59 protein-coding genes (1 of these 59 running past the window's edge) are annotated in these 53,177 nt (G+C 71.6%); 36 read left to right on the forward strand and 23 right to left on the reverse strand.

Translation table 11 applies throughout. The annotated features are described in order from the left end of the window. Nucleotides 1-240: 240 nt before the first annotated feature. From ACVMLK_RS05080 to ACVMLK_RS05105, 6 genes are all read left to right on the forward strand, one after another. Nucleotides 241-1,620: a dihydroorotase gene (locus tag ACVMLK_RS05080; protein ID WP_232476788.1), complete on the forward strand. Its 1,380-nt coding sequence runs from the start codon at nt 241-243 to the stop codon at nt 1,618-1,620. Next, nucleotides 1,620-1,838 (forward strand): hypothetical protein, encoded by a 219-nt coding sequence (locus ACVMLK_RS05085; protein WP_198364520.1) that lies wholly within the window; start codon nt 1,620-1,622, stop codon nt 1,836-1,838. Before ACVMLK_RS05080 ends, ACVMLK_RS05085 begins: the two co-directional genes overlap by 1 nt. 2 nt (nt 1,839-1,840) lie before the next feature. Further along, complete coding sequence (locus ACVMLK_RS05090; protein WP_198364519.1) at nt 1,841-2,053, forward strand: hypothetical protein; 213 nt, start codon at nt 1,841-1,843, stop codon at nt 2,051-2,053. A 16-nt stretch (nt 2,054-2,069) separates the two neighbouring features. After that, entirely contained in the window at nt 2,070-3,071 is a 1,002-nt protein-coding gene (locus ACVMLK_RS05095; RefSeq protein WP_457485799.1) for an N-carbamoyl-D-amino-acid hydrolase, read from the forward strand. 188 nt (nt 3,072-3,259) lie between these two features. Then, nucleotides 3,260-3,550 carry a hypothetical protein gene (locus ACVMLK_RS05100; RefSeq protein WP_457485800.1) on the forward strand — a complete coding sequence of 97 codons (291 nt, stop codon included), beginning with the start codon at nt 3,260-3,262 and terminating at the stop codon, nt 3,548-3,550. Nucleotides 3,551-3,565: 15 nt separating this feature from the next. Further along, nucleotides 3,566-4,765 carry a M20 aminoacylase family protein gene (locus ACVMLK_RS05105; protein ID WP_198364516.1) on the forward strand — a complete coding sequence of 400 codons (1,200 nt, stop codon included), beginning with the start codon at nt 3,566-3,568 and terminating at the stop codon, nt 4,763-4,765. On the opposite strand, the gene ACVMLK_RS05110 is transcribed toward ACVMLK_RS05105, so the two are convergent. Then, nucleotides 4,762-5,406, reverse strand: coding sequence for an aspartate/glutamate racemase family protein (locus ACVMLK_RS05110; protein WP_198364515.1), 645 nt, complete (start codon nt 5,404-5,406; stop codon nt 4,762-4,764). The two genes, ACVMLK_RS05105 and ACVMLK_RS05110, sit on opposite strands and share 4 nt — an antisense overlap. 240 nt (nt 5,407-5,646) lie before the next feature. On the opposite strand from ACVMLK_RS05110, the gene ACVMLK_RS05115 reads away from it, so the two are divergent. The 5 genes from ACVMLK_RS05115 to ACVMLK_RS05135 all read left to right on the forward strand — a co-directional run bounded on the left by ACVMLK_RS05115 (nt 5,647) and on the right by ACVMLK_RS05135 (nt 9,161). Beyond that, a complete protein-coding gene (locus ACVMLK_RS05115) occupies nt 5,647-6,072 on the forward strand; it encodes a DUF983 domain-containing protein (protein ID WP_457485801.1) in 426 nt (141 codons plus the stop codon). Next, nucleotides 6,065-6,535: a UPF0262 family protein gene (locus tag ACVMLK_RS05120; RefSeq protein WP_422921433.1), complete on the forward strand. Its 471-nt coding sequence runs from the start codon at nt 6,065-6,067 to the stop codon at nt 6,533-6,535. Before ACVMLK_RS05115 ends, ACVMLK_RS05120 begins: the two co-directional genes overlap by 8 nt. A gap of 140 nt (nt 6,536-6,675) precedes the next feature. After that, nucleotides 6,676-7,779: an S-methyl-5-thioribose-1-phosphate isomerase gene (mtnA, locus tag ACVMLK_RS05125; RefSeq protein WP_198364513.1), complete on the forward strand. Its 1,104-nt coding sequence runs from the start codon at nt 6,676-6,678 to the stop codon at nt 7,777-7,779. A gap of 179 nt (nt 7,780-7,958) precedes the next feature. After that, nucleotides 7,959-8,795 (forward strand): transporter substrate-binding domain-containing protein, encoded by an 837-nt coding sequence (locus ACVMLK_RS05130; protein ID WP_457485802.1) that lies wholly within the window; start codon nt 7,959-7,961, stop codon nt 8,793-8,795. Between the two features lie 63 nt (nt 8,796-8,858). After that, the gene (locus tag ACVMLK_RS05135; RefSeq protein WP_457485803.1) at nt 8,859-9,161 is read left to right on the forward strand and encodes a plasmid stabilization protein; all 303 of its coding nucleotides are present in this window, start codon (nt 8,859-8,861) and stop codon (nt 9,159-9,161) included. 20 nt (nt 9,162-9,181) lie between these two features. On the opposite strand, the gene ACVMLK_RS05140 is transcribed toward ACVMLK_RS05135, so the two are convergent. Continuing rightward, nucleotides 9,182-10,705 (reverse strand): pyruvate kinase, encoded by a 1,524-nt coding sequence (locus ACVMLK_RS05140; protein WP_232476786.1) that lies wholly within the window; start codon nt 10,703-10,705, stop codon nt 9,182-9,184. 106 nt (nt 10,706-10,811) lie between these two features. Continuing rightward, entirely contained in the window at nt 10,812-11,225 is a 414-nt protein-coding gene (locus ACVMLK_RS05145) for a rhodanese-like domain-containing protein (protein ID WP_198364510.1), read from the reverse strand. Between the two features lie 150 nt (nt 11,226-11,375). Here ACVMLK_RS05145 and parA point away from each other — a divergent pair, with 150 nt between their 5' ends. The 3 genes from parA to ACVMLK_RS05160 are packed head-to-tail and all read left to right on the forward strand — an operon-like array spanning nt 11,376 to nt 12,915. Then, complete coding sequence (parA, locus tag ACVMLK_RS05150; protein ID WP_198364509.1) at nt 11,376-12,026, forward strand: ParA family partition ATPase; 651 nt, start codon at nt 11,376-11,378, stop codon at nt 12,024-12,026. A gap of 8 nt (nt 12,027-12,034) precedes the next feature. Further along, on the forward strand, nt 12,035-12,490 hold the full coding sequence (locus ACVMLK_RS05155) for a CopD family protein (protein ID WP_232476785.1): 456 nt from the start codon (nt 12,035-12,037) through the stop codon (nt 12,488-12,490). Further along, nucleotides 12,487-12,915: a GNAT family N-acetyltransferase gene (locus tag ACVMLK_RS05160; protein ID WP_198364508.1), complete on the forward strand. Its 429-nt coding sequence runs from the start codon at nt 12,487-12,489 to the stop codon at nt 12,913-12,915. Before ACVMLK_RS05155 ends, ACVMLK_RS05160 begins: the two co-directional genes overlap by 4 nt. On the opposite strand, the gene ACVMLK_RS05165 is transcribed toward ACVMLK_RS05160, so the two are convergent. Then, complete coding sequence (locus tag ACVMLK_RS05165; RefSeq protein ID WP_457485804.1) at nt 12,879-13,913, reverse strand: DMT family transporter; 1,035 nt, start codon at nt 13,911-13,913, stop codon at nt 12,879-12,881. The genes ACVMLK_RS05160 and ACVMLK_RS05165 overlap by 37 nt on opposite strands. A 41-nt stretch (nt 13,914-13,954) precedes the next feature. Between ACVMLK_RS05165 and ACVMLK_RS05170 the strand changes: the two genes are divergently transcribed. From ACVMLK_RS05170 to glgX, 5 genes are all read left to right on the forward strand, one after another. Continuing rightward, nucleotides 13,955-14,599: an NUDIX domain-containing protein gene (locus tag ACVMLK_RS05170; protein WP_457485805.1), complete on the forward strand. Its 645-nt coding sequence runs from the start codon at nt 13,955-13,957 to the stop codon at nt 14,597-14,599. Continuing rightward, complete coding sequence (locus ACVMLK_RS05175) at nt 14,596-15,312, forward strand: alanyl-tRNA editing protein (RefSeq protein WP_457485806.1); 717 nt, start codon at nt 14,596-14,598, stop codon at nt 15,310-15,312. Before ACVMLK_RS05170 ends, ACVMLK_RS05175 begins: the two co-directional genes overlap by 4 nt. Nucleotides 15,313-15,329: 17 nt before the next feature. Beyond that, nucleotides 15,330-16,172 (forward strand): sulfurtransferase, encoded by an 843-nt coding sequence (locus ACVMLK_RS05180; RefSeq protein ID WP_422924689.1) that lies wholly within the window; start codon nt 15,330-15,332, stop codon nt 16,170-16,172. Continuing rightward, nucleotides 16,172-17,380, forward strand: coding sequence for a cystathionine beta-lyase (gene metC / locus ACVMLK_RS05185; protein WP_198364504.1), 1,209 nt, complete (start codon nt 16,172-16,174; stop codon nt 17,378-17,380). Before ACVMLK_RS05180 ends, metC begins: the two co-directional genes overlap by 1 nt. A gap of 83 nt (nt 17,381-17,463) precedes the next feature. Further along, nucleotides 17,464-19,620 (forward strand): glycogen debranching protein GlgX, encoded by a 2,157-nt coding sequence (glgX, locus tag ACVMLK_RS05190; RefSeq protein ID WP_198364503.1) that lies wholly within the window; start codon nt 17,464-17,466, stop codon nt 19,618-19,620. A 12-nt stretch (nt 19,621-19,632) separates the two neighbouring features. Here the strand turns inward: glgX and ACVMLK_RS05195 are convergent, their stop codons facing one another. Continuing rightward, nucleotides 19,633-20,133: a Fur family transcriptional regulator gene (locus ACVMLK_RS05195; protein ID WP_198364502.1), complete on the reverse strand. Its 501-nt coding sequence runs from the start codon at nt 20,131-20,133 to the stop codon at nt 19,633-19,635. Nucleotides 20,134-20,197: 64 nt separating this feature from the next. Between ACVMLK_RS05195 and hisI the strand changes: the two genes are divergently transcribed. The 4 genes from hisI to ACVMLK_RS05215 all read left to right on the forward strand — a co-directional run bounded on the left by hisI (nt 20,198) and on the right by ACVMLK_RS05215 (nt 23,158). After that, complete coding sequence (gene hisI, locus ACVMLK_RS05200; RefSeq protein WP_198364501.1) at nt 20,198-20,605, forward strand: phosphoribosyl-AMP cyclohydrolase; 408 nt, start codon at nt 20,198-20,200, stop codon at nt 20,603-20,605. Beyond that, nucleotides 20,595-21,671: a CobW family GTP-binding protein gene (locus ACVMLK_RS05205; RefSeq protein WP_457485807.1), complete on the forward strand. Its 1,077-nt coding sequence runs from the start codon at nt 20,595-20,597 to the stop codon at nt 21,669-21,671. The genes hisI and ACVMLK_RS05205 overlap by 11 nt, the downstream gene beginning before the upstream one ends. Nucleotides 21,672-21,792: 121 nt before the next feature. After that, the gene (locus ACVMLK_RS05210; protein ID WP_457485808.1) at nt 21,793-22,443 is read left to right on the forward strand and encodes a GOLPH3/VPS74 family protein; all 651 of its coding nucleotides are present in this window, start codon (nt 21,793-21,795) and stop codon (nt 22,441-22,443) included. A gap of 7 nt (nt 22,444-22,450) precedes the next feature. Then, nucleotides 22,451-23,158 (forward strand): SDR family oxidoreductase, encoded by a 708-nt coding sequence (locus ACVMLK_RS05215; RefSeq protein ID WP_422921442.1) that lies wholly within the window; start codon nt 22,451-22,453, stop codon nt 23,156-23,158. Between the two features lie 12 nt (nt 23,159-23,170). Here ACVMLK_RS05215 and ACVMLK_RS05220 read toward each other — a convergent pair whose 3' ends face one another. Continuing rightward, a complete protein-coding gene (locus tag ACVMLK_RS05220; protein ID WP_457485809.1) occupies nt 23,171-24,157 on the reverse strand; it encodes a Bug family tripartite tricarboxylate transporter substrate binding protein in 987 nt (328 codons plus the stop codon). 70 nt (nt 24,158-24,227) lie between these two features. Continuing rightward, the gene (locus tag ACVMLK_RS05225; protein WP_422921443.1) at nt 24,228-24,701 is read right to left on the reverse strand and encodes an META domain-containing protein; all 474 of its coding nucleotides are present in this window, start codon (nt 24,699-24,701) and stop codon (nt 24,228-24,230) included. Between the two features lie 125 nt (nt 24,702-24,826). Here ACVMLK_RS05225 and ACVMLK_RS05230 point away from each other — a divergent pair, with 125 nt between their 5' ends. The 4 genes from ACVMLK_RS05230 to ACVMLK_RS05245 are packed head-to-tail and all read left to right on the forward strand — an operon-like array spanning nt 24,827 to nt 27,978. Then, a complete protein-coding gene (locus tag ACVMLK_RS05230; protein ID WP_457485810.1) occupies nt 24,827-25,441 on the forward strand; it encodes a GNAT family N-acetyltransferase in 615 nt (204 codons plus the stop codon). Beyond that, a complete protein-coding gene (locus ACVMLK_RS05235) occupies nt 25,438-26,325 on the forward strand; it encodes a carbon-nitrogen hydrolase family protein (RefSeq protein ID WP_457485811.1) in 888 nt (295 codons plus the stop codon). Before ACVMLK_RS05230 ends, ACVMLK_RS05235 begins: the two co-directional genes overlap by 4 nt. After that, the gene (gene lpxB, locus ACVMLK_RS05240; protein ID WP_457485812.1) at nt 26,322-27,500 is read left to right on the forward strand and encodes a lipid-A-disaccharide synthase; all 1,179 of its coding nucleotides are present in this window, start codon (nt 26,322-26,324) and stop codon (nt 27,498-27,500) included. The genes ACVMLK_RS05235 and lpxB overlap by 4 nt, the downstream gene beginning before the upstream one ends. A 52-nt stretch (nt 27,501-27,552) precedes the next feature. Beyond that, nucleotides 27,553-27,978, forward strand: a complete 426-nt coding sequence (locus ACVMLK_RS05245) for an acyl-CoA thioesterase (protein WP_198364492.1) — start codon at nt 27,553-27,555, stop codon at nt 27,976-27,978. Nucleotides 27,979-28,005: 27 nt separating this feature from the next. Here the strand turns inward: ACVMLK_RS05245 and ACVMLK_RS05250 are convergent, their stop codons facing one another. Genes ACVMLK_RS05250 through ACVMLK_RS05285 form a run of 8 tightly spaced genes read right to left on the reverse strand, consistent with a single transcriptional unit; the run spans nt 28,006 to nt 37,440 of the window. After that, nucleotides 28,006-29,070: an ABC transporter ATP-binding protein gene (locus ACVMLK_RS05250; RefSeq protein WP_198364491.1), complete on the reverse strand. Its 1,065-nt coding sequence runs from the start codon at nt 29,068-29,070 to the stop codon at nt 28,006-28,008. Beyond that, complete coding sequence (locus ACVMLK_RS05255; protein WP_457485813.1) at nt 29,067-30,068, reverse strand: ABC transporter ATP-binding protein; 1,002 nt, start codon at nt 30,066-30,068, stop codon at nt 29,067-29,069. The genes ACVMLK_RS05250 and ACVMLK_RS05255 overlap by 4 nt, the downstream gene beginning before the upstream one ends. Further along, nucleotides 30,068-31,501, reverse strand: coding sequence for an amidohydrolase family protein (locus tag ACVMLK_RS05260; RefSeq protein WP_457485814.1), 1,434 nt, complete (start codon nt 31,499-31,501; stop codon nt 30,068-30,070). Before ACVMLK_RS05260 ends, ACVMLK_RS05255 begins: the two co-directional genes overlap by 1 nt. Before the next feature lie 17 nt (nt 31,502-31,518). Next, complete coding sequence (locus ACVMLK_RS05265) at nt 31,519-33,144, reverse strand: ABC transporter substrate-binding protein (protein WP_232476784.1); 1,626 nt, start codon at nt 33,142-33,144, stop codon at nt 31,519-31,521. 23 nt (nt 33,145-33,167) lie between these two features. Continuing rightward, a complete protein-coding gene (locus ACVMLK_RS05270) occupies nt 33,168-34,067 on the reverse strand; it encodes an ABC transporter permease (RefSeq protein WP_422921448.1) in 900 nt (299 codons plus the stop codon). After that, nucleotides 34,064-35,005, reverse strand: coding sequence for an ABC transporter permease (locus ACVMLK_RS05275; RefSeq protein ID WP_198364487.1), 942 nt, complete (start codon nt 35,003-35,005; stop codon nt 34,064-34,066). Before ACVMLK_RS05275 ends, ACVMLK_RS05270 begins: the two co-directional genes overlap by 4 nt. Nucleotides 35,006-35,008: 3 nt before the next feature. Then, nucleotides 35,009-36,667, reverse strand: coding sequence for an amidohydrolase (locus ACVMLK_RS05280; protein ID WP_198364486.1), 1,659 nt, complete (start codon nt 36,665-36,667; stop codon nt 35,009-35,011). Next, complete coding sequence (locus tag ACVMLK_RS05285) at nt 36,667-37,440, reverse strand: class II aldolase/adducin family protein (RefSeq protein ID WP_198364485.1); 774 nt, start codon at nt 37,438-37,440, stop codon at nt 36,667-36,669. Before ACVMLK_RS05285 ends, ACVMLK_RS05280 begins: the two co-directional genes overlap by 1 nt. A gap of 349 nt (nt 37,441-37,789) precedes the next feature. Between ACVMLK_RS05285 and ACVMLK_RS05290 the strand changes: the two genes are divergently transcribed. Further along, complete coding sequence (locus tag ACVMLK_RS05290) at nt 37,790-39,388, forward strand: ABC transporter substrate-binding protein (protein WP_457485825.1); 1,599 nt, start codon at nt 37,790-37,792, stop codon at nt 39,386-39,388. 40 nt (nt 39,389-39,428) lie between these two features. Here the strand turns inward: ACVMLK_RS05290 and ACVMLK_RS05295 are convergent, their stop codons facing one another. After that, complete coding sequence (locus ACVMLK_RS05295) at nt 39,429-40,202, reverse strand: class II aldolase/adducin family protein (protein ID WP_198364484.1); 774 nt, start codon at nt 40,200-40,202, stop codon at nt 39,429-39,431. Further along, nucleotides 40,203-41,144: a 2-hydroxyacid dehydrogenase gene (locus ACVMLK_RS05300; RefSeq protein ID WP_457485815.1), complete on the reverse strand. Its 942-nt coding sequence runs from the start codon at nt 41,142-41,144 to the stop codon at nt 40,203-40,205. It lies immediately after the preceding gene. 251 nt (nt 41,145-41,395) lie between these two features. Here ACVMLK_RS05300 and ACVMLK_RS05305 point away from each other — a divergent pair, with 251 nt between their 5' ends. The 4 genes from ACVMLK_RS05305 (at nt 41,396) to ACVMLK_RS05320 (ending at nt 44,739) form a co-directional block, all read left to right on the forward strand. Next, nucleotides 41,396-42,397, forward strand: a complete 1,002-nt coding sequence (locus ACVMLK_RS05305; RefSeq protein ID WP_422921451.1) for a tripartite tricarboxylate transporter substrate binding protein — start codon at nt 41,396-41,398, stop codon at nt 42,395-42,397. Further along, the gene (locus tag ACVMLK_RS05310; RefSeq protein ID WP_198364481.1) at nt 42,394-42,876 is read left to right on the forward strand and encodes a tripartite tricarboxylate transporter TctB family protein; all 483 of its coding nucleotides are present in this window, start codon (nt 42,394-42,396) and stop codon (nt 42,874-42,876) included. Before ACVMLK_RS05305 ends, ACVMLK_RS05310 begins: the two co-directional genes overlap by 4 nt. A 30-nt stretch (nt 42,877-42,906) precedes the next feature. Beyond that, nucleotides 42,907-44,406 (forward strand): tripartite tricarboxylate transporter permease, encoded by a 1,500-nt coding sequence (locus tag ACVMLK_RS05315; protein WP_198364480.1) that lies wholly within the window; start codon nt 42,907-42,909, stop codon nt 44,404-44,406. Between the two features lie 66 nt (nt 44,407-44,472). Continuing rightward, complete coding sequence (locus ACVMLK_RS05320) at nt 44,473-44,739, forward strand: cupin domain-containing protein (protein WP_457485816.1); 267 nt, start codon at nt 44,473-44,475, stop codon at nt 44,737-44,739. Between the two features lie 55 nt (nt 44,740-44,794). On the opposite strand, the gene hmpA is transcribed toward ACVMLK_RS05320, so the two are convergent. After that, nucleotides 44,795-46,003, reverse strand: a complete 1,209-nt coding sequence (hmpA, locus tag ACVMLK_RS05325; RefSeq protein ID WP_457485817.1) for an NO-inducible flavohemoprotein — start codon at nt 46,001-46,003, stop codon at nt 44,795-44,797. A gap of 79 nt (nt 46,004-46,082) precedes the next feature. Between hmpA and ACVMLK_RS05330 the strand changes: the two genes are divergently transcribed. After that, the gene (locus ACVMLK_RS05330) at nt 46,083-46,583 is read left to right on the forward strand and encodes an Rrf2 family transcriptional regulator (RefSeq protein WP_457485818.1); all 501 of its coding nucleotides are present in this window, start codon (nt 46,083-46,085) and stop codon (nt 46,581-46,583) included. On the opposite strand, the gene ACVMLK_RS05335 is transcribed toward ACVMLK_RS05330, so the two are convergent. Next, nucleotides 46,565-47,386, reverse strand: coding sequence for a sulfite exporter TauE/SafE family protein (locus ACVMLK_RS05335; protein ID WP_457485819.1), 822 nt, complete (start codon nt 47,384-47,386; stop codon nt 46,565-46,567). The genes ACVMLK_RS05330 and ACVMLK_RS05335 overlap by 19 nt on opposite strands. Nucleotides 47,387-47,524: 138 nt before the next feature. On the opposite strand from ACVMLK_RS05335, the gene ACVMLK_RS05340 reads away from it, so the two are divergent. Both ACVMLK_RS05340 and cuyB read left to right on the forward strand, forming a co-directional pair. Further along, entirely contained in the window at nt 47,525-48,319 is a 795-nt protein-coding gene (locus ACVMLK_RS05340; RefSeq protein ID WP_370591904.1) for a sulfite exporter TauE/SafE family protein, read from the forward strand. Beyond that, a complete protein-coding gene (cuyB, locus tag ACVMLK_RS05345) occupies nt 48,316-49,047 on the forward strand; it encodes a cysteate racemase (protein WP_457485820.1) in 732 nt (243 codons plus the stop codon). Before ACVMLK_RS05340 ends, cuyB begins: the two co-directional genes overlap by 4 nt. A gap of 3 nt (nt 49,048-49,050) precedes the next feature. On the opposite strand, the gene ACVMLK_RS05350 is transcribed toward cuyB, so the two are convergent. Continuing rightward, on the reverse strand, nt 49,051-49,569 hold the full coding sequence (locus ACVMLK_RS05350; RefSeq protein ID WP_198364476.1) for an ankyrin repeat domain-containing protein: 519 nt from the start codon (nt 49,567-49,569) through the stop codon (nt 49,051-49,053). 155 nt (nt 49,570-49,724) lie between these two features. On the opposite strand from ACVMLK_RS05350, the gene ggt reads away from it, so the two are divergent. After that, nucleotides 49,725-51,455, forward strand: coding sequence for a gamma-glutamyltransferase (ggt, locus tag ACVMLK_RS05355; RefSeq protein ID WP_457485821.1), 1,731 nt, complete (start codon nt 49,725-49,727; stop codon nt 51,453-51,455). A 69-nt stretch (nt 51,456-51,524) separates the two neighbouring features. Here the strand turns inward: ggt and ACVMLK_RS05360 are convergent, their stop codons facing one another. The 3 genes from ACVMLK_RS05360 to ACVMLK_RS05370 form a co-directional block, all read right to left on the reverse strand. After that, nucleotides 51,525-52,196, reverse strand: coding sequence for a general stress protein (locus ACVMLK_RS05360; protein ID WP_198364475.1), 672 nt, complete (start codon nt 52,194-52,196; stop codon nt 51,525-51,527). A gap of 54 nt (nt 52,197-52,250) precedes the next feature. Beyond that, nucleotides 52,251-52,712 carry a PepSY domain-containing protein gene (locus ACVMLK_RS05365; protein ID WP_198364474.1) on the reverse strand — a complete coding sequence of 154 codons (462 nt, stop codon included), beginning with the start codon at nt 52,710-52,712 and terminating at the stop codon, nt 52,251-52,253. Nucleotides 52,713-52,939: 227 nt separating this feature from the next. Next, nucleotides 52,940-53,177 carry the 3' portion of a hypothetical protein gene (locus ACVMLK_RS05370; protein ID WP_198364473.1) on the reverse strand. It continues 2 nt past the right edge of the window, so the window shows 238 of its 240 coding nt (coding positions 3-240); its start codon straddles the right edge of the window (only 1 of its three bases is visible, at nt 53,177); it ends in the stop codon at nt 52,940-52,942.

Below are 53,177 nucleotides of genomic sequence, written 5' to 3' on the forward strand. Positions count from 1 at the left end.
GCGCGGCAGGGCGGCACGGTGGTGGTGGAGCGGGTGCGTGTCGATGGCAAACTGTTCTGGCGCGCACGGGTCACCGGACTGTCCTCCGGCCACGCGCAGCGGACCTGCAAGGCCATGCGCGGTCCCTGCATGGTCCTCTCGCCCTGAGGGACGCCTGCGCGCGCCGATCGGCCGGGACGGGTTGAGGGCAACGGGGCGGCGGGACTAGTCTCGTCGCCCTGATCGCTTTCCGGACCCGATATGATGCCTCTTCCCTATGACCGTGTGCTGCGCGGTGACCTCGTTCTGCCCGACGGTATCCTGCGGGATGGCTATGTCGCCGTCCGCGGGGAGAGCATCGCCGCCATCGGCGAGGGCGAGCTGCCGCCGGCCCGGGCCGTCGAGGATCACTCCGGCCGCTTCATCCTGCCCGGCCTGGTGGACGGGCACATGCACACCGGCAGCGCCATCGGCTGGCCCGGCATCGAGGGCGCGACGATGTCGGCCGCCGCCGGCGGCGTCACCACGGTCTGCGACATGCCTTATGACGTGCCGCGCGCCGTGACCGACGCCGCGATCTTCCGCGAGAAGGTCGAGGCGGTGAACGCCCTGTCGCATGTCGATGTCGCCCTCTACGGGACCATCCGCAAGGAAGGCGGGGTGGATGCGATCGCCGGGCTGGCCGAGGCCGGCGCCTCGGCCTTCAAGCTGTCCACCTACGAGTACGACGCGGTGCGCTTTCCGCGCATCGACCACCCGACCATGACCGCCGCCTTCCGCGAGATCGCGAAGACCGGCCTGATGGTCGCCGTCCACAACGAGGACCAGGAGTTGGTGGAGCGGCTGACGGCCGAGGCGCGGGCGAGCGGCCGGGTCGATCCGATCATGCACGCCCGCACCCGGCCGCCGCTGGCCGAGACCATGGCGGATCTGGAGATCTTCGAGATCGGGCTGGAGACCGGCGCGCATGTGCACATCGCGCATTCCTCCGTCGCCCGCGGCTTCGAGATCGCCGCCGCCTTCCGCGGGATGGGCGGTCGCGCCAGCGGCGAGGCCTGCATCCAGTATCTCTGCATGACCGAGGAGGATCTCGTCCGCCTCAAGGGCTTCGGCAAGTGCAACCCGCCCTTCCGCACGGCGGCCGAGGTGGAGCGCATGTGGGCGGAGCTGATCGACGGGCGGATCGCCTATGTCTCGACCGACCACGCCCCCTGGCCGCGCGCGAGGAAGTTCGGCGACGACATCTTCGCCTGCGGCGCCGGGCTGACCGGCATGCAGTCCTTCGCGCCGCTGATGGCGACGCTGCTGCTCGAGCGCGGCCTGCCCCTGACCCTGATGGCGCGGTACTGCGCCGAGAACACCGCCCGCCACCACGGCCTGGCGCCGCGCAAGGGCGCCATCCGGCTCGGGGCGGACGCCGATTTCGCCGTTCTGGAGGAGGGCGAGTTCACCTTCGACGAGGCCTCCATCCAGGACCGCGAGGACGCCCGCTGGTCGCCCTATCATGGCCGGCCGATGAAGGTCCGCGTCGCCGCCACCTATCTGCGCGGCACCCGCATCTGGGACGGGACGACGGTCTCGGCCAGGCCCGGCCAGGGCCGGTTCCTGCCGCGCCAGCATCGCGAGAGCGTGCCGCTCTGATGCGCGGCGCCGCCGTCGCGCTGGTCGCCCTCGGGGCCTTCGCCCTCTGGATCTGGTTCACCGGCCCGGGGACCAGCCTGCCGCTGGCGCTCGGCGGCGGCCTCGTCGCCGTGCTGGCCGGCCGCCTGGCTTACGGCCTGCTGACCCCGCGCGAGCCCGCGCCCGACACCGCCCCGCCGCCTGTGCCCCCGCCCGAGAGGCCCGAGAGAGGAGCCTGAGGATGTTTGAGATCCGCGAGGAGAAGGATGGCAGCTTCGCCGTCTGGATCGCCGGCCGCGAGCGCGTGGCCATGCTGAAGAGCGCGGCCGCCGCCGAGGCGCTCATGGACGCTCTGGAGGATGCCTGGGACAGCGCCTTCATGCAGGCCGTCGCCGAGGTCCAGGAGGATTACGGCGCCGATTTCCTCGACCCGCTGCCGCCCGCCACCAACTGACCGGAGATCCGATCGCATGCCCCGCCTCCTCACCCTTGCCGCCGCGCAGCTCGGCCCGATCCAGAAGTCCGAGGGGCGCGACGTCGCCGTCGGCCGCATGGTGCGGCTGATGGAGCGCGCGCATCTGCGCGGCGCCGAGGTTGTCGTCTTCCCCGAGCTGGCGCTGACCACCTTCTTCCCGCGCTGGTACGAGGAGGACATCAACGCGGCCGACCACTGGTACGAGCAGGCGCTGCCCTCGAACGAGACGGCGCCGCTGTTCGAGGCGGCGCGGCGGTTCAACATCGGCTTCCACCTGGGCTTCGCCGAGATCGCCCACGAGGCGGACGAGACCGGTGCGGTGCGCAAGCGGCACTTCAACACCGCCGTCTACGTGCATCCCTCGGGCGAGGTGGTGCTGAAGTACCGCAAGGTGCATCTGCCCGGACACCGGGACTTCGACCCGAAGCGCAAGGTCCAGCACCTGGAGAAGCGCTACTTCGAGGTGGGCAACCTGGGCTTCCCGGTGGTCCGCGCCCCGATCGGCCAGGCCGGCCCGGTGAACATCGGCATGCTGATCTGCAACGACCGGCGCTGGCCGGAAGCCTGGCGGGTGCTCGGCCTGCAGCAGGTCGAGCTGGTGATGCTGGGCTACAACACCCCCTCCATCAACCAGGATGCACGCGGCTTCGAGGCGCATCACCTGCGTGTCGAGCACAGCCATCTCTCGATCCGCGCCGGCTGCTACCAGAATGCCTGCTTCGCCGCCGGTGTCGCCAAGGCGGGCGTGGAGGACGGCAACGAGCTGTTCGGCCATTCCATCATCGTCAATCCGCAGGGGGAGATCATCGCCCAGGCGACGACCTGGGACGATGAGCTGATCGTGGCCGATTGCAATCTCGACCAGTGCACCCTGGGGCGCACCACCATCTTCAACTTCGCCGCCCACCGCCGTCCGGAGGCCTATGGCCGCATCCTGGACCAGGTGGGCAGCGAGCCGCCGGCGGAATGGCGGCCGGCGGCGCGGGCGGCGGAATAGCACGCGGACCACGCCGCCCGGGTCGCGCCAATCGGGGCGGAATCCGGGCGGGCGCCGCCGCATCCTCGCCAGACCTGGCGGCCAGTCTTCGTGGCAGGAGGTGACCATGTCCCATTCCACGTCCCGCCGCCGCCTCGGCGCCGGCCTGCTGACCGCGCTGCTGCTATCCCCTGCCCTGGCCCGGGCGGATGACGATGATGATGATGATGGCCGGCGGCGTCCCTGGCCCGGCCGCGAGGCCCGGGGCTCGCGCGACGACGACGATGATGACCGGCGCGGGCGGGACGATCGCCGCCGCGACCGCGACGACGACGATGACGACGACGACGATCGCCGCGGCCGGCGCCGGCGCGGCGATCGCGGGGATGATGACGATGATGATTGATCGCGGGGAGGGATCGCCGGCGCCTTGTCCCCGGCGGATCCTGCCCTATGACGGTCCTGCGACGGGTGGCGCCAGCTTCCCCCTCCCCTGTTGATCGCGGAGCCTGCCGATGCCGAATGAAACCGATCCCCTCGTCACCGCCATCGCCGCCGAGGCCACGGGGTGGCGGCGCGACATCCACGCCCACCCCGAGCTGGCCTTCGAGGAGCACCGCACCAGCGCGCTGGTGGCCGAGAAGCTGGCCTCCTGGGGCATCGAGGTGACGCGGGGCATCGCCGGCACCGGGCTGGTCGGCACGCTGCGCGGCCGGCACGGGGGCGCGGCAGGTGCCAATGCCGGCCGCGCCATCGGGCTGCGCGCCGACATGGATGCGCTGCCGATGCAGGAGATCACCGGCCTGCCCCATGCCTCCACCGTGGCGGGCCGGATGCATGCCTGCGGCCATGACGGGCATACCTCGATGCTGCTCGGCGCCGCGAAGTACCTGGCCGGGACGCGCGACTTCGAGGGCACGGTGCATTTCATCTTCCAGCCCGCCGAGGAGGATGGCGGCGGGGGCGAGGTGATGGTGAAGGAGGGCCTCTTCGCCCGCTTCCCCTGCGACGCCGTCTTCGGCATCCACAATGATTCCGGTACCCCGGCCGGCACCTTCGTCATCACCCGCGGCACCACCAACGCGGCGGCGGATTCGATCGACATCCGCCTCCTCGGCAAGGGCGGCCACGCCGCCCGGCCGCATCTGGCGATCGATCCCGTGGTCGCCGCCGCCCATGTCATCGTGGCCGCGCAGACGGTGGTCAGCCGCCATACCAACCCGCTGGATTCCGCCGTGGTCTCGCTCTGCACGATCCATGGCGGCTCGGCGCGCAACGTGATCCCGGAGGAGGTGACCGTCACCGGCACCGTACGCACCCTGCTGCCCGAGACGCGCGACGCGGTCGAGCGGCAGCTCCGGGAGGTGATCGCCGCCACCGCCGCCGCGCACGGCGTGCGCGCCGAGATCACCTATGTGCGCGGCTATCCGCCGGTGGTGAACAGCGACGGCCCGGTGGAGCGCGCCCGCCTCGCCGCCGCCGCCCTGGCGGGGGAGGAGCGCCTGGTGCGCGAGCGGCCGCCGACCATGGGCGGCGAGGACTTCGCCTATATGGCCCAGGCCGTGCCCGGCTGCTTCATCCGGCTGGGCCAGGTGGCGGAGGGCCGGGAGAACTTCGGCACCCACCACCCCCGCTATGACTTCAACGATGCCATCCTGCCCTCCGGCATCGCCTTCTGGGCCAGCCTGGTGGAGCAGGAGCTGGCCCCGCGCTAGGCCGCCACCGCCAGCAGGGCCTGCATGGCGGCCGCCTGGCATGGCTCGATCACCGGCACGCCGACCGCCGCCTCCACCGCGGCCCGGTGTCCCGCCATGCCGGCGCAGCCCAGGATCACCGCCTCGGCCCCGGAGTCGACCAGCCGGCGCGCGGTATCGCAGAGCGCCTGCCGGGCCGCCAAGGGTTCGGTCAGCGTCTCCATCGGCAGGTTGAGGGCGATGCTGGCGGCCAGCCGGTCCTCCGCCCCCATGGCCTGGAGCGCCCGCCGCTGCCGGGCCTTCGAGGCCTCGACGAAGGCGATGACGCCGAAGCGCTCGGCCCGCGCCAGGGCGCTGGCCACGGCGCTGCGGAACGGGCCGAACACCGGCCGGGCGGTCGTCATGCGGACCGCCTCGAGCCCGGGGTCCGAGACGCAGGCGATGATATAGGCGGCGGCCGGCTCGGCCTCGACCAGGCGGCAGAGCGGCTCCGCCACCGCGTACCAGTCGCGCCAGTTCACGATGGCCGGCGGCCCTCCGGGAAGCGACACGGTCTCAAAGGGCGGCGCGCCGGGCATGACCAGCGGCCGCAGGCTCTCGGCGATGCCGCGGGTGCAGCTTTCCGAGCTGTTCGGGTTGATGACGAGGATGCGATGGCCCATCTGCGTAACATCCGGCTCCTCGTCGCCGGAAACAAGATGCCGGAGACAAGGTGCCAGGACACGGGGCGGCAGGTCGTGCTTGATCGCCGGGGCTCCCCAGGCCGATACTGCAGTGCACACGGAATTCCCGCCGCATGCGGCGGTGCTGAAGAACGACAAGCCAGGAACACCTCGATGGATCATCAGACCCGACGCTGGGAACCCGATCGCGCGAGCCCTGGCCCGGCCGCCCTTCCGCCCATGACCACCATGCTGCTGCGCGGCGCGATGAACCGTTGCCCGGCCTGCGGCCAGGGGAAGGTCTTCCAGAGCTATCTCCGGGTCGTCCCGGCCTGCTCCCATTGCGGGGCCGCCCTCGGCCGGCTGAGGGCGGACGACGCGCCGCCCTACTTCACCATCTTCCTCGTCGGCCACCTGCTGGTGCCCTTCATCTTCCTGGTGGAGCGTGCCTGGGAGCCGCCGATGTGGCTGCACATGGCCGTCTGGCTGCCGCTGTTCACCCTGGTCTGCATGGCGCTGCTGCCGCCCATCAAGGGCGCGGTGGTGGGCTGGATGCTGCGCCTCGGCATCGATGGCGAGGGGCCGCGGGATTCGCGGGCGGAGCCCCTGCCCCCCGCCTCCGCCCCCGCGCGCAGCGCCGTGAGACCCGGCACGGGCCATGGCTGACCAGCGCCTGGCCAGCATCACGCTGCCGGACAACGCGCCGCTGCCCAATCCCTACGCCGAGGCCGACCGCTCCCAGGCCGTCATGGATCTGCTGGCGGGGAACAGCTTCGATCCGGCCGGCCTGCCGCCGGGCCCCTACGTGCTGCACCTCGAGGTGCGCGACGGGCGGCTGATCCTGGACATCCGCGATGCCGCGGAGACGCCGCTGCGCCTCATCGCCCTGGCCCTCGGCCCCTTCCGCCGGCTGATCAAGGATTACCACATGGTGGTGGCGAGCCATGAGCAGGCGGTGACCGAGGGCGGTTCGGAGGCCCGCATCCAGGCCATCGACATGGGCCGCCGCGGCCTGCACAACGAAGGCGCCGAGCTGCTGCGCGAGCGGCTTGATGGGCGCGTCACGCTGGATTTCGAGACCTCGCGGCGCCTCTTCACCCTGGTCTGCGCGCTGCACCAGAGGATCTGACCGCCAGGGGTCCAATCGGGGGTCCGACCGCCGGACGGGGCTGGTCCCTGGAGGCCGCATGCCGCGGGCGGGCCGGAACCCCTTATATGCCGCACCGAACCCGCCCGCGCGCGCGGCCACCACGCACGGAGTGCAGCCTGATGAAGATCGACGGCGTCCCCTATCGCAGTGTCTGGGTGGATCCCGAGGATGGCTGGTCGATCCGCATCCTCGACCAGACCCGGCTGCCCTGGGCGGTGGAGATCCTGCGCCTGACCGACGAGAAGCAGGTGGCGCAGGCGATCAAGACCATGCAGGTGCGCGGCGCGCCGCTGATCGGGGCGGTCGCGGCCTACGGGCTGGCGCTGGCGCTGCGGCGCGATGCCTCGGACACCGGGCTGGAGGGGGCCGCCGCCATGCTGGGCCGGACGCGTCCCACGGCCATCAACCTGCGCTGGGCCCTGGCCCGCATGCTGGAGGCGCTGCGGCCGCTGCCCGCACCCCGGCGGGCCGATGCCGCCTATGCCGCCGCCGCCGCCATCGCCGAGGATGATGTCGAGACCTGCCGCCGCATCGGCCAGCATGGCCTGCCCCTGTTGCAGGCGATCGCCGCCCGCAGACCGGGCAGGCCGGTCCATGTGCTGACCCATTGCAACACCGGCTGGATCGCCACCGTGGACTACGGCACGGCGCTCTCGGTGGTCTATCAGGCGCATGATGCCGGTCTGCCGGTGCATGTCTGGGTGGACGAGACCCGGCCGCGCAACCAGGGCTCGGCGCTGACCGCCTGGGAGCTGGGCCGGCATGGCGTGCCGCACACCGTCATCGCCGACAATGCCGGCGGCCACCTGATGCAGCATGGCGAGGTGGACATCGTCCTGGTGGGCACCGACCGGGTTACCCGGCAGGGCGATGTCGCCAACAAGATCGGCACCTATCTGAAGGCGCTGGCGGCCCGCGACAACGAGGTGCCCTTCTGGGTGGCGCTGCCCCATTCCACCCTGGACATGGCGGTGCGCGACGGGCTGCGGGAAATCCCGATCGAGGAGCGCGACGCGCGCGAGGTGCTGGAGACCACCGGCCAGACCTGGGACGGGCGGATCGAGACGGTGCGGACCGCCGCCCCCGGCAGCGCCGGCGCCAATCCCGCCTTCGACGTGACGCCGGCGCGCCTGGTCACCGGCCTGATCACCGAGCGCGGCCGCTGCGAGGCCTCCGAGGCGGGGCTGCTGGGTCTTTACCCGGAATTCGCCGCGGCGGCCTGACGCTTCGCCCAAGGGACATTCCAGGGGGCATTCCTTCGCCCTCCTCCCTGTTGCATGCTTCTTGCAAACGCCGGCTTTCGCACATGCCTGCCGGCCCCGCCCGCGGACTCATCCCCCGCGGGCCGGGGCCGGTGGGCCACCGGGCCGGACCACCGATCCAACAGGGAGATCACCCGTCTATGCGTTCCTTCACCTTCGCCCTCCTCCTGGCGGCGCCCTTCCTCGCCGGCACCGCCCAGGCGCAGCAGCCCCTGCGCACGGCGGTGGACGGCACCTTCGCGCCGCATGCCTTTCCCAAGCTCGATGGCGGGGTGCAGGGCTTCAACGTGGATCTCTTCACGGCGGTGGCCAAGAAGATGGGCCGTCCCATCACCATCGACAGCGCCAGCTTCTCCGGCCTGGTGCCGGCGCTGAACGCCGGGCGCTACGATTTCCTCGCCGCCCCGGTCACGGTCACGCCGGAGCGGGCGGAGAACCTGCTCTTCACCGAGGGCTACCTCTACACCGAGTACCAGTTCGGCATCCGCAAGGGCACGACGCCGATCACCTCGCTCGACGATGTGCGGGGCAAGGCCATCGCGGTGAACAAGGGCTCGGCCTATGACGCCTGGGCGCAGGCCAACGCGGCGAAGTATGGCTTCACCGTGCAGACCTTCGACAGCCAGCCCGATGCGGTTCAGGCGGTGATCGCCGGCCGCGTCTTCGCCACACTGGGCGGGAACACCACCATCCGCTACGCGGCCACCCGCGCGCCCCTGCTGGTCCCCGACTTCACCATCAAGGAGACCCGCGCCCACTGGGCGGCACCCTTCCGCAAGGACAATGCGGAGCTGCGCAAGTCGGTCGAGAACGCCCTGGAATGCCTGAAGAAGGACGGCACCGTGGCGGCGCTGTCGGAGAAGTGGTTCGGCGTGAAGCCCGGTCCGGAGGATGCCGAGAACGTGGTCTTCCCCGGCTATGGCGTGCCGGGCCTGCCGGGATACGACCCGACCGAGCACACGCCCGACTGCGGCTGAGGCAAACCCGCCGCCGCTGGCGCGTTTCTCCTCCGGATGCCACAGGCAAGGAGGGCAGACGTCATGCCGCGCGGCGACAAATCCGCCTATACCGACAAGCAGAAGCGCAAGGCCGAGCACATCGAGGAAAGCTACGAGGCGCGTGGCGTCCCCGAGGAGGAGGCCGAGCGCCGTGCCTGGGCCACGGTGAACAAGGACGAGGGCGGCGGAAAGAAAAGCGGCTCCGGCCGGGGGCATGCCGACAGCAACGCCGCCTCGCATCGTGGCGGCGAGCTGGGCGGCAAGGCCTCGGCCGAGCGTCCCGCGGCGGAGCGCTCAGCCAGCGCCCGCAAGGCCGCCGAGACCCGCAAGGCCCGGGGGCACTGACCCTCCCGCGGCTCCGCTTCTTACCAGCTGGTCAGGCGGCGGAGCTGCGGGGTCTTCTTGCGCTGATGCTCGCCCATGCGGCGCAGCAGGACGTCGAGCGCGTCGATCGCCGCGAAGAGATGCGGACCCTTGTTCAGCATGATGCATTCCGCCCGCGCCGCCATGGCGGCGTCGGTCATCTCCCCGCGCACCGGCTTGCCGTTCTTCACCAGGCTCTCCAGCACCTGCGTCGCCCAGATCACCGGGATATGCGCCGCCTCGCCGAGCCAGAGGATCTCCTCCTGCATTTCGGCCATCCGCTCGAAGCCGATCTCCACGGCGAGATCGCCGCGCGCGATCATGATCGCCGTCGGCTGCTGCGCCGCGGCCCGCATCACGATCTCCGGCAGGGCCCGGACGGCTCGCGTCGTCTCCACCTTGAGTACCAGCGAGAGGGTGCGCCAGTCCTCCGGGCGCCGCGCCGCCAGCTCCTGCTGCAGCAGGCGCACATCCTCGCCCGACTGCACGAAGGAATAGCCGATACCGTCCGCATGGCGGGCGACGACGTCGAGGTCCTCATGGTCCTTGGCGCTCAGGGCGGCGCAGCGCAGCGCGGTATCTGGGAAATTGAGCCCCTTCTCCTCCTTCAGCTTCGCCCCGTCCTCCGGCACATGGGTGACGCGGGCGACCAGCCCCCAGGGCTCGGTCCGCTCCACCACGGCGCCGATCTTGCCGTCATCGACGAACACCCGCTGGCCGGGCTCGACCATGCCGACCGCCTCGGCGAGGCTGCACTCGGCGGCGAAGTCGGTGAAGTCCAGCGGCAGGTCGTCCAGCCCGCCGGGCGGGACGACGGCCAGTAGCGCGCCGAGCCGCACGCGCCTGTCCTCCTTCGGCAGGCGCAGCACCCCGGTGCGGATCTTGGGGCCGGCCAGATCCATCAGCACCCGCATCCGATGTCCGGTCACCGCCTCAGCGTTGCGCACGTGGCCGATCATGCGGAGCCAGGCGGCCGCGTCGTCATGCGCGCAGTTGATACGCACTGCCTCCACCCCGCGCCGCGCCAGGGCCAGCAGGAAGTCGGGCGCCTCGGCCGCTTCGGAGGGGCAGGTGACGAGCAGGCCGACCGGGCGCTGCGGCGTGGCCTCACCCAGGATCTGCGCGGTGTGCCGGGCGAGCGCCTTCTCCCCGGCGAAGAAGTCCTCAATGCTCGGCCGGGTGGGCTGCGGCAGGCCGGCAAGCACGGCGAGCGTCGCCCGCACCGCCTGCAGGCTCGGCACCACCCGGCTCTCCAGCCGGCCCAGCGAGGACAGGCCGAGCGGCATCAACGCCCGCTGCAACGGCCGCAGATCACGCCGGCGCAGCGCCAGGTAGCGGGCCAGGTTTCGCGCCCCCGGAATGACCTCCGCGCGCGGGCCGGACAGGGCCCAGGCCTCGCCGGTGGCGGAGGCCTCCTCCTCCAGCGCCGTCATCAGCCGCGCCAGCACCGCATGCAGGGCTGCAGGCCCGGGCGCGGCCTCCAGCCCTTCCAGCACCTGTTCACCGACACCCGGTATCGTATCCATGGCCTCTCTTCCTCTTCCGCCCTGGCGGCGGCATAGCTCAGGTGCGGAAGCTAGGCGGAAGCGCGGGTGCCGGGGGTGAAACTGGCATGACGTCGGCGCGGGTGGCTCAACGCTGGCGCCAGGGCAGGCCCTCCGCCTTCCAGCCCGCCACCATGCCGCGATGACCCTCGGCATCCGGTGGCCCCTCGAAGCCGTCCGCGACGTTGAAGGACTGGGCGAAGCCGGCCGCCCGGGCCGCCTGCGCGGCGGCCAGGCTGCGGGCCCCCGAGCGGCAGAGGAAGTAGAGCTTGTTCAGCGGCGTCAGCCCGGCCTTGCGGAGATGCTCGGCGAAGGCGGTGTTGACCTGCATCGACGGATAGAGCTGCCAGGGGATCAGCACCGGCTGCTTCCCTGCCTCCGACAGGTCGGCCAGCCCGACGAAGGTCCATTCCGCGTCGGTCCGCACATCCACCAGCATGGCCTCCGGATCGTCGTGCAGGGCCTCGTAGCTGGCCCGGGGGGTCACGTCCTCGATCGTCATCGCCGCAAGCCTCCAAACGGTTCGCCCGAAGTGTGGGGTGCCGCGGGCGCCGCGTCCATGCCGGCGCCCCGCTTTCGGCGGCGGCGGATCGCTGGCCGCCGGGCCGCATCGCGGGCAGGATGGCGGCGGCACAGTGAGGGGAATCACGCCATGGCCTTCGTGGTGACGGTCGCGCAGCGCAAGGGCGGTGCCGGGAAGTCCACCCTGGCGGCGACGCTGGCCACCACCCTGGCGCGGGAAGGCGCCCGGGTGGCGCTGCTCGACACCGATCCGCAGCAGAGCCTGGCCCGCTGGCACCAGGAGCGCCAGGGCCGCGCCGAGGCGGCGCCGCTGGCCTTCGAGGCGCCGTCCGGCTGGCGCGTGCCGGCGACGCTCGACCGGATGAAGGCGGAGAGCGAGGTTCTGATCCTGGACACGCCGCCGCATGCCGACACCGATGCCCGGATCGCCATGCGCGCGGCGGATCTGGTCCTGGTGCCGCTGCAGCCCTCGCCGGCCGACCTCTGGGCCATGCAGGGCACGCTCGACCTCGCCGCCGCGGAGGGCCGGCGCGCCCTGCTGGTGCTCAACCGGGTGCCGTCCAGCGGCCGGCTGCGGGATGAGGTCATCGCCCAGATCCGGGCCCGCGGCCTGCCGCTGCTGGAGCCCGCGCTGGGCAACCGGACCGCCTTCGCCAGCGCCTTCGCCCAGGGGCTGGGGGTGGCGGAGGCGGCGCCCCGTGGTACGGCGGCCACGGAGGCGCGGGCGGTGACCCGCGCCGTCCTGCGCGCCGCGCAGGAGCGGGACGGGAAGGGACGATGATGACGGGAATGACGCTGATCTACGTGCTGCACCTGCTGGGTGCCGTGCTCTGGGTGGGGGGCATGGCCTTCGCCATCCTGGCGCTGCGGCCGAGCCTGGCCGGGTTGCCGGGGCCGCAGCGGCTGCAGGTGCTCGCCGGCACCCACCGGCGCTTCTTCCTGGTGGTCTGGCATGCCATGCCGGTCATGCTGGCCACCGGCTATGCGCTGCTCTTCGGCTGGTATGGCGGCTTCGCCGGCACCGGCTGGCATGTGCACGTCATGCACCTGACGGGATTGCTGATGTCCGCGGTCTTCCTGGCGGTCTTCTTCGGTCCCTGGAAGGCGATGCGGACGGCCCTGGCCGAAAGGCGTGACGAGGCCGCCGCCCTGGCCGCCGACAAGGTCCGCAAGCTGGTCACGGCCAATCTTGCGCTGGGCCTGCTGACGGTGGTGGTGGCCGGCTGGGGGCGCTTCGGCGGATGAGCGGGCTGGAGATCGCCGAGCCCGGCGGGCCGGAGGAGCGGGCTGTCCTGGCCGGCCTGCTCGAGCATCGCGCCGGCGCCCTGCCGGAGCGGGCCGATGCCCGCGAGCGGGCGCCTCTCTGCCTGGTCTGGCGCGGCGCGGATGGCGCCGTCCAGGCCGGGCTCGTGGCGGAGTACGCGCTGGACTGGCTCTATGTGGACAAGCTCTGGGTCGATGCCGGGCTGCGCGGCCAGGGCATCGGCCGCCGCCTCCTGGCCGCCGCCGAGGACTGGACGCGGGCGCGGGGTGGTGTCGGCGTGCACCTGCACAGCAGCAGCTTCCAGGCGCCGGACTTCTACCGCGGCCTGGGCTATGCCGAGATCGGCCGGCTGGAAGGCCGGCCGGCCGGTCACGACCGTTTCTGGTTCGCCAAGCGGCTGGCCTGAGGCGGGTTGGCCGCCCCCGCGGCCTGGGCGCGGGCGGCGGGCAGCACGCGGGTCTCGCGGTGCCAGATATAGAGGCCGGAGGCGATGAGCACGGCGATTCCCGCCAGATCCAGCGCCACCGGCCACTCCCCCCAGAAGAACAGGCCGAAGCTCATCGTCCAGAGGATGCCGGAATACTCGAAGGGCGCGACCAGCGTGGTCTCGCCGCCGCGATAGGCCGCCGTCATGAGCAGTTGCGCCAGGGCGGAGATCAGCCCCACCGCCGCCAGAAGGGCCCATTGCGTCGCATCCGGCCAGACCCAGCCCGGTATCGCCGCGGCGCCGCCCACCAGCGTGCCGCCGAGCGCGAACCACAGCACGATGGTGGCCCCGGATTCCCCGTTCGCCCCCATGCGGCGGATGGTGATCATGGCCAGCGCCCAGGCCACCGCCCCCGCCAGCACGGCCAGCATCGGCAGCGCCGTCTCCCCCGTCCCCGGACCCGTGCCCGAGCCTGGGCGGATGATGAGCAGCACGCCGAGGAAGCCCACCGCCACGGCGCTGGCGCGCCGCCAGCCCACCTTCTCGCCGAGCAGCGGGATGGACAGCGCGGTGAGGAAGAGCGGCATGGTGAAGCCGAGCGCCGTCACGGTGGCCAGCGGCAGGTGCATGTAGCCGTAGAAGCTGCCGAACATGCCGATCAGGCCATAGAGGATGCGCTGGGCATGGGACCAGGGCCGACGCGTGGCCAGCAGCCCGAACCCCCTCGGCCCGCCCGCCGGCGCGGTGGCCATGGCCAGCAGGAAGAGCGGCGGGATGGCGAAGAGATTGCGGAACAGGATGACCTGCATCACCGGGATCGCGCCCTGCAGGGCCTTCACGGCGACGGCGGCGAGCGCGAAGGTCGCGGCCGCGCCCAGCACGCTGAGGATGGCGCGGCGGCGGGCGGCCATCAGCCCGCGTTGCGCTTCGGCGCCGGGCGGGTTCCCGGCGGGGCATGGTTCTGCTGTGCTGCTCATGTGTTTACGGCGTTTCCCCGCGAGGCTAGGCTGCCCGCCGCATGAAGGCCAGACCGCCGAAGGCGCCGCCGGTGCCGGCGCACCCGCTCTATATCCCCGAAAGCGACGAGGTTGTCTGGTCCGGGCGCTTCGCCCTGCAGATCGTCCGCTTCCGCTATCGCCGCTCCGACGGCACGCCCTCCGCCCTGCTGACCTGGGAGATGTGGCGGCGCGGCCAGGGCGTGGTGCTGCTGCCCTACGACCCCTGGAGCGGGCGCGTCGCGCTGATCGAGCAGTTCCGCCTGCCGGCGCTGGCGGCGGGCGAGGAACCGATGATGATCGAATGCCCCGCCGGGCTGCTGGAGGCCGGCGAGGACCCGGCCGCGGCCGGCCGGCGCGAGGTGGCCGAGGAGACCGGCTTCACCCCCGACCACATCGAGAAGATCGGCGAGTTCATGCTGATGCAGGGCGGCTGCGACGAGCGCATGCACTTCTACTGCGGCCGCTGCCCGCTGCCGGAGCCCGGCCTCGCCGGCACGCGCGGGCTGGAGAGCGAGGGCGAGGAGACGCGCGTCCTCGTCCTGCCGCTGGAGCAGGCGCTGGCGATGCTGGCGCGCGGCGAGATCCGCAACGTCACCGCCGCCCTCTGCCTGATGTGGCTGCAGATCAACGCGCCCCGCCTGACCGAGGAATGGACCGCCCGATGACCGAACTGCTGTTCCGCGAGACCCCCTATGCGCGGGACTGCGCCGCCCGCGTGCTCGCCGCCGGCCCGGAGGGCGTCGTGCTGGACCGGACCGTGTTCTATGCCCAGGGCGGCGGCCAGCCGGGCGATGCCGGGCAGCTCGCCTGGGCGGGCGGCACGATGGCGGTGGCCAATGCGGTGAAGGGGCCTGAGGGCACCGTGCTGCACCTGCCGGCCGAGGGCGCCGACCTGCCCGCCCCCGGGACCGAGGTGACCGTCGCGCTGGACTGGGGCCGCCGCCACCGGCTGATGCGGATGCACACCAGCCTGCACCTGCTCTGCAGCCTGATCCCCGGCGCCGGCGTCACCGGCGGGCAGATCGGGGTGGAGAGGTCGCGCCTCGATTTCGACCTGGCGGAGCCGCCGACGAAGGAATGGCTGAGCGAGCGGCTGACGGCCCTGGCCGCCGCCGACCACGCGGTGAGCGAGCGCTGGATCAGCGATGCCGAGCTGGAGGCCAATCCCTCGCTGGTGCGCACCCTCTCGGTGCAGCCGCCGCGCGGCTCGGGGCGGGTGCGGCTGGTCTGCATCGGCGATCCGGCGGCGCCGGTGGACCTGCAGCCCTGCGGCGGCACGCATGTCGCCCGCACCGGCGAGATCGGGCCGGTCACCGTCAGCAAGCTCGAGAACAAGGGCAGGCAGAACCGGCGTGTCTACCTGACGCTGGAAGGATGACCCTGGGAGTGACCGTCATGCAGGATCTGGTTTCCACGGAATGGCTGGCCGCCGAGCTGGGCGCGCCGGATCTCCTGGTCTTCGACGCCACCAAGTACCTGCCGAACGAGCCGAAGGACGGGCTGGCCGAGTTCGAGCGGGCGCATCTGCCGGGCGCCGGCTTCTTCGACATCGACGCCGTGGCCGATCCCGAGACCGACCTGCCGCACATGGCGCCGACGCCGGGCCGCGCCGCGCGCCAGTTCGGCGCCCTCGGCATCGGCAATGACAGCCGCGTCGTCTTCTACGACCAGAAGGGGCTGGCCTCGGCGGCGCGCGGCTGGTGGCTGCTGCGCCTCTTCGGGCACGAGAAGGTGGCGGTGCTGGATGGCGGCCTGCCGAAATGGCTGGCTGAGGGCCGCGCGACCGAGAGCGGCCCCGCCCGCGCCCGCCCGGCGCAGGCCTTCCGGCCCGACCTCATCGCCCGCCGCCTCGCCGGCATCGGCGACGTGAAGCGGGCCATCGCCGAGCGCTCGGCGCTGATCCTCGATGCACGGCCGAAGGGCCGCTTCGACGGCACGGCGCCCGAGCCGCGCCCCGGCCTGCCCTCCGGGCATATGCCCGGCGCCGCCAGCGTGCCGGCCAGCGAGATGCTGGCCGCCGACCAGACCATGCTGCCGCCCGAGGCGCTGCGCGCCCGCTTCGCCGCCGCCGGGGCGGATGGCGGCCGGCCGCTCGTCACCTCCTGCGGCACCGGCGTCACCGCCTGCATCCTGGCGCTCGGCCTGGTCCGCGCCGGCCTGCCGGAGCCGGCCGTCTATGACGGCTCCTGGACCGAATGGGCCGCCCGGCCCGAGACCCCCAAAGAGACCACCCGCTGATGCCCCACGACCTGCCGCCGAAGGCCCGCCCCTACGGTCTCGCCACACGCCTCTCGCATGAGGGCCGCGCCGGCACCCGCGCGCATGGCTTCGTCAACCCGCCGGTCCATCGGGGCTCGACGGTGCTCTACCCCTCCTGCGCCGAGCGCGGCACGCTGAACGCCCGGGCGCTCGAGCAGGTGATGACCTACGGCACCGCCGGGGGGCCGACGCATTACGCCCTGGAGGACATGATCGCCGGCATCGAGGGCGGCAGCCGCGCGCTCATCCTCGGCACCGGCCTCGCCGCCTGCACCCTGCCGCTGATGGCCTATCTGAAGTCCGGCGAGCATTGCCTGATCCCGGATTCGGTCTACGGCCCCACGCGGCGCATCGCGAACGGGATGCTGAAGCGCTTCGGCATCGAGACCACCTATTACGATCCGGCGATCACGCCTGAGGACCTGCGCGCGCTGATCCGGCCCGAGACCCGCGTTCTCTACACGGAGAGCCCGGGCAGCCACACCTTCGAGATGCAGGACATCCCGGCGCTCGCCGCGGTGGCGCACGACCACGGCATCAAGGTGCTGATGGACAACACCTGGGGCATCCACCACTTCCAGCCCTTCACCAAGGGCGTCGATGTCTCGATCCAGGCGCTGACCAAGTATGTCGGCGGTCATTCCGACGTGCTGCTGGGCAGCGTCACGGTCAACAGCGAGGCGGACTGGGCGATCGTCGCCAATGCCGCGCGCGAGATCGGCCACTATGCCAGCCCCGACGATTGCTGGCTGGCGCTGCGCGGGCTGCGCACCATGGCGGTGCGGCTGCGCCACCAGCAGGAGGCGGGGCTCGCCGTGGCGCGCTGGTTCGAGGGCCGGCCCGAGGTCGCCCGCGTGCTGCATCCGGCCCTGCCCAGCCACCCGCAGCACGCCCTGTGGCAGCGCGACTTCACCGGGGCCTGCTCGCTCTTCGGTGTGGTCTTCCAGCCGCGCTACAGCGCCGCGGAGATCGACGCCATGGTGGACGGGCTGAAGCTCTTCGGCATCGGCGCCTCCTGGGGCGGCTATGAGAGCCTGGCGCTGCCGACCACCAACTACATCACCCGCACCGCGACCAGCCTCGGCGTGCTGGAAGGACCGACGGTGCGCTTCCACATCGGGCTCGAGGAGGTGGGCGACCTGATCGCCGACCTCTCGGCCGGGCTCGACAGCCTGCCGCGACGCTGACGGGAGCGCCCGGCCGGCGGGCGGGCGGCAACTTCGCGGCCTCTCGCGCGTCTTAACCCCGCGCTCTCACCGAGGGGTCCACAGTGCCGCCTGCCATCAACAAGTCCCGCATCACCGAAGGCCGTCCCAATCCGCTGGGGGCGAGCTGGACCGGGCTGGGGGTGAACTTCGCCCTCTTCTCCGCCCATGCGACGAAGGTCGAGCTCTGCCTGTTCGACGACAAGGGGGAGACCGAGCTGGAGCGGATCGAGCTGCCGGAATACACCAACGAGGTGTTCCACGGCTTCCTGCCCGATGCGCGTCCCGGCACCATCTACGGCTATCGCGTGCACGGGCCCTACGAGCCCGAGCAGGGGCACCGCTTCAACCCCAACAAGCTGGTGCTGGATCCTTATGCCCTGTCCCACGTGGGCGAGCTGAAGTGGGACCACGCGCTGTTCGGCTACACCATCGGGCACGAGGCGGAGGATCTCTCCTTCGACGAGCGCGACAGCGCCCCCTTCATGCCGAAGTGCCGCGTGGTGGACCCGGCCTTCACCTGGGGCGACGACCGGCGGCCGCGCATCCCCTGGGAGCGCACCATCGTCTATGAGACCCATGTCAAGGGCATCACCAAGCGCCACCCCCTGATCCCGCCCGAGCGCCAGGGGACCTATTCCGCCCTGTCGAGCCGGGAGATGATCCGGCACATCAAGTCGCTCGGCGTGACGGCGGTCGAGCTGCTGCCGATCCACTTCTTCATCAACGACGACTACCTGCTGGACAAGGGCCTGACCAACTACTGGGGCTACAACTCCATCGGCTTCTTCGCCCCGGCCCGGCGCTATGCCCGCAACCAGGACTTCGCCTTCGCCGAGTTCAAGGAGATGGTGGCCCGGCTGCACGATGCCGGGCTCGAGGTCATCATGGACGTGGTCTACAACCACACGGCCGAGGGCAATGAGCGGGGCGCGACGCTCTCCTTCAAGGGCATCGACAACGCCAGCTACTACCGCCTGCTGCCCGACCAGAAGCGCTACTACATCAACGATACCGGCACCGGGAACACGGTGAACCTGTCGCATCCGCGCGTGCTGCAGATGGTGATGGACAGCCTGCGCTACTGGGTGAACGAGATGCATGTCGACGGCTTCCGCTTCGACCTCGGCACCATCCTGGCGCGCGAGCCGCACGGTTTCGACGACCAGTCCGCCTTCCTCAAGGCCTGCCAGCAGGACCCGGTGCTGGCCGATGTCAAGCTGATCGCCGAGCCCTGGGACATCGGCCCCGGCGGCTACCAGGTCGGCAATTTCGCGCCCGGCTGGGCGGAATGGAACGACAAGTACCGCGACACGGTGCGCGCCTTCTGGGTGGGCGAGGAGGGCAAGGCCGCCGATCTCGGCAACCGCCTCTCCGGCTCGGCCGATCTGTTCAACCATCATGGCCGCCGCCCCTGGGCCAGCATCAACTTCCTGGCGGCGCATGACGGCTTCACGCTGAACGACCTCGTCACCTACAACGAGAAGCACAACGAGGCGAACGGCGAGGAGAACCGGGACGGCCATTCGCACAACTACTCCTACAATTACGGCGTCGAGGGCCCGACCGACGACCCCGAGATCAACGCCGTGCGCGAGCGGCAGATCCGCAACATGCTGGCCACGCTCTACCTCAGCCAGGGCACGCCGATGCTGCTCGCCGGCGACGAGTTCGGCCGCACCCAGCAGGGCAACAACAACGCCTATTGCCAGGACAACGAGATCTCCTGGCTGAACTGGGATCTCGACGAGAAGGGCGAGCGGCTGGTCGCCTTCACTCGCCGCCTGGCGCGGCTCCGCAACCGCTTCCCCGTGCTGCGCCGCGCGCGCTTCCTCTCGGGCGAGTTCGACGAGGCGAGCGGGGTCAAGGGCCTGTCCTGGTACAAGCCCTCGGGCGAGGAGATGGACGCCGCCGACTGGGACGATCCCAACACCCGCTGCTTCGCCCGCGTCTTCGACGGGCGGGCGCAGGAGAGCAACATCCGCGTCGCCGGTCACGACCAGACGCTGCTGCTGGTCCTGAACGCCTATCACGACGCGGTGGACTTCACCCTGCCCGCGATCGCCGACGGCAAGGCCTGGGTCCGGCTGCTCGACACCAATATCTTCGGGACCGAGACCGACCACGAGGACAGCTTCGACATCGGCGAGACCTACACCGTCACCGGCCGTTCGCTGCTGCTCTTCTACCTGAGGACCGAGAAGGGCGAGGAAGGCAACTGAGGCCGGAGGGCCTCACCCCGCCGGCGCCGCCTCGGTGCAGCGGGCGCAGAGGCCTTCCACCTCCACCGTCGCATTCGCCACCTGGAAGCCGACGCGCCGCGCCGCATCGGCCAGGGCGTGCGCCACGGCATGGTCGCTGAGCTCGACCGTGGCGCCGCAGGTGCGGCAGATCAGGAACTGCGGCGGGTGCTGGTGGTGCCCGTGGTCATGCTCCGCCTCGACGCAGCCGACGAAGGCGTTCAGCCGCTCCACCTTGTGGATCAGCCCCTGCTCCAGCAGGAAATCGAGCGCACGATAGACGGTGGGCGGCGCGGCGCCCGGGCGCTGGGCCTTCAGCCTGTCCAGCAGCGCATAGGCGCCGAGCGGCTGCTCGGCCTCCAGTACCAGCGCCAGCACCTGCCGCCGCAATTCCGTCAATTGCGCCCCGGCCCGGAGGCAGCGCGCCTCGGCCGCCGCCAGGGCGCGTTGCATGGCGGTATTCATCTCCGTCGCGCCGCCCTGCCCTGTCGCCATCGGCCCTCTCCTCCTGCTGTCTGAGGTTATATAGTAACGGCAGCAGTCCTGAGGAGCCGCCCCCATGCCGGTCACCGATTCCGCCGCCCGCGCCCGCTTCCTGGCCGCGCTCCGCTTCAACGAGGCAGGGCTGGTCCCTGCCATCGCCCAGGCGCATGACACCGGCGAGGTGCTGATGCTGGCCTGGATGAACGCCGAGGCGGTCGAGGAGACGCTGGCCAGCGGACGTGTGGTCTATTTCAGCCGCAGCCGCAACGCGCTTTGGCGCAAGGGCGAGAGTTCCGGCCAGACCCAGCGCCTCGTCGAGCTGCGGCTGGACTGCGACGGCGATGCCCTGCTCGCCCTCGTGGAGCAGGAGGGGGTCGCCTGCCACACCGGGCGGCGGTCCTGCTTCTACCAGGCGCTGCGCGAGGGCGAGATGGTGGCGATCAGCGCGCCCGAGGTCGATCCGGCGGTGCTCTATGGCCGCTGAGGCGACGCGCTTTCCCCTGCCGGTCACGCTGCTGACCGGCTTCCTCGGCGCCGGCAAGACCACGCTGCTGAACCACCTGCTGCGCCAGCCGGAGATGGCCGGCACCGCGGTGCTGATCAACGAGTTTGGCGAGGTCGGGCTGGACCACCTTCTGGTCGAGACGCTGGACCGGGAGGCGGTGCTGCTGCAGGCGGGCTGCCTCTGCTGCACCATCCGCGGCGATCTCTCGGCGGCGCTGGCGCGGCTGGCGGACCGCGCCGAAGCCGGCACGCCGCTGCGGCGCGTGCTGATCGAGACCACGGGCCTCGCCGATCCGCTGCCGATCCTGCAGACGCTGATGGCCGATCCCGCCATCCAGCGGCATTTCGTGCTCGATGGCGTGGTGACGCTGGTCGACGCGGTGAACGGCCTGGCCACGCTGGAGCGGCAGCCCGAGGCCGCGCGGCAGGTTTCGGTGGCCGACCGGCTGCTCATCAGCAAGGCCGAGCTGGCCTCCGGAGACGGACTGGACAGGCTGCGCGCGAGGCTGCGCGCACTCAATCCCGGCGCCGTGCCGCTGCCGGTGCGGGACGGCGCGCTGGACCCCGCCGCGCTGCTTCGCCTCGGCCCCTTCGATCCTGCCCTCGCCACTCCGCCCCGCGCCTGGCTCGACGCCGCCGCCTGGGCCGGGGCGGAGCATGCCGGGCACGGGCATGGGCACGGGCATGGCCACCACCATCACGGGCACGACCCCAACCGCCATGGCGACGAGATCCACAGCTTCTGCCTGCAATACGATCAGCCCCTGCCCTGGGAGGGCCTGGCCACCTGGCTGGAGATGCTGAGCGTCACGCGGGACGAGGCCGTTCTGCGGGTCAAGGGCATCCTGGACCTGCGGGGCCAGGAGCGGCCGGTGGTCATCCATGGCGTGCAGTCCGTCTGGCACCGGCCCAGGACACTGGCGGCCTGGCCCGTCGGGATGCCGCGCCGCTCCCTCCTCGTCTTCATCCTGCGCGGCCTGCCGCGGCGGGTGATCGAGGACGGCCTCGCCGCCTTTTGCGCGGCGGCCGGACCGGACCCCGCCTAGGATCGGCGGTCACCTCGCGGGCCCTTGACGTCGCCACCCGGCCGAGGCCGCCTGCGGGCAACTTTCGTCCCCGGCCCGGCCTTAGCTTCGCGTAAGCTGGGCCAGAACCGGAGTTGCCGCCATGCGCCTGACCATGCCGGAGGAGATCCTTCTCCTCATGCTCGACGACGAAACCGGGCGTCTGATCGACCGCGCCGCCCCTTCCGGGGATTACGCCCTGGTCGGCGCCATCCTGGCCGAGCTGGCGCTGCAGGAGCGCATCCGCACGGCGCCGGCGCGGCTGACCATCGCCAATCCAGCCCCCGTCGGCGACGAGGTGCTGGACGAGGTGCTGGGCCGCATCCAGGCCGAGGCGGAGCCGCAGGACAGCCGCTGGTGGATCGAGACCCTGGCCAAGGATGCCGACCGCTTCCGGGACGCCTATTTCGACCGCTTGGTGCGGCGCGGCATCCTGAAGATGGAGGAAGGCCGCTTCCTCTGGATCTTCGCCGAGCGGCGCTATCCGCTGATCTCCGACAAGGAGGAGCGCGAGGTGAAGGGCCGGGTGATGGCGGTGATCTTCAACGACGCCGTGCCGGAGCCGCATGATTCCCTGCTGATCGGCCTGACGCGAGCCGCCGGCCTCTTTCCCCTCCTGCTGGCGCCGGCCGAGCTGGAGCGGGCGCAGCCCCGCATCGACCAGGTGGCGGACATGCAGGAGCTGAACCGCAGCCTGCTGGAGGCGGTGCGCGACATCTTCACCGAGGTGGCCCGCTACGCCCCGCTGATGTGAGGGACGCATGAGCATGGACCGGGAATCTCCCGTCGCCCTGGTCAGCGGCGGCGCGCATGGCATCGGTGCCGGCATCGCGGCCCGCCTGCGGCGGGATGGCTGGCGGGTCGTCACCGCCGATCTCCGGCCCGGCGAGGCCGGCACCCGCCATGTCCTCGCCGATGTCGCCGACGAGGCAACGGTGACGGGCCTGCTGAACGGCGTGGCGGAGCGGGAGCGCCGCCTCGACGCGCTGGTCTGCAATGCCGGCATCATGGTGCGCCGCCCGCTGGCCGAGCTCACCCTGGAGGCCTGGCGGAAGGTGCTCGACACCAACCTTACCAGCGCCTTCCTGCTGGCGCGCGCCGCCGAGCCCCTGCTGCGGGCCAGCCGTGGCAGCATCGTCACCATCGCCTCGACACGGGCGCACATGTCCGAGCCGGATACGGAATCCTATTCGGCCAGCAAGGGCGGGCTGATGGCGCTGACCCATGCCCTCGCCGTCAGCCTCGGCCCGGCGGTGCGGGTGAACTGCGTCAGCCCCGGCTGGATCGACGTGTCGGGCGAGGCGCTGCGCCCCGAGGACCATGCCCAGCACCCGGCCGGACGGGTCGGCCGGGTGGAGGACATCGCCGGCCTCGTCGCCTGGCTGGTGGGGCCGGAGGCCGGCTTCGTCACCGGCGGCGAGTTCATCGCCGACGGCGGCATGACGCGGAAGATGATCTACGCCGAGTGAGGCCTCGCCGGCTCAGTCGGCCTTCAGCCCCAGGTCGCGGGCCGCCTGGCTGAGCCGGGGTACGTCCCGCGCCAGGAAGGCGTCCAGCTCGGTGGCCGGCAGGTCGGAGACGGTGACGCCCTGCTCGGTCAGCCGCACGCGCAGGCGCGGGTCGCGGCGCCCGGTCTCCATGGCGTCGCGAAGCCGGGCGAGGATCGGCGCCGGCACCCTGGACTGGGTGAAGAGGCCCATCCAAAGGCTGAAGTCGTAATCCGCCACCCCGGCCTCCTGCATGGTCGGCACATCGGGCAGCTGGACGGCGCGTTGGGCGGAGGTCACGGCGAGGGCCCGGACCGCGCCGGTGCGGATATGCGGCACGGCGGTCGGCAGGCTGTCGAAGGAGAAGTCGGTCTCGCCCGCGATCAGCGCCGTCATCGCCGGCGCGCTGCCGCGATAGGGGACATGGATGGTCCGCATCCCCGCCTGCCGGTTCAGCAGCTCGGCGGTGAAATGGCTGGAGGAGCCGGAGCCGAAGGAGCCGAAGGTGAGCTGGTCCGGCTTCGCCCGGGCCATCGCCACCAGCTCGGCCACGCTGCGGATATCGTGCTTCTTCGGATTGACCAGCAGCACGTTGGGCAGCGAGCCGATCAGCCCCAGCGCCGCCAGGTCCTTCATCGGGTCGAGCTTCGCCTCCGGATAGATGACCGGGTTGATGGCATGGGTGGCGACGGTGCCGTGGAACAGGGTGTAGCCGTCCGGCTCGGCCTGGATGGCGGCGGCCATGCCGATATTGCCTCCCGCGCCGGGGCGGTTCTCGATCACCACCGGGCGGCCCAGCGGCCCGTTCATCGCCTCGGCCATGAGGCGGGAGGCGATGTCGGTGATGCCCCCCGGCGTGAAGGGGACGATCAGCCGCAGGGGCCGGTCGGGCCACTCCGCGGCGCGCAGGGTGGCAGGCGCCGCAAGCAGGCCGGAGGCCAGCAGCGGCAGGTGGCGGCGGGTGATGCGAAGGCGTTTCATGCGCTCTCTCTAAGCCAGGCGGAGCCCGGGTGGCGAGCCCAGGTGGCGAGCCCGGGCGGCCGGGCCCGTCCTACCGCTTCGTCGCCTCCTCCAGGACGGCGAGCGGCGCGCCGGCGGCATCCAGCAGGGTCAGCCGGCGTCCGGCGATACGATAGGCGGCCGTGGCCTCCAGCGCCGCCAGGAAGCGCGTCTCCGTCCGGCCCGCCGCCGGGTCGAGGCAGGCCATGCGGGTGGCGGCGAGCGGGCCGAGCGTCAGCCGGCCGCCCTGGCGGCGAAAGGCGCCGGTGAAGCGGTTGCAGCCGCCCGATCCGCTGGCCCGCCCCGTCCGGGCGTCGAGATGCAGGGAGGCCTCGCGCTGCCCGGGTCCCGTCGCCACCGGCTCGTCCCCCAGGCGGACCAGGCGCCAGTCCAGGCTCTCCGGCTCCTGATCGGGGCCGGCCGGGCCGGCGGGCGTCTCCGCCCCGGGCGCGGCGCAGGCCGGGACCAGGCCGGCGAGCCCGGCCAGGGCGATGGCGCGCGTCAGGGCCTCGCGTCGTGGGAGCATGGCTTTCTCCTTCTCGCCGTGTCTCCGCCCAGGCTAGCCGCGCCCCCCCGCTTGTCGAGGGCCCGGCCTGGCCGCCCTGCCCGCCGGCACGTGACCCGGCGGCGCTTCCGGCCTATCTGGAAGCCATGCGACCTTCGACCCTCCGCTTCAGGACCCTGCATGGCGCCGATCTGCGGCCCTGGCTGCCGGAGCTCGGCCGCCTGCGCATCGCCGTCTTCCGCGACTGGCCCTATCTCTACGAGGGCGACGAGGCCCATGAGGCGAAGTATCTGCGCGGCTATGCCGAAACGCCCGGCGCGGCGGTGATCGTGGCCTTCGACGGCGAGCAGCCGGTCGGCGCCGCCACCTGCGAACCCCTGGCCGGTACGCACGGGCCGGTGCGCGACACCTTCCTGGCGGCCGGCCTCGACCCGGCGCGCTTCTGCTACTTCGGCGAGAGCGTCCTGCTGCCCGCCTGGCGCGGCCAGGGCGCGGGGCTGCGATTCTTCGCGCTGCGCGAGGCGCAGGCCGCGCGCCTGGGGGCCGATTTCGCCACCTTCTGCGCCGTGCGCCGCGATCCGGCCGATCCGCGCCGCCCCGCCGCCTATGTCCCGCTCGACGGCTTCTGGCGCAGGCGCGGCTACACGTCCTACCCCGCCCTCACCTGCCGCATGACCTGGCGCGAGCCCGGCGGCGCGGCGGAGATCCCGCATGAGCTGAGCTTCTGGATGAAGCCGATCGCCGGAGCGCCCCTGCCATGACCGCCCTTCGCCTCGCCCTGATGCAGTATCCGGTGGAGCGGCCGGACAGTGTCGCGAGCTGGGGCGCCAAGCTCGACCGCTGGCTGGCCGAGGCCCGCGACCAGGGCGCCGGTCTCGCCGTGCTGCCGGAATATGCCTGCGTCGAGCTGGGCTCCGCCCTGGCCGGCAAGGCGCCGGCCGGGGAGGCGGAGGAGCTGGCCGCCATGGTCGAGGCCGCGCCGCGGATCCTGGACCGCATGCGCGAGGCGGCCATGGCCGCCGGCCTGTGGCTGCTGCCGGGCACCCTGCCCCAGCGCGACGCCGACGGCGCCGTCCGCAACCGCGCGCCCCTGATCGCGCCCGACGGCCGCCTGGCCTTCCAGGACAAGCACGCCATGACCCGCTTCGAGGCGGAGCGCTGGGGCGTCACGGCCGGCGCGCCACCGCGCGTCTTCGACACCCCCTGGGGCCGGATCGGCATCTCCATCTGCTACGACAGCGAGTTCCCCGACCACGTCCGCACACAGGTCGAGGCCGGCGCCTGGCTGATCCTCGCCCCCTCCTGTACCGACACGCCGCACGGCTTCAACCGGGTCCGGGTCTCCGCCGCCGCGCGCGCGCTGGAGAACCAGTGCTTCGTCGCGGTCAGCCCGACGGTGGGCGAGGCGCCATGGTCGGCGGCGCTCGACCGCAACCGAGGCCGTGCCGCCGTCCTCGGCCCGATCGACCGCGGCTTCCCGGAGGATGGCGTGATCACCGAGGGGGTGCCGGACAGGCCGCAATGGCTGCTGGCCGATCTCGACCCGGCGCGGATCGCGACCGTGCGGCGCGAGGGGGCGGTGTTCAACCACCGCGACTGGCCCGCGGGCCGCTTCCCCGCCGCCACGCCGGCCGCCTTCGCGTGACGCTGGTCTATCTGGTCGCCGGCGAGGCCTCCGGCGACATGCTGGGCGCCCGGCTGGTCGCGGCGCTGCGCCGCCGCCGGCCGGACCTCGCCTTCGCCGGCGTGGGGGGCGAGCGCATGGCGGAGCAGGGCGTGCCCAGCCTCTTCCCGATGCGCGAACTGGCGCTGATGGGGCTGATGGAGGTGCTGCCCAACCTGCGCCGGCTCGCCCGGCGCCTCGAGGAGACGGTGGCCGACATCCGGGCGCGCCGCCCGGCGCTCGTCGTCACCATCGACAGTCCGGGCTTCACCCTGCGCGTGGCGCGGCGGGTGAAGCCGCTGGGCTTCCCCGTGCTGCATTATGTCGCGCCGCAGGTCTGGGCCTGGCGGCCGGGGCGGGTGAAGCGCATCGCGCACGAGGTGGACCGCATCCTCGCCCTGCTGCCCTTCGAGCCGCCCTTCTTCGAGAAGGCCGGCATCCCCGTCACCTTCGTCGGCCACTCCATCCTGGAATCGGGCGCCGACCGGGGCGATGCGGCGCGCTTCCGCGCCGCGCACGGGCTCTCGCCGGAGGACCGCGTCCTGCTGGTCATGCCCGGCAGCCGCCGCAGCGAGACCGGGCGGCTGCTGCCGGTCTTCGGCGAGGCCCTGGCCCGTACCGCCGCGGCCGTGCCGCGCCTTCGCCCCGTCGTGCCGCTGGCCGGGCCGGTGGAGGAGGAGGTGCGGGCGGTGACGGCGCGCTGGTCCCCGGCCCCCCTGCTGCTCCGGGGGGTCGCGGAGAAGTACGACGCCTTCGCCGCCGCCCGGGAGAGCGAGGGGGCCGGGCTGATCAAGTCGGGCACCTCCTCGCTGGAGGTGGCGCTGGCGGGCGTGCCGATGGCGGTGGGCTACCGGGTCAACCCGGTCTCGGCGATGATCGCGCGGCGGCTGCTGAAGGTGCGCTTCGTCAGCATCGTCAACCTGCTGGCCGATGCCGAGATCGTGCCCGAGTATCTGCAGGAACGATGCACGCCGGCGCTGCTCTCGGCCGCGCTGATCCGCCTGCTGACCGACCCCGCCGCCGCCGCCGCGCAGCGCGACCGCTTCCGCCACCTGCTGGACCGGTTGCGCCCGCCCGAGGGGCTGCCGAGCGAGGCCGCCGCCGGCGCGGTGCTGCGCATGCTGGAGGAAGGCCGGACCCTTCCGGCAGGGGGCTGACAGCGCCACGCCAGCGCCGCATGCTGCGCCCCCCGCGACACAGGGAGACCCCATGCCCAACGACACCCGGCTGAAGCAGCGCGCGACCTATGGCTTCTGGACCGCCGAGCGCGTGCGCTTCGGCGACACCGACCGGCTCGGGCATGTCAACAATGCCGTCTACTCGACCTATTTCGAGACCGCCCGGGTGGAGTTGATGGACCAGTTGATCCGCGGGCCGGAGAGCTACTTCGTCATCGCCCGCATGGCCATCGACTTCACCGCCGAGCTGCGCGAGCTGGGTCCGATCGAGATCGGCACCGCCATCACCGGCATCGGCCGCTCCTCCTTCACCACCGGCCAGGCGGTCTTCCAGGGCGCGCTCTGCGCCGCGACCGGCGAAGGCACGGTGGTGCTGATCGACGCCGCGACACGCCGCGCGACACCGCTGCCGGAGGAGATGCGGGCCAGGCTGGAGGCGCTGATGCCGCCGGCCTGATCCCGCTGGCCCGAGCCCTCCGCCGGCTCAGGCCGCCGCCTTGCGCCGCGCCGCGTCGTAGAGCGCGAGGCGTTTCGCCGCCGCCTCGGTGAGGCCGCCGGAATAGTCGAGGCCGGGATCCGGCAGGGATTCCGCGAAATGGCAGGCCACCTGCTGCCCCTGCAGATCCCGCAGCGCCGGAACCTCGCTGCGGCAGCGATCCTGCGCGAAGGGGCAACGGGTGTGGAACCGGCAGCCCGGCGGCACCGCCATCGGGCTCGGCACGTCGCCGCCGAGCGGCGTCACGCGGCCGCGCCGCGACGGATCGGGGTGCGGGATGGCGGCCAGCAGCGCCCGGGTATAGGGATGCCGCGGCCTGGCGAAGAGGGCGCGCTTCTCGCCGACCTCCATCACCGCACCGAGATACATCACCGCGATGCGGTCGGCCATGTGCTTCACCACGGCGAGATCGTGCGCGATGAAGAGGTAGGAGAGGCCGAGCCGGGCCTGCAGATCCTTCATCAGGTTGACGACCTGCGCCTGGATCGAGACATCCAGCGCGGAGACCGGCTCGTCGCAGACGACGAGGTCGGGCTCCACCGCCAGGGCGCGCGCGATGCCGATGCGCTGGCGCTGCCCGCCGGAGAATTCGTGCGGATAGCGGTCGGCGTGGAAGGGCCGCAGCCCGACCAGGGCGAGCAGTTCCTGCACCTTGGCGCGGCGGCTGGCCTCGTTGCCAATGCCGTGCACCGCCATCGGCTCGGCGATGGCGTCACCCACCGTCAGGCGCGGATTGAGGCTGGCATAGGGGTCCTGAAACACGATCTGCATGCGCCGCCGGAGCGCGCGCATGGCACCGCCATCGACCTTCGTGACGTCCTGGCCGTCGAAACGGATGCGGCCGGCGGAGGGCTCGATGAGGCGCAGCACCAGCCGCGCCGTGGTCGACTTGCCGCAGCCGGATTCGCCCACCAGCGCCAGGGTCTCGCCCCGGTTCAGGGTGAAGGAGACACCGTCCACGGCCCGCACCGCGCCGACCTGCTTCTGCAGCAGCAGGCCCTTCTTCACCGGATAGTGCTTGGCGAGGCCATCCACCTCGAGAAGCGCGCTCATGCCGCCGTCTCCAGGGCCAGGGACTCCTCGACCGGCGCGCGCAGGCAGGCCACCTCGTGGCCCGGGGCGACCTCCCGCAGCAGCGGCATCTCCGTCCGGCAGGGCGCGATGGCGAAGGGGCAGCGCGGGTTGAAGCGGCAGCCCTCGGGGAAGGCGAAGGGCGGCGGCACGGCGCCGTCGATGGCAAGCAGCCGCTCGCGCTCCTCGTCCAGGCGCGGCACGGACCCCAGCAGGCCCAGCGTATAGGGATGCTGCGGGTCCTCGAAGAGCGCGCGCGCGGCGGTGCGCTCGACAACGCGGCCGGCATACATCACCGCGACCTCGTCGGCCATCTCGGCGACGACGCCGAGATCGTGGGTGATCAGGATGATCGACATGCCGGTGTCCTGCTGCAACTCGCGCAGCAGGTCGAGGATCTGCGCCTGCACCGTGACGTCGAGCGCGGTGGTCGGCTCATCGGCGATCAGCAGGCGGGGCCGGCAGGCCAGCGCCATGGCGATCATCACGCGCTGCCGCATGCCGCCCGAGAGCTGATGCGGATACTCGTCGAAGCGCCGCTCCGGCGAGGGGATGCGGACACGCTTCAGCGCGGCGATGGCCTGTTCCTTCAGGCTGGCCGCGTTGTCCTTCGGCGCGTGCACGCGCATCGCCTCGACCAGCTGCCGGCCCACGCTGTGCACCGGGTTGAGGCTGGTCATCGGTTCCTGGAAGATCATGGCGATCTGCCCGCCGCGCACCTGCCGCATCTCGGCGGTGGACAGATCGAGCAGGTTTCGATCCTCCAGGAGCACACGACCTTCCGTGGTCCGGCCGGGCGGCGGCACCAGCCGCATGATGGACAGGGAGAGCATCGACTTGCCGCAACCGCTCTCGCCGACGATGCCGAGGGTGCGGCCGCGCGGCACGGAGAGATCGACCCCGTCCACCGCGCGCACCAGGCCGGAGGAGGTCTTGAAGACGGTGCGAAGGCCTTCGATTCGCAGGAGATCCGGTTGCATCAGGCCCATCGGAAAGTGGGAGGGGAAATCTTCTCGGCCGAACGGTGCGCCCAGTCCATCCGCGGCGTCCGTTCAATGATCCGCTTCTGCGCCTCATGCAGATGCGCGGCGGCGCCTTCGTAATCCATGGTCAGAACCTTGCCGTCCCGCACCACCGCCTCGCCATCGACATGCACGGCACGGATGGCGCGGTCGCCGGCGGCGTAGATCAGGCTGCGCATCGGGTCGCGCGCCGGGCGCATCATCGGGTGGGTGACATCGACCATGACGAAATCGGCGCGGCATCCCGCGGCCAGCCGGCCGATATCCTCGCGTCCCAGGGCCGTTGCGCCGCCGATGGTGGCGGCATCGAACAGATCCGTCGAGCTGAGGCTGCGCGGATCGCCCGACTGGGTGCGCGCGATGTAGGAGACCAGCCGCAGTTCGTCGAGCATGTTGTGCGGATAGGTGTCGGTGCCGATGCCCATGTTCACGCCGCGCTTGCGGTAGCGGCCGAAATGCTGCAGCGAGATGCCGCGCCGGGCGAAGACCGTCGGGCAATGCGCCACGGTGGTGCCGGTGGCCGCCAGCCGGTCGAGGTCGTTCTCGGTGTGCCAGCGGGTGCTCGGATGGTCGTCGAGGAAGATGCCGTGACCGATGATCGAGCGGTCCGACAGCAGGCCCTGGCTGTCCAGCCAGCCGATCGGCGTCAGCCCGTGGCGGCGGGTGATCTCGTGGAACTCGACCACCGATTGCGCCGCGTGGATCTGCCAGGCCACGCCGCGCGCCCGGGCCTCCTGGAAGCTCTCGCGCAGCAGCGTCTCGGAGCAGGTGTCGATCTGCGCCGGCACCACCATGCCGAACAGCCGGCCGGAGGGGTGCTGCGCGGCGCGCTCGATCAGCCCCAGCGCCTCGCCCATCGCCTTCTCGCCGGCCGCCTCGTCCCATTCATACTCGACGACATGGCCGTTCCGGGTGAACCAGCGGGCGGAGCGGAACATCGGCGCGATGCAGACCCGCATGCCGCTCTCGCCCAGCAGGTCGAGCCAGCCGGGATGCGCCATGGACAGATCGGCCACCGTGGTCACGCCGGAGAGCAGCAGTTCCGACAGCGCCACGCGGACGCAGGACGGCACGGCCTCCGCGTCGGCGCGGAAGATCGGCAGATACTCGTAGAGGGAGGAATTGTAGAGCCCCGGCGTGCCGATCTCGTCGATCAGCCCCTTGTTCATCGGCTCCGAGGAGGGGTGGCAGTGGATGTTCACCAGGCCGGGCATGACCATCATGCCGCGGCCGTCGATCACCTCATCGGCCGGGCCATCATAGCCACGGCCGACAAAGGTGATCTGGCCGTCGCGATAGGCCACCTCCGCATCCGTCAGGTAGGTGTGCTGCCGCGCCGAGGCATCCCAGGCGATGACGAGGTCGGCGTCGCGGATGACGGTGGTGGTCATCGGTCCTTTTCCTTCGCTCAGCGGGTCAGGCGGATGTCGAGGCCCTTGTAGAGGGCGACACCGTAGATCCCGTGCGGACGCACGCCCTCGACCCGCGGGCCGGAGACCACCCAGAGCGGCTGGCGGATCAGCGGCAGCCAGGGGCTGGCTTCGGCCAGCTGCTCCTGGACCGTGCCGATCGCCTGAGCGCGGTCGGCCGGCTCGAGCGCGGTCTTGGCCGCGTTGATCAGATTGTCGGTCTTCTCGTCCTTCCAGTTCATGCGGTTCGGCGTCGGCGTGTTGGTGCTCGGGAAGTAGAGCGCCAGCGCGTCCGTCGCCGAGGCATAGGGGTAGGACATGATGAAGGCGTCGAACTCCTGCGTCGCCAGCTTGCCCCAGGCCACCGTGGCATCCCAGAGCTGGATCCGCATCTCGACGCCGATGCGGCGCAGATCCGCCTGGATCGCCTGCGTCATGCCGTTGTTGTAGGTCTGCTGGATGCCGTAGATCAGGAAGCTGGCCCGCTGCCCGTCCTTGACGCGGATGCCGTCGCTGCCCGGCTTCCACCCCGCCTCGTCCAGCAGCTTCCGCGCCGCGTCGGGATCATGCGACGGCATGGCCTTGGCCGCCTGGGCGCTGGCGTCCAGCGCGTTGGGGTTGATGTAGGCATCCGCCACCTCGCCGGCGCCGAACCAGACCGCCTTGTTGATGGCCTCCTTGTTGACCGCCATGTTGATGGCGCGGCGCACCACCGGGTCGTTCATGACCGGCTTGTCGACCTTGAAGCCGACGAAATTGTCGTAGAAGTAGTTCGGCTGCTGCACCAGCTTGAGCGTCGGGATGCGCTTCAGCCCGTCCAGCGCGAAGTACGGGATCCACTGCGTCACGTCGCCCTGGCCGGACTGGACCGCCGCCAGACGGGTGTTCGCCTCCGGGATGACACGCAGCGAGATGCGGTCCACCTGCGGCGAGGGGTTCTTGTAGATCGGCGGCCCCCAGTTGTAGGCCGGGTTCTTGGTCAGCACCATTTCCTGCCGCGGCGCCCAGCTGGCCCAGCAGTAGGGGCCGACGCCGTTGAAGCCCTGCACGCCGAAGTTGTCGCCGAGCTTCTCGACCGTCGCCTGGTCGACCATGCCGGCGAAGTACTGCGCCAGCTGCAGCAGCAGCTCGCTATACGGCGCGGTCAGCTCGTACTCCACCGTGTGGTCATCGACCGCGCGCACCTCCTTCACCGGTCCGGCGCGCCACTTGACCGGGCTGCGCGTGGCCGGGTCGATCCAGCGATTGATGCTGTAGACCACGTCCTTCGCCGTGAAGGGCTTGCCGTCGCAGAACTTGACGCCCTGCTTCAGCTTGAAGGTGTAGGTCTTGCCGTCCTCGCTGACCGTCCAGCTCTCGGCAAGGCCGGGGCGGACGGTCTTCTGGTCCCAGTCCATCGAGACCAGCGTGTCGGTCAGCAGGAACAGCGCCTCGCCGGCCGCGGTCGCGGTGGTGCGGTGCGGGTCGTAGCGGTCGGCGTCGATCTCGCGCAGCACGACCAGCGTGCCCTTCGGCGCCATCTGCGCCGTGGCCTGGCCGGCGGGGAGCATCCCCGCGAGGGAGAGCATGGTGCCACCGAGCAGGGCGGCGGCGCGGCGTCGGCCGGCCATGAGGACACTGGACATTCTTGGCCCTTTCTCGAGGAGGTCTAGACGCGCAGGCGCGGGTCGAGCGCATCGCGCAGCGCATCGCCCAGCAGGTTGAAGGTCAGCACCACGACGAAGATCACGACGCAGGGCAGCACGGCGATATGCGGCGCGAAGAACAGGAAGCTCCGCCCTTCGGAGGCCATGGCGCCCAGCTCCGCCACGGGCGGCTGCGCGCCGAGGCCGAGGAAGGAGAGCGCCGAGCCCAGCAGGATCACCTGGCCGAAGCGCAGCGTGGCGAAGACGAAGATCGGCGAGAGGCAGTTGGGCGCCAGATGCCGCAGGATCAGCCGCCCATCCCCCATGCCGGTGGCCCGCGCCGCCTCGATGTAGTCCTGCCGCATCACCACGAGCGCGTTGCCGCGCACGATGCGCGCCATCAGCGGCACGGTGGCGACCGAGAGCGCCAGGATCACCGCCGGGATGCCCGGGCCGAAGATCGCCGCGATGGCGAGGCCGAAGAGGATGGCGGGGAAGGAGAGCAGCACGTCCATCAGCCGCATCAGCAGCCCGTCGATCCGCCTGTAGTAGGCGGAGGCGAATCCGATGATCGCGCCGGCCACGCCGCCCAGGAGCACCGAGGCGCCGCCCATCAGCAGCGTGGCCCGCAGCCCGTAGAGCAGGCGGGTGATCATGTCCCGCCCCTGGCTGTCGGCGCCCAGCAGCAGGCCCGGCGCGCCCGGTGCCGTCATCGCCGAGGCCAGGTCGTTGTCGAAGGGATCGGTGGGCGCCAGCACCGGCGCCAGCGCGGCGGCCAGGATCAGCAGCACCGCGACGATCAGAGACACCGCCGCCACCGGCTCGCGCAGCAGCCGGCTCAACGTGCCCGGCCGCTTCGGCGTGCCGGGGGCGACCGGTGTGGCGGCCGCCGCGGCCGTGGAGTTCACGCTCGCCATGCTCATGCCCCCCGCATGCGCGGATCGAGCGCGGCATAGAGCACATCGACCAGGAGATTGATCAGGATGAAGCCGAGGGAGAGCACGATGATGGTCCCCTGCGCCATCGGGAAGTCGGAGGAGAGGATGGCGCCCACCGCCAGCCGGCCGACGCCGGGCCAGGAGAAGACGGTCTCGGTCACCACCGCGCCGCCGAGCAGGAAGCCGATCTGCAACCCGATCAGCGTCACCACCGGGATCAGCGCGTTGCGCAGCGCGTGGTGCAGCACCACGGCACCCTCCCCGAGGCCCTTGGCCCGGGCGGTGCGGACATGCTCGGCGCCCAGCACCTCAAGCACGGCCGTGCGCGTCATGCGGGCCACGGGGGCGATGAAGACGCCGCCCAGCGTCAACGCCGGCAGCGCCACCGCCTGCCAGCCCTCGAGGGTCCAGAGCGGGCCGCCGCGCCCGGTGAAGGGCAGCAGCTGCCACTGGAAGCCAACCAGCCAGATCAGCATCAATCCCAGGAAGAAGACCGGCACGGAGCCGCCCGCCACCGACAGGGCGGTGACGAAACGGTCGAGCAGCGAGCCGCGCCAATAGGCGCCGATGGTGCCGAGCGCGATGCCGATCGGGATCGACCAGAAGAGCGAGGCGAACATCAGCTCGAGCGTCGGGCCGATGGTGGCGCCCAGCTCCTGCGTCACCGGGACATTGTTGATGATGGAGACACCGAAGTCGCCCTGCAGCAGCCGCCAGAGATAGATGCCGAACTGCACGTAGAGCGGCTGGTCCAGGCCGAGATCGCGGCGGATCTCCGCGATCAGCTCGGCCGTGGCCGTGGGACCGGCCCGCACCGTCGCCGGGTCGGTCGGCACCACCTGCATCAGAAGGAAGCCGATGAGCAGCACGCCGAAGAGAACCGGCACCGCCATCAGAAGGCGTTGAAGCGCGTGACGCAGCATCGGTCAGTCCGCGGCGCCGGCCAGCGCGGCGGCCTCGCCATGGCGGTCGAAGAGAACCTTGCCGCCGCGCAGCGTCAGGTCGGCCTGCGTGGTCAGGATGTCCTCCGGCGCGACGGTGAACAGGTCGCGCGAGAAGACGGCGATGTCCGCCTGCATGCCCGGCTCCAGCGTGCCGCGCTCGCTCTCGGCGAACTGCGAATACGCGCCGCACCAGGTGTAGCAGTGCATCGCCTGCTCGGGCGTCAGGCACTCCCCGGCACCCAGCACCGTGCCGCGATTGGTCTTGCGCGTGACCATGGTGAACAGGTTCTGGAACGGGTTCACCGTGCAGACCGGGCTGTCCGAGGAGGCCGCCGGATGGTGCCCCTCCTCCAGCCAGGTGCGCATCGGATAGGCCGCCTCGGTGCGCTCGCGGCCGAGGTTGCGGAGGTAGAGATCGCCGAACTCGTACATGAAGAGCGGCTGCGGAATGGGGATGATGCCATGCCGCAACATGCGCCGCCGCTGGTCGGCGTTGAGGAAGCCGCAGTGCTCGATGCGGTGGCGCCGCCCCTCGATCGGCTGCGCCGGGGTGGAGGCGCGCTCCATCGCCACCAGCACCTGCTCGATGCCGGCGTCGCCGATGGCATGGATGTCGAGCTGCCACCCCTGCGCGTGGTAATGCGCCAGCATCTCCTGCATCGCCGCGTCGGGGAAGCAGAAGATGCCGGTGCCGCCGCCGGCGCTCTCCAGATAGGGATCGAAGAAGGCGGCGGTGAGCCCGCCCGCCGAGCCGTCGCCGAAGACCTTCACCGCGCCCCAGGCCAGCAGATCCTCGGCCCGCTCGCCGACCGAGACCGAGGGCCGCAGCCCCTCCTCCCAGGCGGCGCGGGCGATGCCCTCGGGGTTGCCGGCCAGCACCTGCCACATGCGCTGCATCAGCCGCCCCTCGGCCGCGGCGCGGCGATAGGCGCCGATCTCGGCCATGCCGGCGGTCATGCCGACGTTCATGTCGCTGGCGGAGGCGAAGCCGAGGGCCGCGAGCTCGCGTCCGGCTGCCTCGATGGCGGCGACCATCTGCGCCTCGCCGGGCGGCGGCATGACGTCGCGGATCAGGCGCATCGCCCGTTCCTGGAACAGGCCGGTGAGCTGCCCGCCCTTGCGCTCGATGGCGCCACCCTCGGGATCGGGCGTGTTGTGGCCGACGCCGGCACGCTTCATCGCCGCGCTGTTGGCCACGGCGACATGGCCGCAGGTGCGCACGATGAAGACCGGATGATCGGGCGCCACGCGGTCCAGCTCGCCGGCGAGCGGATGCCGGCCGATATCCAGCTCGCCGTGATCGTAGCCGCGGCCCAGGATCCATTCGCCCTTCGGCGTGTTCCGCGCCGCGGCGGCGATGCGCGCCAGCACCTCGTCCAGCGTGCGGACCTCTTCCGGCCGCAGGTTCACCTGCGACAGGCCGAGGCCATAGGGCAGGAGGTGCATATGCGCCTCGTTCAGCGCCGGTGTCGCCACCCGCCCGCCGAGGTCGATGCGGCGCGTTCCGGCACCGGCCAGCGGCGCCACCTCATCGAGGCTGCCGATGGCGAGGACGCGGCCGTCCTTCACCGCCATCGCCTCGGCGAAGCCGGCCGAGAGACCACGGAAGATGCGGCCGCCGGAGATCAGCAGATCAGCCATTACGCGCGCCAGTCCGGCTTGCTGCCTTCGATGAGTTGCAAGGCCGATCCCCAGGCCCATTCGGCATGCGCCAGCGAGCGCGCCGGATCGCCGTTGAACTGCGCGGCGGTCCTGAGGCGGACCTCCTCCGGCGGCAGCACCAGCTCGGCGCCGCCCGCGAGCGCCGCCACCTGCGCCTGGCAGGCGCGCTCCAGGTAGTAGATCAGGTTGAAGGCCTCGGGGATGCTGCGGCCGGCGACCAGCAGGCCGTGGTTGCGCAGGATCATGGCCTTGTTCGTGCCGAGGTCGGCGACCAGGCGCTCGCGCTCGTCGAGATCCAGCGCGATGCCCTCATAGCCGTGATAGGCGAGATGGCCGTAGAACTTCAGCGCGTGCTGGCTGATCGGCAGCAGCCCCTGCTTCTGCGCCGAGACGGCGATGCCGGCGGCGGTGTGCGTGTGGACGACGCAGAAGGCATCATCGCGCGACATGTGCAGCGCCGAATGGATGGTGAAGCCCGCCGCGTTGACCTGCTTGGTCTCAGCTCCCTCCTCGACGATATTGCCGTGGAGATCGATCTTCACCAGGTCGCTGGCCTTCATCTGATCGAAGAGCACGCCATAGCGGTTGATCAGGAAGTGGTGCTCGGGGCCTGGAACCCGTGCGCTGATATGGGTGTAGATGAAGTCGGTCATGCGGAAATGCGCGACGAGGCGGTAGAGCGCCGCGAGGTCGCAGCGGATCTGCCATTCCTCTTCGGAGCAGTTCATCAGCGGTGCGGTGGCGATGTTCATGACAGATCCCCTCGGGTTGATGAAATGTCATCATGCCCGCAGGCACCGTCAATCGGTCGATTTGCCTTCGCGATGCAGCAAACAGCGCGCCTGCCTGGATTCGAGGCAAAACCCGGCCGGGGACGCCACGCCACCGGGCATACGCGAGACTCCCTCGGATCGGCGCAATTGCCCTGCGATACCTTCTTCGCACAAGGCCCGCTCCGAGGTCCGAAATGCCTTCCTCAGGCGGATCGCGGGCCTTCCACGCTGGCTGGCGGCCCGGTTCCTGCTATGCGACGACCTGTGCGACACGCCAGACGCGACCATCATGGCCTCACGGAGGCCGCAGGAGAGCACCGCCTTGCCGATGATCCCATTCCTCGCCCGCGGCCTGCGGCGCCGGGCCACGCTGCTGGCCACGGCGGTGCTGCTCGCCGCCTCTCCCGCGGTGGCGCAGACCCCGAAGGACACCTTGCGCGTCGTCCTCAGCAACGAGATGACGACGATCGATCCGGTGATGTCGGCCGCCGCCTTCGCGCGCAACCATGGCTTCCTGGTCTATGACCAGCTCTTCGCGATGGACAGCCAGGGCGTGGCGCGGCCGCAGATGGTCGGCGAGCATGTCGTCTCGGCCGATGCCATGACGCACCGCTTCACCCTGCGCGACGGCCTCGCCTTCCATGACGGCGCGCCGGTGCGGGCCGCCGACGCGGTGGCCTCGATCCGCCGCTGGGGCGCGCGCGATGTCGTCGGCAAGGCGCTGATGGCCGCCACCGCCTCGCTGGAGGTGATCGACGACCGCAGCTTCGAGCTGAAGCTGAGCCGCCCCTTCGGCCTGATCACCGAGGCGCTGGCCCGGCCGACGGCCAGCGCGCTCTTCGTCATGCCGGAGCGCATCGCCAGCACGCCGGCCACCACCGCCATCACCGACCCGACCGGCTCCGGCCCCTTCATCCTCGACCTCGCGAACTGGCGCATCGGCGACCGCGCGGTCTATCGCCGCAACGCGAACTACAGGCCTCGCCCCGAGCCGGCCGATGGCCTGGCCGGCGGCAAGGTCGCCCAGGTCGAGCGTGTCGAATGGCTCGCCATGCCGGATGCCGCCGTCGCGGCCAATGCGCTGACCAATGGCGAGATCGACTTCATCGAGCATCCGGCGCCCGACCTGCTGCCCCTGCTGCAGAAGGCGCGCGGGGTCACGGTGGGGCTGATCAACCCGGTGGGCAGCATGGTCTGGCTGCGCCTCAACCACAGCCAGCCGCCCTTCAACGACCCGCGCCTGCGCCGCGCCCTGCTCCAGGCGATCAGCCAGCAGGAGGTGCTGCAGGGGATGGGCATCCCCGATGAGGATCAGGTCGCCTATTGCCCGGCCTACTTCATGTGCGGCACGCCACTGGAGACGGCCGCCGGCGCCAGCGGCCTGCGCGATCCGGATCCGGCCAAGGTCCGCGCGCTGCTGAAGGAGGCGGGCTACGACAACGCCCCGGTGGTCTTCCTGAGTGGCGCCGACAATCCGCTGAACAGCAACTCCACCCTGGTGCTGGCCGAGCAGTTCCGCCGCGCCGGCTTCGCCATGGATGTGCAGACCACCGACTGGGCGACCGTGACCGTGCGCCGCAACCGGCGCGAGCCCCCTGCCCAGGGCGGCTGGAACCTCTTCGTCACCATCGCCAATGCGCTGGATGCCGGCAATCCGCTCTCCAACCTCTACCTCGCCAGCCCCTGCGAGGGCGGCCTGACCGGCTGGCCCTGCGACCCGGAGCTGGAGCAGCTGCGCCGCGCCTGGTGGGAGGAGCCGGATGCCGAGAAGCGCCGCGCCCTGCTCGACCAGGTGCATGCCCAGGCCTATGAGAGCCTGCCCTACATCAATGCCGGGCAGTTCCGCACCAAGTCGGCCTGGCGGAACAACCTGGACGGGCTGCTGCCGACCACCGTGCCGGTGTTCTGGAACGTCGTGAAGAAGTGAGGCGCGGGGGCCGGGGTGCCGTCTCGGAAGGGGCGGCGCCTTAGTCCCGGTAGTCCGGCTGCTCGCGGTCCATCTTCCGCTTCAGCGCCTGCCAGGGCAGCCATCCCTTGACCGGGGAATCCGATGCCTGTCCGCGCACCCGCTCCACCACCGCCGGGGGCGGCAGGGACAGCGGCGCGCCCGTGGACTGCGCCGCGACCTGGATGCGGCAGGACTGCTCCAGGTAGTACATCCAGTAGAACGCCTCCGCGACGGTGCGACCGATGGTCAGCAATCCATGGTTGCGCATGATCATGGCACACCGGTCGCCCATGTCGCGCACGATGCGGTCCCGCTCCTCCAGATTGTCCATCGCCGCGATGCCTTCGTATTCATGGATGGCAACGCGGTCGTGCAGTTCCATGTTCATCTGGTTGAGCGGCAGCAGGCCGCCGGCCTGGGCGGCCACCGTCATGCCGGCCAGGGTATGGGTGTGCATCACGCATTGCGCCCGCGGCGCGCCGCGATGCAGGGCGGAGTGGATCACGAAGCCCGCCGGATTGACCGGCCAGGTCGTGCGCTGCAGCGCGACCCCGTCGGCATCGACCATGACGAGGGAGGAGGCGGTGACCTCCTCGAAAAGCAGGCCATAGGGATTCACCAGGAACTGGTGGCCATGCCCGCCCGGCACCCGCACCGAGAGATGGGTGTAGACGAGGTCGGTCATGCCGAAATGCGCCAGCAACCGATAGGCGCAGGCGAGATCCTCCCGCAACTCCCGCTCGGTCGGGACGTGCTCCGGATCGGGGCGGACGGGCGGGGGGATCAGGAGCATTCAATATCCTCGCTCGGGGTCGTAAAGATTGGGGAGCGGACGCCCGGCCTCGAAGGCCGCGATGGCGTCCACAATGTAGCGCGCGCGCTCCGGCCTGCTCGACATCGAAGCGACATGTGGCGTGATCGTAACTCCGGGATGCGCCCAGAGCGGGCTGGCGGGCGGCAAAGGCTCCTCCTCGAAGACGTCGAGCACGGCCCCGGCCAGATGGCCGCTGTCGAGCGCGGCCAGCAGGTCGGGTACCACCAGATGGGAGCCGCGCCCGGCATTCACCAGTTCCGCCCCGCACGGCAGTTGCGACAGCAGGCGGGCGTCGATCAGGCCGGCGGTCTCCGGCGTGGAGGGCAGCAGGCAGACCAGCATGTCGGTGCTCGCCAGGAAGGCCGGCAGTTCCGCCGCCCCGGCGAAGCTGCGCACGCCCGGGAGATCCTTGCGCGAACGCGACCAGCCCTGCACGGGGAAGCCGACGCCGCGCAGCATCTCGGCGGCGCGGCGGCCGAGATTGCCGAGGCCCATGATGCCGACGCGGCGCATGGGGGCATCGAAACGCGCCTCCTTGTGCCGCCACTCCGCCACCGCCTGGCCCAGGGCGAAGTGCCGCATCTCCCGCAACAGGGACAGGCAGGCCCAGACGACATACTCGCCCATGCGCTGCGCCGTGCCCTCCCCGCCCATGCGGACCAGCGGCAGGTGGCGCGGCCAGGCGGGATCGCAGGTGATGTGGTCGACCCCGGCGGCCGAGGAGAAGACGACGCGCAGATTGGGCAGCTTCGCCAGGCGGCCCGGCTGCGGCTCCCAGACGACGACGTAATCGACCTCCTCCGGCCGCACGGCGGGATCGTCCCAGAAATGCACATCGAGCCGCGGATCGGCCGCCCGGAAGCACTCCCGCCAGTGGCCCAGCGCCTTCTCGCCACCCGACTTCACCAGAAGCTTGACCATCCGCCCTCGCCTCGCCCTCTCGCCATCCGGGACCCCGGCCGGGCCCGTGCCGGAACCTGCCGCCCCGGCCGGCCCGCGTCCAGCGCCGGACGACCCGCCGGCCGGTCCCGTCGGGCCGCGCCAGTCCGCCGCCCGCCACTGCCTTGATCAGGCTGCGCAAGGGACAGGCAGGTGGGGCCTGCCGCCGGCAGCCTCGGCTTGACGAGAGTGCGCCGGCGGCGGAGCATTCCCGCAAGAAATCCTTGCGGGAGATGCCCCTGATGTTGCGCCGCGCCCTTCTGGCAGCCCTCGCCGTGTCGGCCGCCACCCTGCCGGCCACCGCCCCGGCCCGCGCCCAGGGCTTCACCCCGCAGAACCCGGAATGCATTGCCCCGGCGGCGCCGGGCGGCGGCTTCGACCTGACCTGCCGCACCACGGCGCGGCTGCTGAACGAGTACGGCATCGTCGGCCCGGCCATCCGCACGCAGAACATGCCGGGCGGCATCGGCGCGGTGGCGATGAACCAGGTGATCGCGCAGCGCGGCGCCGATCCGAATGTCATCGTCGCCGTCTCCACCGGCTCCTGGGTCAATCTGGCGCAGGGCCGCTTCGGCCGCTGGACCGAGAACGACGTGCGCTGGATCGGCGCCATCGGCGCGGATTTCGGTGTCATCGCCGTGCACAAGGACAGCAAGCTCAGGACGCTGGCCGACCTGATGGCGGCGCTGAAGGCCGATCCCGGCAGCGTGCCGATGGGCGCGGGCGGGGCCGTCGGCAGCCAGGACTGGACCAAGGCCGCGCTGATCGCCAAGGCCGCGGGCGCCGACCCGCGCAAGCTGCGCTACGTGCCCTTCGAGGGCGGCGGGCAGTCGATGGCGGCGCTGCTCGGCGGCCATATCCAGGTCTTTCCCGGCGATGCCTCCGAGGTGCAGGGCCAGTTGCAGGCGGGCGAGATCCGGCTGCTCGCCGTGCTCTCGCCGGAGCGCCTGCCGGGCGTCTTCGCCGCGGTGCCGACGGCGAAGGAGCAGGGCGTGGACGCCGAATGGACCATCGTCCGCGGCTTCTACATGCCGCCCCGCGCACCCGACGCCGCCTATGACTTCTGGGTGGGCGCGATCCGCAAGCTGCAGGCCGATCCGCGCTATGCCGAGGCGCGCAGCGGCGCCGGTCTGTTCGAATACAACGTCACCGGCGCCGAGTTCGACGCCCTGGCCAAGAAGCGCACCGCCGAGTACCGCGCGCTGGCGAAGGATGTGGGGCTGGTCTCGCAGTGACCGACCTGCCGGCGGCGGAGCCGCACCCGCCGCGCGCCCTGGCCCATTCCACGGCGCCGGACCGGTCGCTGGGCGTGGCGCTGCTGCTGGTCGCGACCGGCGCGCTGTGGCACGCCCTGTCGCTGCAGGTGCCCTTCGCCGCCGATCCGCTGGGGCCCAAGGCCTTCCCCGGCGTGGTCGCCATGGTGCTCGGCCTCGCCGCCCTGGCGCTGCTGCTGCGCCCCGGCCTCGGCTGGGAGGCCGGCGGGCCGCCCTGGAAGGGACTGGCCTGCATCGCCGCCATGGTCGCCTATGCCTTCCTGCTGATCCCGCTCGGCTTCATCCTGGCCACGGCGCTGCTCTGCCTGGTCATCGCCCGCGCCTTCGCCGGGAACTGGGCGCAATCCCTGCTGGCGGCGGCGGTGACGGCGCCGGCGCTGTTTCTGCTGATGGACACCCTGCTGGATCTGCCGCTGCCGCGCGGCCCCCTCGGCTTCTGACCCTCGGTTCCTGACAGGCGGGATTCCCGGATGCTCGATGCCTTCTCGCAGCTCGCCGGTGGCTTCGCCGTCGCGCTGACACCGCTGAACCTGCTGCTGGCGCTCTGCGGCAGCTTCGCCGGCACCGCCATCGGCGCGCTCCCTGGCCTCGGGCCGCTGAACGCCATCGCCCTGCTGCTGCCGCTGGTCTTCGCGCTGAAGCTGCCGCCCGAGAGCGCGCTGATCCTGCTCGCCGCCGTCTATTACGGTTCGGGCTATGGCGGGCGTATCGCCGCCATCCTGCTCAACATGCCGGGCGAGCCGGCGGCCGTGCTGACCACGCTCGACGGCCATCCGATGGCCAAGGCTGGGCGGGGCAGCGCGGCGCTGGCCATCTCGGGCATCGGCAGCTTCGTCGGCGCGACGCTGTCCGTCGTGCTGATGACCTTCCTCTCCGTGCCGCTCTCGCGCGCCGCCGTCGGCTTCTCGCCGGCCGATTACGTGGCGCTGATCGCCTTCGCGCTCTCGCTGCTCGGCGCCGTCGCCGCCGGCAACGCGGCCAAGACCTGGGCGGCCGCCTCGCTCGGCCTGCTGCTCTCCATGATCGGCATCGACGGCGGCACGGGCATCGAGCGCTTCACCTTCGGCAGCCTGGAATTGCTGGGCGGCATCGACTTCACCGTGCTGGCCATCGGCCTCTTCGCCATCAGCGAGATCCTGCTGCTGCTGGAGAGCCCGGTGACGGCGGCGGCGAGCCATCTCGGCCGGGGGGCGCGGCTCCGCCTCTCCGAGATCCGCCGCTGCGGGCCGACCATGCTGCGCTCCACCGGCATCGGCTTCGTCATCGGCGTGCTGCCCGGCGCCGGTGCCTCGATCGCCGCCGCCCTCTCCTATTCGACCGAGAAGCGGATGCAGGGGCGCGATGGCACCTTCGGCCGTGGCGACATCCGCGGCGTCGCGGCGCCGGAGACGGCCGACAACGCGGCGCAGATCGGCAACATGGTGCCGATGCTGGCCCTCGGCATTCCCGGTTCCGGCACTACCGCCGTGCTGCTCGGCGCGCTGCTGATGTACAACATCACCCCCGGCCCGCTGCTGTTCGAGCAGCGCCCCGAGGTCGCCTGGGGGCTGATCGCCAGCATGTACATCGGCAACGTCATGCTGCTGGTGCTGAACCTGCCGCTGGTCGGGCTTTTCGCCCGGCTGCTGATGGTGCCGGCCTGGGCGCTCTATCCGCTGGTGATCGGCATCTCCTTCGCGGGTGTCTACGTCGTCTCCAACTCGGCCGCGGACCTGCTGCTGGCGGTGGGCTTCGGCGTCGTCGGCTGGCTGTTCCGCAAGCTGGACGTGCCGCTGGTGCCGATCATCCTCGGCTTCGTGCTGGGGCGGCTGCTGGAGGACAATCTGCGCCGCGCCCTCTCGCTCAGCGATGGCGACCCGATGGTGCTGCTGGCCTCCCCCGTCTCCATCGGCCTCTGGGTGATGACGGTGCTCGCCGTGCTCTGGCCGCTGCTGCCGGGGCTGCGGCGCGGGCCGGCGCCCTCGGCCTGAACGCCCGGGACGCGGGGCCGGCCCGCGCCGGGCCTGTCCACCCACATCTTCGCCGGCGAGCACGCCATGCTCTCCATCGTGACCATCGCGCCGGGCGCCGCGGGCGAGATCCACCACCACCCCGAGGAGCAATGGGGGGTCCTGCTGGAGGGGAGCGCCGTGCGCATCCAGGGCGGCGAGGAGATCGCGGTGCGGAAGGGCGACTTCTGGCGCACGCCGGGCGGCGTGCCGCACACCATGCGCGCCGGGCCGGACGGCGCGCGGGTGCTGGATATCTTCAGCCCGCCGCGCGCGGAATACCGCGTGCCTGGAAAGGGCTTCGCCGGGCGCTGAGCCTCCGCCGGGAGGGGTCTCGCCGGCCCGGAGAGGCTCGGGCCGGCGCTCCGCTTCAGGCCGCCAGAAGCTCGTCCGCCGGGCCGAAGAACTCGTAATGCAGCCGCTCCGCCGGGACGCCGGCGCGCATCAGCCCACCGACGAAATGCCTCAGGAAGGGGCGCGGGCCGCAGAGATAGATCTCCGCCTCGCGCGCCGCCGTCTCCCCAAGCAGCCAGGCGGCGTCGGGCAGGCCGGCATGGTCGTGATCGCGGCCCTGGACATCCTGCGGGCGCGGCGCCTCGTAGAAGACGTCGAGAGCCAGGCCGGGATGCCGCGCGGCCAGGCTCCGCAGATGCGGGCCGAAGGCGTGGGTGGCGCCGCTCTGCGTGCCGTGCACCCAATGCGCCCGCGCCTCCGGCCGGCGTGCCAGGAGGTCCTCCAGCATGCTGAGCAGCGGGGTCTGGCCAACGCCGCCCGAGAGGAAGAGGGCCGGACGCTGGCTGTCCGCCAGAACGAAGTCGCCCGCCGGGGCGGCCGTCTTCAGCACGGTGCCGACCTGCGCCGTGTCATGCAGCCAGTTGGAGACGACGCCCTGGGGCTCGCGCTTCACCGAGATGCGGTAGCCCTCCCCGGACGGGGCGGCGGAGATGCTGTAGTTGCGCTTCAGCGGCGCATGGTCGGGAAGGTTCAGCCAGAAGGTCAGGTACTCGCCGGGGCGGTGCCGCATCACCGGCCCGCCATCCACCGGGCGCAGGTGGAAGGAGGTGATGACCTCGCTTTCGCGCACCTTCTCGGCGATGCGGAAGTCGCGCCAGCCGTTCCAGCCGCCCCGGGCCGCGGCCTGCGCGCGGTAGACCTCCGCCTCGCGGCCGATCAGCACCTCGGCGAGGAACCAGTAGGCCTCGCTCCAGGCGGCAATGATCTCGGGCGTCGCGGCCTCGCCGAGCACCTCCTGGATGGCGCCGAGCAGCGCCGTGCCCACCGCCGGATAGTGCTCGGGCAGGATGTTCAGCGCCACGTGCTTCTGCGCGATGCGCTCCACCGCCGGCAGCAGCACGCCAAGATTGTCGATGTTCTGCGCATAGGCCAGCACGGCGGCGGCCAGCGCCCGCGGCTGCGCGCCCGTCCCGCCATGGTGCGACTGGTTGAACAGGTCGCGGATCGCCGGGTCTTGGAACATCCGGCCATACATGGTGCGGGTGATCTCCAGCCCCTTGGCTTCCAGCGCGGGCACGGACGCCTTCACCAGGGCGATGGTGGAGTCGGAGAGCGGGGTGGGCATGGCGTTGGCCTTAAGATGCATACGACATGCATCTTATAAGCCCCGTGAAGTTAAGCTGTAAATCCCATATATCTTTTCCATGCGCCTGACCCTGCACACCGACTATGCGCTTCGGACCCTCATCTTCGTCGGGCTGCGGGCTGGCCGGCTGGCGTCGATCCTGGAGATCGCCCAGGCCTTCCGCATCTCCGAGAACCATCTGACCAAGGTGGTGCACGGGCTGGGCCGCGCCGGCTTCCTGGAGACGCTGCGCGGGCGGGGCGGCGGATTGCGGCTGGCCCGCCCGGCGCGCGAGATCGGCCTTGGCGCCGTGGTGCGCGCGACGGAGGAGGATCTGGCGCTGGTCGCCTGCTTCCCCGGCGCGGGCGCGCAGGCCGGCACGCCCTGCCTGATCGCCGGGAACTGCGAGTTGCAGGCGGTGCTGGCCGAGGCGCTGGCGGCCTTCCTCGCCGTGCTCGACCGGCACAGCCTGGCCGACCTGCTGGAGCCGCGCCAGGCCCGGCTGCGCGCGCTGCTCGGGATGGAGGAGGCGGGGCCCGCGGCGCCGCCCCCGCCGGTGCCTCAGAAGATCAGGCTGTAGAACATCCGCACCGCGGTGATCGCCAGGAAGATGGCAAAGGCGCGCTTGAGCATCAGCGGCGGGATGGTGTGCGCCAGATGCACGCCCCAGGGCGTCGCCAGCAGCGAACTCGGCACGATCAGCAGGAAGCCGATCAGGTTGACGTAGCCGAGCGAGAAGGGCGGCAGATCGTGCGCGCCCCAGCCGCCATAGATGAAGCCGACGGTCGCCGGGATGGAGATGATCAGCCCGAAGACCGAGGAGGTGGCGACCGCCGAGCGGATCGGCGTGCCGAACATGGAGAGGATCGGCACGCCCACCGTGCCGCCGCCGATGCCCATCATCGCCGAGACCATGCCGATGAAGCCGCCGATGCCCCAGAGGCCCGGGCCGCGCGGCGTCACGTCGCGGATTTTGTAGTCCACCCCCGTGAAGCCCATGTTGAGCGCGACCAGCAGCGCGATGGTGGCGAAGACCGCCGAGAGCGCGCTGCCATGCAGCCAGATCGCCGCCACGGTGCCGAGCGCGACGCCGATCACCATCGATGGCCAGATCGCCTTCAGCAGTCCGGTGTCGATGGCGCCGCGGGCATAGTGCTTGCGGGCCGAGATGATCGAGGTCGGGATGATGGTGGCGAGGCTGGTGCCGACGGCCAGCTTCATCTGCACCGCTTCGGGGATGCCGAAGAGCGGCAGGATGTTGAACAGCACCGGCACGATGACGATGCCGCCACCGACGCCGAGCAGGCCGGCCAGCGTCCCCGAGATCAGGCCGGTGACGGCCATCGCGACGGCAAGACCCGCGAGCCAGAGCGGGTCGGACATGTGTTCCATGAAGCAGGGCTACCTTGGCGACGGACGGAAGGGCAGGCGGAGACGAGGACCGCGATCGACGCTTCCGGCGATTTCGTCTTCGGCGATCGCGCGCTAGTGCTTACACCCCACGTCCGGTTCCGTCAGCCCGTGCCCTTCCCCCTTCACGCCCCCCTGCCCTGGTCGGACCTCCTCGTCACCGACCCCTGGTTCTATGCCCTGGCCGTCCCCGCCCTGCTGATCACCGGCATCAGCAAGGGCGGCTTCGCCTCGGGCGGCGGCAATCTCTCCGTCCCCGCCATGGCGCTGCTGATCCCCGCGCCGCAGGCCGCCGCCATCAGCCTGCCGGTGCTCTGCGCCATGGACCTCGCCGGCCTGCGCGCCTGGTGGGGCCGGTGGAGCTGGCGGGAGATGCGCGCCATCATTCCCGGCGGCCTGCTCGGCATCCTGCTCGGCACCCTGGCCTTCGGCGCCATGAGCGACCGGCACGTCAAGCTGATGGTGGGCGTGATCTCGCTCGTCTTCCTGGCGCGCAGCCTCTGGCTGGCGCGGCGCGGCCCGCCGCCGCCCAGCCGGCCGAATGCCTGGAAGGGCGGCTTCTGGTCCACCATCTCCGGCTTCACCAGTACCATCGCCCATGCCGGTGGCCCCCCGCTCGCGGTCTACCTCTATCCGCTGCGCCTGGACCGGGGGACGCTCGCCGCCACCACGGTGGTCTTCTTCGGCGTCATGAACTATGTGAAGCTCGTGCCCTACGCGGCGCTCGGCCAGCTCGGCCTGTCGAATCTGCTGACCAGCCTGGTGCTGCTGCCGCTGGCGCCCGCCGGCATCCGCCTCGGCGTCTGGCTGCATGGCCGGATCAGCGACAGGGCCTTCTATCGGTCGATCCACCTTCTTCTGGCGCTGACCGGCGTGAAGCTGGTCGCGGATGGTCTGGGATTATGAGCGACGCTTCCTCCCCGGGACCTTTCGGGGGACCCTTTCTCGGCGTGCTGGGCGGCATGGGGCCGCTGGCCAGCGCGCAGTTCATGCTCCGCCTCACCCTGCTGACCCCGGCGGAGCGGGACCAGGACCACCTTCCGGCCCTGCTCTGGTCCGACCCCCGCGTGCCCGACCGCACGGCGGCGCGCCTCGGCCAGGGCGAGGATCCCCTCCCCTGGCTGCTGCGCGGCCTGCGCGGCCTGGAGGCGGCGGGCTGCGGCGCCATCGCCATCCCCTGCAACACCGCGCATGGCTGGTACGACGGCCTGGCGGCGGCCACCCGCCTGCCGATCCTGCATATCGTCGACGCGGCGGCGGCCGAACTGGCGCGGCAGGGCATCGACGGCGGGCGCATCGGCATCCTCGGCACGGCCGGGACGCTGGATATGCGCCTCTACCAGTCCCGCCTGGAAGGTCGGGGCTATGACTGCATCGTGCCGGACCCCGCCGAGATGGCGGCGCTGGTCTCCCCCGCCATCGCGCTGGTCAAGGCCAACCGGCCGGCCGAGGCCCATGCGCCGCTGGCCGAGATGGCCTCGCGCCTGCGGGCGCGCGGCGCCGCCGCGGTGGTGCTGGGCTGCACCGAGATCCCGCTGGGCATCCAGGCCGGCTCCACCGACGCGATCGGCCTGCCGCTGATCGACACCATCGACGCCCTGGCCCTGGCGGCCCTGCGCTGGGCGGGGCGCTGAGCCTCAGCCCGCGCCGGTCCCCCCTTCCAGCAGGGCGATGGCGTCCGACGCCCCCATGGCACGCGCCGCATCCATCGCCGTGTTGCCCATCGCGTCCCGCGCGGCGGGATCGGCTCCGTGCTCGAGGAGCAGCCGCATCATGTCGAGGCGGTTGAACATGGCGGCGACCATCAGCGGTGTCCGCCCGTCCGGCCCGCTGCCATCGACCGCCGCGCCATGCCGCAGGAGGTGCCGCACGATCGGCTCGTAGCCCTTGAACACCGCGCCGGTCAGGGGCGATTGGCCGCGGTCGTTCAGCAGGTCCGCATCGGCCCCGTGATGCAACAGGGTCTGCACCACCGCCTCCTGGCCATGGTAGGAGGCCAGCATCAGCAGGCTGTCGCCCTTGTCATTGCACAGATTGGGCGGAAGTCCGGCAGCGAGAACCTCCGTCAGCTCGTGCGCCCTGCCCTCGCGCGCGGCCTGGAAGACCCGCCCCGCGAAGGCGATCGTCTCTGCGTCCGGCTCCTCATTCCGGCCCATCTCTGTCCCTCCTGTTCCGTCCATCATGGTCACATCTCGCGGTCCTGGACTGTAAACGGTAAGGCGGAGGCAAGAGTTCCGTCACGCGGCGCGGCGGCTGGACAATCCGCCTGCCCGGCGCAAGCTGGCCATTCCGGCAATGGAGGAGCAGCGCCTTGAACCCTTGTCCAACCGGCCCGGCCTGGCGGCAGCGCGCCGGCAGCCCCTTCTCCTGCGAGAAGCGCCCCGCCCTGGCCAGCAGGGGCATGGTCGTGACCAACCATCCGGTGGCCTCGGCGGCCGGCGCGGAGATGCTGCTGTCCGGCGGCAACGCCATCGACGCCGCCATCGCCGCCCTGTTCACCCTGACGGTGGTGGAGCCGATGATGGTGGGGCCGCTGGGCGGCGGCCTGGCGCATCTGCGCCTGGCGGACGGGCGCCACCTCGTGCTGGACGGCCTCTCCACCGCGCCCGCCGCCGCGCGGCCGGACCTCTACCGCCCCGTCTCCGACCGGCTGCCGGACTATCAGGAAACCGAGGGCCGGGCGAACGCGGTGGGCATCCTGGCGATGGGCGTGCCCGGGGCGCTGGCCGGCTGGTGCCGCGCGCTGGCGGAGCATGGCAGCCTGCCGCTGGCCGAGGTGGTCCGCCCGGCCATCCGGGCCGCCGCCGAGGGCTTTCGTGTCACCGCCTATCTGACGGGCGCCATCGGCGATGCCGCGGCCGACCTGGCGCGCGACCCCGGCCTCGCCGCCACCTTCCTGCCGGATGGCGCCCCGGTGGCCCCTGGAACCCTGCTGCGTCAGCCGGAGCTGGCGGAATCCCTGCGCCTGATCGGCGAGCGGGGGCCGGCGGCCCTGTATGGCGGCGAGCTGGGACGGGCGCTGGTGGCGCACATGGCGGCGGAAGGCGGCCTGATCGGCGCGGGTGATCTCGACACCTATGCGGTGGTCGAGCGCCAGCCGGTCATCGGCCACTACCGCGGCTTCGAGATCCTGGCGCCGCCGCCCCCGTCCTCCTCCGGCGTTCACATGACGCAGATGCTGAACGTGCTGGAGGGCTTCGACCTCGCCGCCTCGGGCTCCGGCAGCACCGCGACCATCCACCTGCTGGCCGAGGCGCTGAAGCTGGCCTTCGCCGACCGTGGCGTCGCGACGGCGGACCCCGCCTTCATCGAGGTGCCGGTGCAGCGGCTGACCAGCAAGGCCTACGCGGCCGAGCGCCGTGCCCTGCTGCGGCGCGACGCGGCGCGGGACTGGTCACCCGGCATCGCCGCCGGCCGGCCGATCGGCGCGGGCGGGCGGGAATCGCCCAACACGACCCATGTCACGGTGGCCGACGCGGCGGGAAACATCGTCGCCACCACGCAGACGATCAACAGCCTGTTCGGCGCCCGCTTCTCCGTCCCCGGCACCGGGCTGATCGCCAACAACTACATGTTCAACTTCGACCCGCACCCCGGCCTGGCGCTCTCCGTGGCGCCGGGCAAGCGGGTCTTCACCTCCATGGCACCGACCATCGTCCGGCGCGAGGGCAGGCCGGTCTTCGCCCTGGGCCTGCCGGGCGGCCTCCGCATCTTCGGCTCCGCCATGCAGGCCGTGATCAACCTCATCGACCACGGGATGGACCTGCAGGACGCCGTGGAGGCGCCGCGCATCTGGACGAACGGGCATACGCTGGAGCTGGAACCAAACGTGGCGGCGGAACTGGATACACCTCTCGCCGCTCTCGGCCACCGTGTGCAGCGGGTGAAGCACATCGGCGGCGGCATGGGCGCGATCCGCTTCCATGCCGATGGCATGCTGGAGGGTGCCGCCTGCTGGCGCGCCGATGGCACGCCGGTCGGAATCTCGGGCGGTCTGGCCCGGCCCGACGTTCGCTTCGATCCGGATACGGGACGGCGCTGACCCTGGGATCGCCGCGACGGACTGAGGGGGCCTCGCGGCCCCCCCGTTTCTCGGCCCGGCAGGCCTGTATCAGATCCGCCGGTCGGACGGCGTGGTGCCGGGCACGGTCGGGTCCACGGCGGCGCCGATGCCGCCCGGAGGGCTGACCGCCGGCCGGCCGGTGCCTTCCGGCGGCATGTCCTCCTCGTAGCCACGCCAGCCGCTCTCGCGGTAGCTGGCCTCGCGGCCGGCGATGTCGACCGGGTTGTGGCGATTGAGGATGGCGATGGCTTCCGCCTCCCGCTCCTCCGGCGCGTGCACCGTCACCATGCTGCCGCCCCGGCGGATGCCCTCGGCATAGACCGGCGCCTCGGATTCACTGACGCCCGCGCCAGTCAGCGCGCCGATGGCGCCGCCGGCCGCCGCGCCGGCACCCGCGCCGGTCAGAGCCGCCACCAGCGCACCGGCCGCGACGATCGGGCCGAGCCCCGGGATCGCCAGCGCACCGAGGCCGGCCGCGAGCCCCGCGCCGCCGCCCACCAGAGTGCCGAGGGTGGCGCCGATGCCGGCCCCGGACTTGGTCTCACCCTCGGTTTCCTGATGGGTGGAGGCAGTACGGGTGGCGGCGGTCGTGTCATCCCGGTGGTCACTGGAGACGATGCCGATATCGTCATGCGAGAATCCGGCCGCCTCGAGATCCCGCAACGCGGCCTGGGCGTGGTCGCGGGTGTCGTAGAGCCGGGTGATGGTCTTCTGGGCCATGGGAGTCCCCTTTCCTGACGGAGATGCGCGGGCGGCCCCTGCCGCCCCTCGTGCTCAGCGAGCGGGTGCGTTCCCGGTCACCACGTTGCCCTGGAAGTCCAGGCCGACATCGGTTCTCTGGCCGTTGCGCATCGCCCTGCCACGCCAGACGCCCTGGTCATCCTTCCGCAGTTCCTGGACATCCGTGTAGCCGGCGTCCTCGAGGCGGCTGCGGGCCTGGCCTTCGGTGAAGCTGTTGGCGCCCGCCGTTGGCGTGGCGGTCGTGGGCGGGCTGGACCGCTCCTCGCTACGCGGCGCCGCCGTCGTCGCCGGGGGCGTGGTGGCGGCCGGCGGCGCGGCCGTGCCGGGCGTCCCCTGCTGCATGCTCGTGCCGCCGCCGCCCGGCGCGGCGGGCGAGCCCACCGTGCCCTGCGGAGGCTGCGCCTGGGGGGTCTGGGACTGAGGAGAGGTCTGGGCCATGGCCGCCGGAGCGGCCATCAGGCCGGCGACGAGCGCGAGGGCCGTCTTCATGCGCATGTGTGGCTTCCCTGTTGTCCAGGCGGCTCTAAGTCCGCCGTGCCAGGGAATAACCACCGAGAAGGCCAATGTTTTCCGCGCTCGTGCGGAATTCCGCCGGCACCGGGCCGCGACCGGAGGCGTGGTCCTGGCGATGCCGTGGTGTGGCATGAAAGAATGTGGAGATGAAAAGGCCGCCCGGAGGGCGGCCTGTCAGTCCTGGACGCCGGAAGGCCGCGCCTGGCCGCTCAGGGGCAGTCGCAGCCGTCGGTCGGGCCGGATTCGCCCCGCACCACGTGATGATCGATCCATTCGGAGACCAGCCGACGCGCCTCGCTGACCGAGGATTCGGGGTGGTGGATCCGGTACAGTGCCGTACAGGCCCGGAAGGACGACAGGTCGTCATTCCCGGTTTCCCGCAGCTCCCTGTAAGCCGTCACCACCGCCCGCTCACAGCGGCGGGTGATGTGGCTGAAGTCATTGCCC

Source organism: Teichococcus aerofrigidensis (genome assembly GCF_054073225.1).

Excerpts from the sequence above, each read along its gene's own strand:
- ACVMLK_RS05320 (WP_457485816.1), top strand. The coding sequence starts at position 44,473 with ATGCTCTCCATCGTGACCATCGCGCCGGGCGCCGCGGGCGAGATCCAC.
- ACVMLK_RS05145 (WP_198364510.1), bottom strand. The coding sequence starts at position 11,225 with ATGACGATCGAGGACGTGACCCCCCGGGCCAGCTACGAGGCCCTGCAC.
- ACVMLK_RS05175 (WP_457485806.1), top strand. The coding sequence starts at position 14,596 with ATGACCGAACTGCTGTTCCGCGAGACCCCCTATGCGCGGGACTGCGCC.
- ACVMLK_RS05205 (WP_457485807.1), top strand. The coding sequence starts at position 20,595 with ATGGCCGCTGAGGCGACGCGCTTTCCCCTGCCGGTCACGCTGCTGACC.
- ACVMLK_RS05230 (WP_457485810.1), top strand. The coding sequence starts at position 24,827 with ATGCGACCTTCGACCCTCCGCTTCAGGACCCTGCATGGCGCCGATCTG.
- ACVMLK_RS05290 (WP_457485825.1), top strand. The coding sequence starts at position 37,790 with ATGATCCCATTCCTCGCCCGCGGCCTGCGGCGCCGGGCCACGCTGCTG.
- ACVMLK_RS05280 (WP_198364486.1), bottom strand. The coding sequence starts at position 36,667 with ATGGCTGATCTGCTGATCTCCGGCGGCCGCATCTTCCGTGGTCTCTCG.
- ACVMLK_RS05270 (WP_422921448.1), bottom strand. The coding sequence starts at position 34,067 with ATGAGCATGGCGAGCGTGAACTCCACGGCCGCGGCGGCCGCCACACCG.
- ACVMLK_RS05365 (WP_198364474.1), bottom strand. The coding sequence starts at position 52,712 with ATGCGCATGAAGACGGCCCTCGCGCTCGTCGCCGGCCTGATGGCCGCT.
- ACVMLK_RS05195 (WP_198364502.1), bottom strand. The coding sequence starts at position 20,133 with ATGGCGACAGGGCAGGGCGGCGCGACGGAGATGAATACCGCCATGCAA.
- ACVMLK_RS05300 (WP_457485815.1), bottom strand. The coding sequence starts at position 41,144 with ATGGTCAAGCTTCTGGTGAAGTCGGGTGGCGAGAAGGCGCTGGGCCAC.
- ACVMLK_RS05165 (WP_457485804.1), bottom strand. The coding sequence starts at position 13,913 with ATGAGCAGCACAGCAGAACCATGCCCCGCCGGGAACCCGCCCGGCGCC.
- ACVMLK_RS05210 (WP_457485808.1), top strand. The coding sequence starts at position 21,793 with ATGCGCCTGACCATGCCGGAGGAGATCCTTCTCCTCATGCTCGACGAC.
- ACVMLK_RS05100 (WP_457485800.1), top strand. The coding sequence starts at position 3,260 with ATGACGATGATGATGATGATGGCCGGCGGCGTCCCTGGCCCGGCCGCG.
- ACVMLK_RS05265 (WP_232476784.1), bottom strand. The coding sequence starts at position 33,144 with ATGTCCAGTGTCCTCATGGCCGGCCGACGCCGCGCCGCCGCCCTGCTC.
- ACVMLK_RS05275 (WP_198364487.1), bottom strand. The coding sequence starts at position 35,005 with ATGCTGCGTCACGCGCTTCAACGCCTTCTGATGGCGGTGCCGGTTCTC.
- ACVMLK_RS05245 (WP_198364492.1), top strand. The coding sequence starts at position 27,553 with ATGCCCAACGACACCCGGCTGAAGCAGCGCGCGACCTATGGCTTCTGG.
- hmpA (WP_457485817.1), bottom strand. The coding sequence starts at position 46,003 with ATGCCCACCCCGCTCTCCGACTCCACCATCGCCCTGGTGAAGGCGTCC.
- ACVMLK_RS05315 (WP_198364480.1), top strand. The coding sequence starts at position 42,907 with ATGCTCGATGCCTTCTCGCAGCTCGCCGGTGGCTTCGCCGTCGCGCTG.
- ACVMLK_RS05080 (WP_232476788.1), top strand. The coding sequence starts at position 241 with ATGATGCCTCTTCCCTATGACCGTGTGCTGCGCGGTGACCTCGTTCTG.
- ACVMLK_RS05135 (WP_457485803.1), top strand. The coding sequence starts at position 8,859 with ATGCCGCGCGGCGACAAATCCGCCTATACCGACAAGCAGAAGCGCAAG.
- ACVMLK_RS05305 (WP_422921451.1), top strand. The coding sequence starts at position 41,396 with ATGCCCCTGATGTTGCGCCGCGCCCTTCTGGCAGCCCTCGCCGTGTCG.
- ACVMLK_RS05130 (WP_457485802.1), top strand. The coding sequence starts at position 7,959 with ATGCGTTCCTTCACCTTCGCCCTCCTCCTGGCGGCGCCCTTCCTCGCC.
- ACVMLK_RS05285 (WP_198364485.1), bottom strand. The coding sequence starts at position 37,440 with ATGAACATCGCCACCGCACCGCTGATGAACTGCTCCGAAGAGGAATGG.
- ACVMLK_RS05085 (WP_198364520.1), top strand. The coding sequence starts at position 1,620 with ATGCGCGGCGCCGCCGTCGCGCTGGTCGCCCTCGGGGCCTTCGCCCTC.
- ACVMLK_RS05250 (WP_198364491.1), bottom strand. The coding sequence starts at position 29,070 with ATGAGCGCGCTTCTCGAGGTGGATGGCCTCGCCAAGCACTATCCGGTG.
- ACVMLK_RS05120 (WP_422921433.1), top strand. The coding sequence starts at position 6,065 with ATGGCTGACCAGCGCCTGGCCAGCATCACGCTGCCGGACAACGCGCCG.
- ACVMLK_RS05160 (WP_198364508.1), top strand. The coding sequence starts at position 12,487 with ATGAGCGGGCTGGAGATCGCCGAGCCCGGCGGGCCGGAGGAGCGGGCT.
- ACVMLK_RS05220 (WP_457485809.1), bottom strand. The coding sequence starts at position 24,157 with ATGAAACGCCTTCGCATCACCCGCCGCCACCTGCCGCTGCTGGCCTCC.
- parA (WP_198364509.1), top strand. The coding sequence starts at position 11,376 with ATGGCCTTCGTGGTGACGGTCGCGCAGCGCAAGGGCGGTGCCGGGAAG.
- ACVMLK_RS05090 (WP_198364519.1), top strand. The coding sequence starts at position 1,841 with ATGTTTGAGATCCGCGAGGAGAAGGATGGCAGCTTCGCCGTCTGGATC.
- cuyB (WP_457485820.1), top strand. The coding sequence starts at position 48,316 with ATGAGCGACGCTTCCTCCCCGGGACCTTTCGGGGGACCCTTTCTCGGC.
- ACVMLK_RS05140 (WP_232476786.1), bottom strand. The coding sequence starts at position 10,705 with ATGGATACGATACCGGGTGTCGGTGAACAGGTGCTGGAAGGGCTGGAG.
- mtnA (WP_198364513.1), top strand. The coding sequence starts at position 6,676 with ATGAAGATCGACGGCGTCCCCTATCGCAGTGTCTGGGTGGATCCCGAG.
- metC (WP_198364504.1), top strand. The coding sequence starts at position 16,172 with ATGCCCCACGACCTGCCGCCGAAGGCCCGCCCCTACGGTCTCGCCACA.
- ACVMLK_RS05110 (WP_198364515.1), bottom strand. The coding sequence starts at position 5,406 with ATGGGCCATCGCATCCTCGTCATCAACCCGAACAGCTCGGAAAGCTGC.
- ACVMLK_RS05360 (WP_198364475.1), bottom strand. The coding sequence starts at position 52,196 with ATGGCCCAGAAGACCATCACCCGGCTCTACGACACCCGCGACCACGCC.
- ACVMLK_RS05235 (WP_457485811.1), top strand. The coding sequence starts at position 25,438 with ATGACCGCCCTTCGCCTCGCCCTGATGCAGTATCCGGTGGAGCGGCCG.
- ACVMLK_RS05255 (WP_457485813.1), bottom strand. The coding sequence starts at position 30,068 with ATGCAACCGGATCTCCTGCGAATCGAAGGCCTTCGCACCGTCTTCAAG.
- ACVMLK_RS05155 (WP_232476785.1), top strand. The coding sequence starts at position 12,035 with ATGACGCTGATCTACGTGCTGCACCTGCTGGGTGCCGTGCTCTGGGTG.
- ACVMLK_RS05335 (WP_457485819.1), bottom strand. The coding sequence starts at position 47,386 with ATGTCCGACCCGCTCTGGCTCGCGGGTCTTGCCGTCGCGATGGCCGTC.
- ACVMLK_RS05170 (WP_457485805.1), top strand. The coding sequence starts at position 13,955 with ATGAAGGCCAGACCGCCGAAGGCGCCGCCGGTGCCGGCGCACCCGCTC.
- hisI (WP_198364501.1), top strand. The coding sequence starts at position 20,198 with ATGCCGGTCACCGATTCCGCCGCCCGCGCCCGCTTCCTGGCCGCGCTC.
- ACVMLK_RS05095 (WP_457485799.1), top strand. The coding sequence starts at position 2,070 with ATGCCCCGCCTCCTCACCCTTGCCGCCGCGCAGCTCGGCCCGATCCAG.
- ACVMLK_RS05180 (WP_422924689.1), top strand. The coding sequence starts at position 15,330 with ATGCAGGATCTGGTTTCCACGGAATGGCTGGCCGCCGAGCTGGGCGCG.
- ACVMLK_RS05330 (WP_457485818.1), top strand. The coding sequence starts at position 46,083 with ATGCGCCTGACCCTGCACACCGACTATGCGCTTCGGACCCTCATCTTC.
- ACVMLK_RS05350 (WP_198364476.1), bottom strand. The coding sequence starts at position 49,569 with ATGGGCCGGAATGAGGAGCCGGACGCAGAGACGATCGCCTTCGCGGGG.
- ACVMLK_RS05105 (WP_198364516.1), top strand. The coding sequence starts at position 3,566 with ATGCCGAATGAAACCGATCCCCTCGTCACCGCCATCGCCGCCGAGGCC.
- ACVMLK_RS05115 (WP_457485801.1), top strand. The coding sequence starts at position 5,647 with ATGACCACCATGCTGCTGCGCGGCGCGATGAACCGTTGCCCGGCCTGC.
- ACVMLK_RS05225 (WP_422921443.1), bottom strand. The coding sequence starts at position 24,701 with ATGCTCCCACGACGCGAGGCCCTGACGCGCGCCATCGCCCTGGCCGGG.
- ACVMLK_RS05295 (WP_198364484.1), bottom strand. The coding sequence starts at position 40,202 with ATGCTCCTGATCCCCCCGCCCGTCCGCCCCGATCCGGAGCACGTCCCG.
- ACVMLK_RS05260 (WP_457485814.1), bottom strand. The coding sequence starts at position 31,501 with ATGACCACCACCGTCATCCGCGACGCCGACCTCGTCATCGCCTGGGAT.
- ACVMLK_RS05215 (WP_422921442.1), top strand. The coding sequence starts at position 22,451 with ATGAGCATGGACCGGGAATCTCCCGTCGCCCTGGTCAGCGGCGGCGCG.